67 protein-coding genes and 1 CRISPR repeat array (2 of these 68 only partly in view) are annotated in these 52,545 nt (G+C 67.1%); of the genes, 8 read left to right on the forward strand and 59 right to left on the reverse strand.

Features of this window, described 5'->3' with window-relative positions; genetic code table 11:
- Positions 1-210, reverse strand: partial view of a cell division protein ZapE gene (gene zapE / locus ACVCL9_RS16495; protein ID WP_395116289.1) — the 5' end (the start) only. The gene continues 909 nt to the left of window position 1, outside the view; the window shows 210 of its 1,119 coding nt (coding positions 1-210); its start codon is at positions 208-210; its stop codon lies off the left edge, out of view.
- Between the two features lie 8 nt (positions 211-218).
- Positions 219-908 (reverse strand): alpha/beta hydrolase, encoded by a 690-nt coding sequence (locus ACVCL9_RS16500; protein WP_395121331.1) that lies wholly within the window; start codon positions 906-908, stop codon positions 219-221.
- Between the two features lie 42 nt (positions 909-950).
- Between ACVCL9_RS16500 and ACVCL9_RS16505 the strand changes: the two genes are divergently transcribed.
- Positions 951-1,499, forward strand: a complete 549-nt coding sequence (locus ACVCL9_RS16505) for an acyl carrier protein phosphodiesterase (protein WP_447097330.1) — start codon at positions 951-953, stop codon at positions 1,497-1,499.
- 105 nt (positions 1,500-1,604) lie between these two features.
- Complete coding sequence (locus ACVCL9_RS16510) at positions 1,605-1,805, forward strand: DUF3606 domain-containing protein (protein ID WP_447097329.1); 201 nt, start codon at positions 1,605-1,607, stop codon at positions 1,803-1,805.
- Here ACVCL9_RS16510 and ACVCL9_RS16515 read toward each other — a convergent pair.
- The 9 genes from ACVCL9_RS16515 to ACVCL9_RS16555 all read right to left on the reverse strand — a co-directional run bounded on the left by ACVCL9_RS16515 (position 1,795) and on the right by ACVCL9_RS16555 (position 13,129).
- Positions 1,795-2,556: a DNA adenine methylase gene (locus ACVCL9_RS16515; protein ID WP_447097328.1), complete on the reverse strand. Its 762-nt coding sequence runs from the start codon at positions 2,554-2,556 to the stop codon at positions 1,795-1,797. The two genes, ACVCL9_RS16510 and ACVCL9_RS16515, sit on opposite strands and share 11 nt — an antisense overlap.
- Before the next feature lie 127 nt (positions 2,557-2,683).
- On the reverse strand, positions 2,684-5,512 hold the full coding sequence (locus ACVCL9_RS16520; protein ID WP_447097327.1) for a phage tail protein: 2,829 nt from the start codon (positions 5,510-5,512) through the stop codon (positions 2,684-2,686).
- Positions 5,505-5,732, reverse strand: a complete 228-nt coding sequence (locus tag ACVCL9_RS16525) for a hypothetical protein (protein ID WP_447097326.1) — start codon at positions 5,730-5,732, stop codon at positions 5,505-5,507. Before ACVCL9_RS16525 ends, ACVCL9_RS16520 begins: the two co-directional genes overlap by 8 nt.
- Positions 5,732-5,974 (reverse strand): hypothetical protein, encoded by a 243-nt coding sequence (locus ACVCL9_RS16530; RefSeq protein WP_447097325.1) that lies wholly within the window; start codon positions 5,972-5,974, stop codon positions 5,732-5,734. The genes ACVCL9_RS16525 and ACVCL9_RS16530 overlap by 1 nt, the downstream gene beginning before the upstream one ends.
- Before the next feature lie 8 nt (positions 5,975-5,982).
- Entirely contained in the window at positions 5,983-6,774 is a 792-nt protein-coding gene (locus tag ACVCL9_RS16535; protein ID WP_447097324.1) for a phage BR0599 family protein, read from the reverse strand.
- Positions 6,771-8,477: a hypothetical protein gene (locus ACVCL9_RS16540; RefSeq protein ID WP_447097323.1), complete on the reverse strand. Its 1,707-nt coding sequence runs from the start codon at positions 8,475-8,477 to the stop codon at positions 6,771-6,773. The genes ACVCL9_RS16535 and ACVCL9_RS16540 overlap by 4 nt, the downstream gene beginning before the upstream one ends.
- 1 nt (position 8,478) lies before the next feature.
- Positions 8,479-9,435, reverse strand: coding sequence for a hypothetical protein (locus ACVCL9_RS16545; protein WP_447097322.1), 957 nt, complete (start codon positions 9,433-9,435; stop codon positions 8,479-8,481).
- Entirely contained in the window at positions 9,435-10,301 is an 867-nt protein-coding gene (locus tag ACVCL9_RS16550; protein ID WP_447097321.1) for a hypothetical protein, read from the reverse strand. The genes ACVCL9_RS16545 and ACVCL9_RS16550 overlap by 1 nt, the downstream gene beginning before the upstream one ends.
- Positions 10,301-13,129 carry a phage tail length tape measure family protein gene (locus tag ACVCL9_RS16555; RefSeq protein ID WP_447097320.1) on the reverse strand — a complete coding sequence of 943 codons (2,829 nt, stop codon included), beginning with the start codon at positions 13,127-13,129 and terminating at the stop codon, positions 10,301-10,303. The genes ACVCL9_RS16550 and ACVCL9_RS16555 overlap by 1 nt, the downstream gene beginning before the upstream one ends.
- 39 nt (positions 13,130-13,168) lie before the next feature.
- Between ACVCL9_RS16555 and ACVCL9_RS16560 the strand changes: the two genes are divergently transcribed.
- The gene (locus ACVCL9_RS16560; RefSeq protein WP_447097319.1) at positions 13,169-13,438 is read left to right on the forward strand and encodes a hypothetical protein; all 270 of its coding nucleotides are present in this window, start codon (positions 13,169-13,171) and stop codon (positions 13,436-13,438) included.
- On the opposite strand, the gene ACVCL9_RS16565 is transcribed toward ACVCL9_RS16560, so the two are convergent.
- The 47 genes from ACVCL9_RS16565 to ACVCL9_RS16795 all read right to left on the reverse strand — a co-directional run bounded on the left by ACVCL9_RS16565 (position 13,439) and on the right by ACVCL9_RS16795 (position 39,321).
- The gene (locus ACVCL9_RS16565; RefSeq protein WP_447097318.1) at positions 13,439-13,564 is read right to left on the reverse strand and encodes a hypothetical protein; all 126 of its coding nucleotides are present in this window, start codon (positions 13,562-13,564) and stop codon (positions 13,439-13,441) included.
- On the reverse strand, positions 13,564-14,094 hold the full coding sequence (locus tag ACVCL9_RS16570) for a DUF6631 family protein (RefSeq protein WP_447097317.1): 531 nt from the start codon (positions 14,092-14,094) through the stop codon (positions 13,564-13,566). The genes ACVCL9_RS16565 and ACVCL9_RS16570 overlap by 1 nt, the downstream gene beginning before the upstream one ends.
- A gap of 54 nt (positions 14,095-14,148) precedes the next feature.
- Complete coding sequence (locus ACVCL9_RS16575) at positions 14,149-14,904, reverse strand: phage tail tube protein (RefSeq protein WP_447097316.1); 756 nt, start codon at positions 14,902-14,904, stop codon at positions 14,149-14,151.
- Positions 14,904-15,068: a DUF7210 family protein gene (locus ACVCL9_RS16580; RefSeq protein WP_447097315.1), complete on the reverse strand. Its 165-nt coding sequence runs from the start codon at positions 15,066-15,068 to the stop codon at positions 14,904-14,906. The genes ACVCL9_RS16575 and ACVCL9_RS16580 overlap by 1 nt, the downstream gene beginning before the upstream one ends.
- Positions 15,069-15,070: 2 nt before the next feature.
- Positions 15,071-15,538: a phage tail terminator protein gene (locus ACVCL9_RS16585; RefSeq protein WP_447097314.1), complete on the reverse strand. Its 468-nt coding sequence runs from the start codon at positions 15,536-15,538 to the stop codon at positions 15,071-15,073.
- Positions 15,535-16,044 carry a gp436 family protein gene (locus ACVCL9_RS16590; protein WP_447097313.1) on the reverse strand — a complete coding sequence of 170 codons (510 nt, stop codon included), beginning with the start codon at positions 16,042-16,044 and terminating at the stop codon, positions 15,535-15,537. Before ACVCL9_RS16590 ends, ACVCL9_RS16585 begins: the two co-directional genes overlap by 4 nt.
- A gap of 3 nt (positions 16,045-16,047) precedes the next feature.
- Complete coding sequence (locus tag ACVCL9_RS16595) at positions 16,048-16,278, reverse strand: hypothetical protein (protein ID WP_447097312.1); 231 nt, start codon at positions 16,276-16,278, stop codon at positions 16,048-16,050.
- A 90-nt stretch (positions 16,279-16,368) separates the two neighbouring features.
- On the reverse strand, positions 16,369-16,758 hold the full coding sequence (locus ACVCL9_RS16600; RefSeq protein ID WP_447097311.1) for a hypothetical protein: 390 nt from the start codon (positions 16,756-16,758) through the stop codon (positions 16,369-16,371).
- 83 nt (positions 16,759-16,841) lie between these two features.
- Entirely contained in the window at positions 16,842-17,738 is an 897-nt protein-coding gene (locus tag ACVCL9_RS16605; RefSeq protein ID WP_447097310.1) for a Mu-like prophage major head subunit gpT family protein, read from the reverse strand.
- A gap of 74 nt (positions 17,739-17,812) precedes the next feature.
- Entirely contained in the window at positions 17,813-18,217 is a 405-nt protein-coding gene (locus ACVCL9_RS16610) for a hypothetical protein (protein ID WP_447097309.1), read from the reverse strand.
- A gap of 63 nt (positions 18,218-18,280) precedes the next feature.
- The gene (locus ACVCL9_RS16615; RefSeq protein WP_447097308.1) at positions 18,281-19,384 is read right to left on the reverse strand and encodes a phage protease; all 1,104 of its coding nucleotides are present in this window, start codon (positions 19,382-19,384) and stop codon (positions 18,281-18,283) included.
- A 235-nt stretch (positions 19,385-19,619) separates the two neighbouring features.
- Positions 19,620-20,099, reverse strand: coding sequence for a phage virion morphogenesis protein (locus tag ACVCL9_RS16620; RefSeq protein WP_447097307.1), 480 nt, complete (start codon positions 20,097-20,099; stop codon positions 19,620-19,622).
- Entirely contained in the window at positions 20,099-21,355 is a 1,257-nt protein-coding gene (locus ACVCL9_RS16625; RefSeq protein ID WP_447097306.1) for a phage head morphogenesis protein, read from the reverse strand. The genes ACVCL9_RS16620 and ACVCL9_RS16625 overlap by 1 nt, the downstream gene beginning before the upstream one ends.
- Positions 21,348-21,587 carry a hypothetical protein gene (locus ACVCL9_RS16630; RefSeq protein ID WP_447097305.1) on the reverse strand — a complete coding sequence of 80 codons (240 nt, stop codon included), beginning with the start codon at positions 21,585-21,587 and terminating at the stop codon, positions 21,348-21,350. The genes ACVCL9_RS16625 and ACVCL9_RS16630 overlap by 8 nt, the downstream gene beginning before the upstream one ends.
- The gene (locus ACVCL9_RS16635; protein WP_447097304.1) at positions 21,584-23,185 is read right to left on the reverse strand and encodes a DUF935 domain-containing protein; all 1,602 of its coding nucleotides are present in this window, start codon (positions 23,183-23,185) and stop codon (positions 21,584-21,586) included. Before ACVCL9_RS16635 ends, ACVCL9_RS16630 begins: the two co-directional genes overlap by 4 nt.
- Positions 23,179-24,855, reverse strand: a complete 1,677-nt coding sequence (locus ACVCL9_RS16640) for a hypothetical protein (RefSeq protein ID WP_447097303.1) — start codon at positions 24,853-24,855, stop codon at positions 23,179-23,181. Before ACVCL9_RS16640 ends, ACVCL9_RS16635 begins: the two co-directional genes overlap by 7 nt.
- The gene (locus ACVCL9_RS16645) at positions 24,855-25,409 is read right to left on the reverse strand and encodes a phage protein Gp27 family protein (protein WP_447097302.1); all 555 of its coding nucleotides are present in this window, start codon (positions 25,407-25,409) and stop codon (positions 24,855-24,857) included. Before ACVCL9_RS16645 ends, ACVCL9_RS16640 begins: the two co-directional genes overlap by 1 nt.
- A 4-nt stretch (positions 25,410-25,413) precedes the next feature.
- The gene (locus ACVCL9_RS16650) at positions 25,414-25,722 is read right to left on the reverse strand and encodes a VpaChn25_0724 family phage protein (RefSeq protein ID WP_447097301.1); all 309 of its coding nucleotides are present in this window, start codon (positions 25,720-25,722) and stop codon (positions 25,414-25,416) included.
- A complete protein-coding gene (locus tag ACVCL9_RS16655; RefSeq protein ID WP_447097300.1) occupies positions 25,719-26,012 on the reverse strand; it encodes a DUF2730 family protein in 294 nt (97 codons plus the stop codon). The genes ACVCL9_RS16650 and ACVCL9_RS16655 overlap by 4 nt, the downstream gene beginning before the upstream one ends.
- Positions 26,009-26,251: a TraR/DksA C4-type zinc finger protein gene (locus tag ACVCL9_RS16660; RefSeq protein ID WP_447097299.1), complete on the reverse strand. Its 243-nt coding sequence runs from the start codon at positions 26,249-26,251 to the stop codon at positions 26,009-26,011. The genes ACVCL9_RS16655 and ACVCL9_RS16660 overlap by 4 nt, the downstream gene beginning before the upstream one ends.
- Entirely contained in the window at positions 26,248-26,463 is a 216-nt protein-coding gene (locus tag ACVCL9_RS16665) for a hypothetical protein (protein ID WP_447097298.1), read from the reverse strand. Before ACVCL9_RS16665 ends, ACVCL9_RS16660 begins: the two co-directional genes overlap by 4 nt.
- Positions 26,460-26,666: a hypothetical protein gene (locus ACVCL9_RS16670; RefSeq protein WP_447097297.1), complete on the reverse strand. Its 207-nt coding sequence runs from the start codon at positions 26,664-26,666 to the stop codon at positions 26,460-26,462. Before ACVCL9_RS16670 ends, ACVCL9_RS16665 begins: the two co-directional genes overlap by 4 nt.
- 7 nt (positions 26,667-26,673) lie before the next feature.
- Positions 26,674-27,117 carry a hypothetical protein gene (locus ACVCL9_RS16675; protein ID WP_447097296.1) on the reverse strand — a complete coding sequence of 148 codons (444 nt, stop codon included), beginning with the start codon at positions 27,115-27,117 and terminating at the stop codon, positions 26,674-26,676.
- Complete coding sequence (locus ACVCL9_RS16680; protein WP_447097295.1) at positions 27,114-27,866, reverse strand: transglycosylase SLT domain-containing protein; 753 nt, start codon at positions 27,864-27,866, stop codon at positions 27,114-27,116. Before ACVCL9_RS16680 ends, ACVCL9_RS16675 begins: the two co-directional genes overlap by 4 nt.
- On the reverse strand, positions 27,863-28,057 hold the full coding sequence (locus ACVCL9_RS16685; protein ID WP_447097294.1) for a hypothetical protein: 195 nt from the start codon (positions 28,055-28,057) through the stop codon (positions 27,863-27,865). The genes ACVCL9_RS16680 and ACVCL9_RS16685 overlap by 4 nt, the downstream gene beginning before the upstream one ends.
- On the reverse strand, positions 28,054-28,380 hold the full coding sequence (locus ACVCL9_RS16690; protein ID WP_447097293.1) for a hypothetical protein: 327 nt from the start codon (positions 28,378-28,380) through the stop codon (positions 28,054-28,056). The genes ACVCL9_RS16685 and ACVCL9_RS16690 overlap by 4 nt, the downstream gene beginning before the upstream one ends.
- 259 nt (positions 28,381-28,639) lie before the next feature.
- Complete coding sequence (locus ACVCL9_RS16695; RefSeq protein WP_447097292.1) at positions 28,640-29,041, reverse strand: Mor transcription activator family protein; 402 nt, start codon at positions 29,039-29,041, stop codon at positions 28,640-28,642.
- Positions 29,038-29,625, reverse strand: a complete 588-nt coding sequence (locus ACVCL9_RS16700; RefSeq protein WP_447097291.1) for a hypothetical protein — start codon at positions 29,623-29,625, stop codon at positions 29,038-29,040. Before ACVCL9_RS16700 ends, ACVCL9_RS16695 begins: the two co-directional genes overlap by 4 nt.
- A complete protein-coding gene (locus tag ACVCL9_RS16705; RefSeq protein ID WP_447097290.1) occupies positions 29,616-29,897 on the reverse strand; it encodes a hypothetical protein in 282 nt (93 codons plus the stop codon). The genes ACVCL9_RS16700 and ACVCL9_RS16705 overlap by 10 nt, the downstream gene beginning before the upstream one ends.
- Entirely contained in the window at positions 29,897-30,139 is a 243-nt protein-coding gene (locus tag ACVCL9_RS16710; protein WP_447097289.1) for a hypothetical protein, read from the reverse strand. Before ACVCL9_RS16710 ends, ACVCL9_RS16705 begins: the two co-directional genes overlap by 1 nt.
- A gap of 1 nt (position 30,140) precedes the next feature.
- Entirely contained in the window at positions 30,141-30,599 is a 459-nt protein-coding gene (locus ACVCL9_RS16715) for a gp16 family protein (protein ID WP_447097288.1), read from the reverse strand.
- A 198-nt stretch (positions 30,600-30,797) separates the two neighbouring features.
- Complete coding sequence (locus ACVCL9_RS16720; protein WP_447097287.1) at positions 30,798-31,190, reverse strand: hypothetical protein; 393 nt, start codon at positions 31,188-31,190, stop codon at positions 30,798-30,800.
- Positions 31,187-31,324, reverse strand: a complete 138-nt coding sequence (locus tag ACVCL9_RS16725; RefSeq protein WP_447097286.1) for a hypothetical protein — start codon at positions 31,322-31,324, stop codon at positions 31,187-31,189. Before ACVCL9_RS16725 ends, ACVCL9_RS16720 begins: the two co-directional genes overlap by 4 nt.
- Positions 31,321-31,623, reverse strand: coding sequence for a hypothetical protein (locus ACVCL9_RS16730; protein WP_447097285.1), 303 nt, complete (start codon positions 31,621-31,623; stop codon positions 31,321-31,323). Before ACVCL9_RS16730 ends, ACVCL9_RS16725 begins: the two co-directional genes overlap by 4 nt.
- On the reverse strand, positions 31,620-32,072 hold the full coding sequence (locus tag ACVCL9_RS16735) for a hypothetical protein (protein ID WP_447097284.1): 453 nt from the start codon (positions 32,070-32,072) through the stop codon (positions 31,620-31,622). Before ACVCL9_RS16735 ends, ACVCL9_RS16730 begins: the two co-directional genes overlap by 4 nt.
- Before the next feature lies 1 nt (position 32,073).
- On the reverse strand, positions 32,074-32,688 hold the full coding sequence (locus tag ACVCL9_RS16740) for a DUF3164 family protein (protein WP_447097283.1): 615 nt from the start codon (positions 32,686-32,688) through the stop codon (positions 32,074-32,076).
- The gene (locus ACVCL9_RS16745; protein ID WP_447097282.1) at positions 32,681-32,857 is read right to left on the reverse strand and encodes a hypothetical protein; all 177 of its coding nucleotides are present in this window, start codon (positions 32,855-32,857) and stop codon (positions 32,681-32,683) included. The genes ACVCL9_RS16740 and ACVCL9_RS16745 overlap by 8 nt, the downstream gene beginning before the upstream one ends.
- Entirely contained in the window at positions 32,854-33,549 is a 696-nt protein-coding gene (locus tag ACVCL9_RS16750; protein ID WP_447097281.1) for a hypothetical protein, read from the reverse strand. The genes ACVCL9_RS16745 and ACVCL9_RS16750 overlap by 4 nt, the downstream gene beginning before the upstream one ends.
- Complete coding sequence (locus ACVCL9_RS16755; protein WP_447097280.1) at positions 33,546-33,701, reverse strand: hypothetical protein; 156 nt, start codon at positions 33,699-33,701, stop codon at positions 33,546-33,548. Before ACVCL9_RS16755 ends, ACVCL9_RS16750 begins: the two co-directional genes overlap by 4 nt.
- A gap of 3 nt (positions 33,702-33,704) precedes the next feature.
- Positions 33,705-34,124, reverse strand: coding sequence for a hypothetical protein (locus tag ACVCL9_RS16760; protein ID WP_447097279.1), 420 nt, complete (start codon positions 34,122-34,124; stop codon positions 33,705-33,707).
- Between the two features lie 3 nt (positions 34,125-34,127).
- Positions 34,128-34,448: a hypothetical protein gene (locus tag ACVCL9_RS16765; protein WP_447097278.1), complete on the reverse strand. Its 321-nt coding sequence runs from the start codon at positions 34,446-34,448 to the stop codon at positions 34,128-34,130.
- On the reverse strand, positions 34,445-34,816 hold the full coding sequence (locus ACVCL9_RS16770) for a hypothetical protein (protein WP_447097277.1): 372 nt from the start codon (positions 34,814-34,816) through the stop codon (positions 34,445-34,447). The genes ACVCL9_RS16765 and ACVCL9_RS16770 overlap by 4 nt, the downstream gene beginning before the upstream one ends.
- Positions 34,817-34,825: 9 nt before the next feature.
- Positions 34,826-35,137 (reverse strand): hypothetical protein, encoded by a 312-nt coding sequence (locus ACVCL9_RS16775; RefSeq protein ID WP_447097276.1) that lies wholly within the window; start codon positions 35,135-35,137, stop codon positions 34,826-34,828.
- A complete protein-coding gene (locus ACVCL9_RS16780) occupies positions 35,134-36,102 on the reverse strand; it encodes an AAA family ATPase (RefSeq protein ID WP_447097275.1) in 969 nt (322 codons plus the stop codon). Before ACVCL9_RS16780 ends, ACVCL9_RS16775 begins: the two co-directional genes overlap by 4 nt.
- A 72-nt stretch (positions 36,103-36,174) precedes the next feature.
- Positions 36,175-38,133: a transposase domain-containing protein gene (locus ACVCL9_RS16785; protein WP_447097274.1), complete on the reverse strand. Its 1,959-nt coding sequence runs from the start codon at positions 38,131-38,133 to the stop codon at positions 36,175-36,177.
- The gene (locus ACVCL9_RS16790) at positions 38,133-38,582 is read right to left on the reverse strand and encodes a hypothetical protein (protein WP_447097273.1); all 450 of its coding nucleotides are present in this window, start codon (positions 38,580-38,582) and stop codon (positions 38,133-38,135) included. Before ACVCL9_RS16790 ends, ACVCL9_RS16785 begins: the two co-directional genes overlap by 1 nt.
- 382 nt (positions 38,583-38,964) lie before the next feature.
- Positions 38,965-39,321, reverse strand: coding sequence for a helix-turn-helix domain-containing protein (locus ACVCL9_RS16795; RefSeq protein WP_447097272.1), 357 nt, complete (start codon positions 39,319-39,321; stop codon positions 38,965-38,967).
- A gap of 223 nt (positions 39,322-39,544) precedes the next feature.
- Here ACVCL9_RS16795 and ACVCL9_RS16800 point away from each other — a divergent pair, with 223 nt between their 5' ends.
- On the forward strand, positions 39,545-39,946 hold the full coding sequence (locus tag ACVCL9_RS16800) for a helix-turn-helix domain-containing protein (RefSeq protein ID WP_447097271.1): 402 nt from the start codon (positions 39,545-39,547) through the stop codon (positions 39,944-39,946).
- 25 nt (positions 39,947-39,971) lie between these two features.
- Positions 39,972-40,289 carry a hypothetical protein gene (locus tag ACVCL9_RS16805; protein WP_447097270.1) on the forward strand — a complete coding sequence of 106 codons (318 nt, stop codon included), beginning with the start codon at positions 39,972-39,974 and terminating at the stop codon, positions 40,287-40,289.
- Between the two features lie 651 nt (positions 40,290-40,940).
- On the opposite strand, the gene ACVCL9_RS16810 is transcribed toward ACVCL9_RS16805, so the two are convergent.
- A complete protein-coding gene (locus tag ACVCL9_RS16810) occupies positions 40,941-41,405 on the reverse strand; it encodes a c-type cytochrome (RefSeq protein ID WP_395121332.1) in 465 nt (154 codons plus the stop codon).
- Between the two features lie 503 nt (positions 41,406-41,908).
- Here ACVCL9_RS16810 and ACVCL9_RS16815 point away from each other — a divergent pair.
- The 3 genes from ACVCL9_RS16815 (at position 41,909) to ACVCL9_RS16825 (ending at position 49,751) form a co-directional block, all read left to right on the forward strand.
- A complete protein-coding gene (locus ACVCL9_RS16815; RefSeq protein WP_395116293.1) occupies positions 41,909-43,126 on the forward strand; it encodes an efflux RND transporter periplasmic adaptor subunit in 1,218 nt (405 codons plus the stop codon).
- Between the two features lie 84 nt (positions 43,127-43,210).
- Positions 43,211-46,450, forward strand: coding sequence for an efflux RND transporter permease subunit (locus tag ACVCL9_RS16820; RefSeq protein ID WP_447097269.1), 3,240 nt, complete (start codon positions 43,211-43,213; stop codon positions 46,448-46,450).
- Positions 46,451-46,610: 160 nt separating this feature from the next.
- Positions 46,611-49,751, forward strand: a complete 3,141-nt coding sequence (locus ACVCL9_RS16825) for an efflux RND transporter permease subunit (protein WP_447097268.1) — start codon at positions 46,611-46,613, stop codon at positions 49,749-49,751.
- 88 nt (positions 49,752-49,839) lie between these two features.
- A CRISPR array of direct repeats spans positions 49,840-52,545; the repeat unit is 28 nt; unit sequence TTTCTGAGCTGCCTGCGCGGCAGCGAAC (it continues 6,025 nt past the right edge of the window).

The raw sequence follows: 52,545 nt of genomic DNA on the forward strand, positions 1-52,545 counted from the left end.
TCCGGGCACGGCCGGCGGCGGCTCGTTGCCCAGCAGCGATTTCAGCCGGCCGAACAGGCCGCCTTCGCCGGCAGGTTCCGCGCACAGTGCCGCATGCATGCGGTCGAACTCGGCCAGCAGCGCCAGCTGGGCGGGGTCGGACTCCCAGCGATGGGCGGCCACGCCTTCGGCATAACGCGCGCTGGGCGCGAGCAAAAACGTTTCGGTCATGGAGGGGGTCAGGCCTGGCGTGTCGGCGGCAGCCAGTCGCGCACGGCGTGCTTGATCGCGCCGCGCAGATCCATCAGCCGGCGATGGAAGAAGTGGCTGGTGTCGGGCATGCGCACCAGTTCGGGCGGGTGTTCCAGGCTGTCGAGCCAGTCGAACACCGCCTGCGGTTCGACCACCTCGTCGGCCTCGCCCTGCACGACCAGCCAGGGGCAGGTCGGCGGCGTGATCGCATCGAGCCCGTAACGGCCCGCCGGCGGCGCGATGCTGATCAGCGCATCGGCGTGCAGCGGCGCCGCCTGGGCGATGCTCACGCCGCTGCCGAACGAGAAACCGGCCAGCCACAGCGCATCGTCGGGTCGCACGCGACGCACCCAGGCGACCACGGCGGCGAGATCGTCGCGCTCGCCGCGGCCCTTGTCGAAACTTCCCTCGGAACTGCCCGCCCCGCGGAAGTTGAAGCGTACGGTATCCAGCCCCGACTCGCGCAGCGCGCGTTCGACCATGGTCACCACCTTGTTGTGCATGCTGCCGCCTTCGCTGGTCAGCGGGTGGCAGATCACCGCCACGCCTCGGCGCGCGCCGTCAGGCTCGGCGATGTCGGTGACGGTTTCCAGCTTGCCGACCGGGCCGGTCAGCACGAAACTGGCGGCGACATCCGGAAAGCCGGCAGGGTCGGCAGGGAACGAGGCGGGTTTCATGCCCACGATGATAACCGCGACGCCGCACTGCCGCCCGCGGCAATGAACCATCTGGCGCATGCGCTGCTGGCCGGCGATGACGAGGCGCTGCAACTGGGCGGCCTGCTCGGCGACTTCGTGCGCGGCCAGCCCGATCCGGCGCAGTTCCCGCCACGGGTGATCCGCGGCATCCGCCTGCACCGCGCCATCGACGGTTACACCGACGCCCACCCCGCCGTGCTGGCCGCCAAGGCGCAGCTGCCGCCGCCGTATCGCCGCTACGCCGGCATCCTGCTGGACATGTGGTTCGATCACTTGCTGGCCCGGGAATTTCCACGCTGGAGCGCACAGCCGCTGGAGGACTACTCGCTCGGCCTGCGTGGACTGCTGCGGCGGCGCGATGCCTTGCTGACGCCTGCGTTGCGGCGGTTCCGCAGTTACATGGAAGCCAACGACTTGCCTGGCGGCTACGCCGACCGAGCAGTGCTGGGGCGGGCGCTGGTCGGGATCGGGCAACGATTGACGCGAGCCAATTGTAAGCGGCCACTTGGTTTGCAAAGTCGGGACACTTGGTTTGCGGAGCGCCGCGGAGGGGGAATGACGGCATCGTAATGGGCCGTTGAAGGGGGTTCAAACCACGCTTGTGCGGCCGGCGCCTACAGGGCCCCGCTGCGGGGGATGATTCCGCTGCCTGATCCTGGCCGGCAGGATACAGGCATGGACGAGCGAATCGACTTGCGCAGCCCGCTCAGCCGGGCGCACTGGTGCGGCAATTTCAGCTGTAGCGACGCCGAGCTGCTGGCGGCCGTGAGAGCCACGCACAGCACGGACGTCGGGACGGTAGGGCTGTATCTGGCCACCAGGCATGCCCTGGAGGACTTCGACCAGCCCACCGCCCGTGGTTCCGCTACCGGGTGACCATGAGCAGTTCGCCGGCGGCCTTCCTGCCTCCACCGATGGTGTAGGTGGCGGTGAGTTTGCGCTGCTTGAAGCGGGCGAACGCGCGGCGGATGTCGGGGTGGTCATTGATGCTGAGGATGGCGCGGCCCAGCAGGTTGGCCATGACTTCGGCGAGCTGCTCGTATTCCGTCCAGGGGAACGCGTTCGCGTAGCCCTCGGTCTGCCAGTATGGCGGGTCGAGGTAGAACAGGGTGTCGGGGCGGTCGTAGCGGCGGATGCAGTCTTGCCACGGCAGGTGCTCGATGGTGACCCTGGCCAGGCGCAGGTGCGCGGCGGACAGGTCCTCCTCCAGACGTAGCAGGTTGAGGCGTGGCGGTTGCATGGCCGAGGTGCCGAAGGTGTGGTCGCTGACCTTGGCGCCGAAAGCCAGCTTTTGCAGGTAGAGGAACCGCGCGGCGCGCTGGATATCGGTCAGGGTCTCGGGTCGCTCCATCTTGGCCCACTCGAACATCTCGCGGCTGGCCAGCGCCCAGCGGAACTGACGCACCAGCTCGTCCAGGTGATGGCGGACGCAACGGTACAGGTGCACCAGTTCGGAGTGCATATCGTTGAGCACCTCCACCGGCGCCGGCGTGGCACGCATGAACAGCAGCGCGGCACCGCCGGCGAAGGGCTCGACGTAACACTGATGCGGGCTGTCAAAGAGCGGGAGGATGTGCTTTGCCAGCCTGCGCTTTCCGCCGGGCCAGGCGAGGATCGGTTTTGCCATGTTGCGTCTCCACTTCTGAGATCGTTGGTTCGTACGCTGGCCCCGCCGTGATCACGGAAGGGGCCGCGCTTGATCCACGCTCACTCGTGGGGAAAGGCCGGGCTGTTGACGCAGCCCGGCGCTCCGCTTAGGGCCGGGTGAAGATGCGGGTCATACCATTTGTCCATCCCGTTTGATTGCTCACCGCCCATTCATTGACCCATGTGCCGTCGAGGCCGGTGGTGCTATCGGCGCTCGATTGAATTCGGAAATCCTTCGGGCCTTGTCCATAAACGGTTGGGCCGTCGGGACGCACCTGAATCGAGACCTCGGCCACTTGCGACGTGGTGGGAAGCTGATAGGCGAGTATCCAGGGGCCGCCAAGCACGGCGCTGCTCGCCCAGAACGTGGATGCATTCGCGTCGAAGGCCTTCGACGCAATATAGGTACCCGAGTACGTGGCGTTGGCGGCGGCGACCCCACCCACGCACAAGGTGCTTCCGCCAGAAACCGCACGCAGTTGCAGTTCGGCGATGCTCGATCCATCAGGGCTGCCATCGCTCGCGGTGATGTAGATGCGCCAGTATCGGCGCGCGCCGCTCACCGTGATCGGGAGGTTGACCGTCGACGCGCTGCCGTTGGCGTCGGTGACCGTGAAGCTCACTGACGATGTGGCAATCTCGCCGCCGGTGCCGTCATAGCTGATCAGGCCGGCCGCATCCATCGTGACGCCAGCAGGCAGCGCCCCGGAGCTGTAGGTAAATGGCGCGGTGCCGAACTGTTCGGTGAGCTGGTAGCCGGATGCGGTGCCGGCGACGAAGGTCACGAAGGTGCTGGTGATCTGTGGGGCGCCGAAAGAGAACGTCGCCGTCAGCGGTTGCCAGCAGGTATAGCCATCGCGCACGGCCTCGACCTCGATGCGCACGATGCCACTGCCGGGGTTCGCCGGCGTATGCGTGGTGCCGGTGATGCCGGCGGTAGTGGACTTGAGCACGCCGTCGAGATAGGTGCGCACGGTGTACGTCGTCCCCATTTCCGGGCCGACATTGGCGGCGGTCGTGTCGATCAGCTGATCGGCCTGCAGGCCGCGGTCGCGGTGCGACCAGGTCAGCACCAACGCGCTGGGCACGCTGGCGGGGTACGCCACGCCATTGATCTTGAGGTTGCCGGGCGGGTACGGGCGGATCTGACGCTTGTTGAGCAGGATGCTGGCCGTGGTGGCCAGGGCCGGATCGAGCTTGCCGTTGCCGGCGTTGGTAAGCAGCTTGGCCTCGATGGTTTCGCCAGTGGTGTATTCGGTACGGTCAGCCGCGGTGAAGTGGTCGGTGCACCACACTCGCGCGCCCAGCGCATGTTCGGCTGGAACGGTGTCGACGCAGCCGCGGGCGAGCGTGGCGGTGCCGGCGGCGGCGTCGATCGCTTCGACGCGGAAGAGCTCGTCATCGATCAGCGCCTCGCTGCCGATGGCTACCAGGTCCAGATCCTTGGGGCTGGTGAGCGTGATGGCGACCGGCACGGCGCCGACAGGCACGGCTGCAGCCAGCAGGCCGGTAGGCGCGAAGTCACCGGCGGCGACTTCGGTGAAGGCGCCGGTGGTGCCGATGCGTGTGGTCAGCGCGTAGTTGATCGGCACGCCGGCGGGGCGCGCAGCCAATGAACCGACGTAGCCGGCCAGCGCCGTGACGGCAGCCAGATCGGCGGCGCGCAGGTTGGCGGCCAGGTCGCGATAATTGGCTTCGACCAGGCGCTGTATGGTGATCGGCTGGGGCGCAAGGTTAGGCGCCGTCCACAGCGGCGGCTGCGCGACCAGATAGGTGGTGGTGGGCAGCGCATAGACGTCTTGCGCGCAGCTGAGCGTGATGGTGTTGATGGTGGGTGTGCCGCGGTCGATATCGAGCACGCGGATCGGCATGCGCGAGAGGTTCAGGCGCGACCAGCTGAACGCCAACACGTCGCCCTTACGCACGTCGAGCGAGGAAAACACTTTGAGCTTCATGCGCGCCGGCAGGCTGCTGCTGGCATGCAGGTCGCGCATGCCAAGCCGCAGGGCCAGCTCTGCATTCCAGACGCCGTCGTAACGCACGGATTGGCTGACCACCCGGCCCTGCGCCTGGATATTGGCCAGATTGTTGATGGCGGGCGTGGCCGCATCCTTGTTGGTCTCGCTGTCGTGATAGGTCACGACGATCTGGTTCACCGAGCCGGCCAACGCGCTCTGCTCGTAGCTGACCAGATCCACGATGTTGGATTCGTCGACCAATGGCACCGTGTTGATGTCGTAGTCGCCGCGGTAGAGCTTCAGATATTGCTTGCCGGTGGTGGGGTCGTCGACGAAGTCGCCGCCCACGTGATCGCACACCGTGCGAATGAAGTTGCCGGTCACGTCGCTGCGTGACCACTTGAGGCATAGGCCGAGACCTTCGTCATGGAGCGTCTGCGCCGCGGCTTTCATGCGCACCAGGTCCAGCGCCTGGTCCGGGTTGCGGCCCAGACCGGTAGTCGGGTCCGTGATGGCACGGTAGATGAAATGCGCCCCGTTCATGCCCTGATCGATCTGGCACAGGCCCGGCTCCCAGACGGGCGTGCGCCAACCGGCGGTCCAGCGCTGCACCTGGAAGCCCCAGGGTTTGATGTATGGGTTCAGCGCACCGACGATGCCGCGGTACACCAACATCACCTTGCCGCGGAAGGCCGGCATGGGCGTGCCGAGCTGGCTGACCAGGTAGGCGTTGGGCATCTGGTCGGCCTCACCCATCATCAGGTCGGCGGTGCCCTGGATGCCGCCCTCCTTCTTTTCGCCGCCATAGAGCTCGGGCGCGTTGATCGTGATCGGGCCGCTGGTGGTGGCGTTGCCGGACCATGCCAGGCGGCCGCCGCCGGTGATTTTGCGCAGGGCATCGATCGGGCCGGTGCTGAGCCCGAACAGGATGCCCATCTGGTACCAATAGCCGATGGTGACCTTGCCGCCCTTACCCATTGTTGGCCTCCGCTTCCGCGCGTGCGATCGCCACCACGCGTTGGGCGTAGGCGTCGTCGATGGCCTCGGCCTGGCTGATCGGCAGGCCCTCCTCGGCCAGTTGGCGCAGATCCACATGGTGGCGATCGCACCAGGCACGGATGCTCGGGGCGCATAGCACGCCGGTGCCACCCAGCTTGGCCGCGCGCACATGCTGCATGGTGATACGGATCTCGCTCATTACTTGCCGCTCGATACCTGGATGGGCGGGTAGACCTTCAGATCGCCGTACCAGGTGATGTTGGGGTCATCAATCCAGACCGTGCCGCCGAAGTCCACGACTTCGCGGCCGTCCTCGACCGTAGGCACGTCGAAGTCGGTCAGTGCCGGCGGCTTGGCATTCTTCGGTTTGGGGGCCAGCGCGATCGCGAGGATCAGCGAGATGACCATGACGATCAGGTATACCCAGGTAATCGGGTCCATGTCGGCTCCTAATAGATGGGGTCGCTGCCCATCGGGTTCTTGTCGGGGATAAACGGATCGCCGCCGTAGTTGATCGCGTTGTTGAATTTCTGGTCGCATGTGGTGAGCGTGTGATCGTCGCCGGGGTAGGTGGCCACCACGGTGCCGACGCCGAGTTGTGCCGGACGCAGCAGAGTCAGCACAGTGCCAACATGCGAGACGATGGGCCGACGTTCGATGACGCCGTCGACGCTCCACTCGATCCAGCCGCCGTCGAACCAGCCATCCGGCTTGTCGGCCCATGCCGCGGCCGTGACCGTCAATCCGACAACGGAGATGATGGTGGCGTTCACCCGCATGGTCTCGCGATCCACGTTGCACTCGCCCAACCCAGCGCCATAAGTGGTCAACGGACAACCTTTCTGCCAGTTGCGCTTGAGCCCGAGGCCCTTGAGGCTGGCCATCGGCGGCAGGCCGTGGATGATCGCCTTTGTGGTCGACCACTCGACACTGCCGATCACGCCGACCCAGCGTGTTTCGATGACGCCATCGCTCTTGCGTTGGCGTCGCAGGATCATCTCCACGTCCTGCATCGGCGCGGTGCCGCGGTAGAGATCCAGCAGTGGCAGATCCACGGGTACGGACAGGTCGAGCACGTTACGGGTGAGGTCGCCGCTTTCGGCCAGGCCGCTGCGCTTGATGTTGGCGTAGGTGTAGGGCTGGCCGAGGTATACCAACGCCTTGTTCTCGGTGACGTAGCGCCAGTGCTGCACGCCGCGAGCGAACTCGTAGAACTCGATCCAGCGGCTGATGAAGCTCACGGCTCCTCCTTCGGCACGCCGACGAAAGTAGTGCCGGCCGTGGCCGTGCCCGTGCTGTCGTGTACGTGGCCGATCTCCACGCGGTCGCTGCTGAGGCCGGCCAGCATCATCCAGTTGATCTGCCGCACCTGCGCCGGCGCGATCGGCGCGCCGATCGCGGTGTCGATGGCGAGTTGCTCGGTTTGCGCGTCGACCTCGACGGCGTTGGTGAGTCGGCGGTAATACACCGTGCCGGTCTTGAGTTCGATGCGGATGTGCGTGCGGCCGGGTTTGCCGAAGGCGAAGCGCGTGATGCCCGATGCCACCACGACCATCGACGTGGCCGAGGCCGTCATCGGTGCGGCCAGCGTGATGTCCGCGTTCCAGCTGGGCACCCAGGCGACATTGCCGCGGCCGTTGAACCAGTAGAGCAGACTGCGCAACGCGGCCCGCGCCGCGCGGCCCTGCACCAGCCAATAAAACGGCTGGCTGATCCATGTCTGGCCGCTGATGTCGTCGAGGGTGGGCGCACCCAGATCGTTGTCGATCGTGACGATCTGCCGGCGATAGGCGGCGGCCAGGTCCTGCGGTTCATCGGTGCGGGTTTCCAGCACCGGGATGCCGAGATACATGGCGGCCGGCGCGACGGCTGGCCAGGCGCAATCCTCGGCGGCCATGAAGCGCACCTGCGCGTCGACGCGTTCGTCATGCTTGCGGTTGAGCGTGGGGAAATCGGTGAGCGTGGCCGTGCGCACCGGCACAATGCGGTCGCCCTTGCCCCAGCCGTTGGCCAGCGGCTGCTTGAGTGTGATGGATGCGGTGGTGAGGGTGAGGATTTCGGCGAGCTCGAAGCTCGATGCCGAGCGGTAGAACGCGACGAGGCCGCCCTCGACATAGTCCAGGCCGGTGGTGTCGAACGCGATCACGCTGGCGCCGGCGGCGATCGGCGCGGTCAGCCAAGTCATGTCGACCCACACAGGCAGAGCCCAGGTGCGCGAGCTCCAGTCGTACAGTGCGTTCTCCATGATCTGGCGCTCGACGCCTTCGGCGATCACGCCAAACTCCCATTCGCGGCGCGGCGCCTCGCGGCATGGCTGGCGCAGCTGGCTGCCGTCGGCCGCATCCTGTACGTCGGTGAGCCAGCTGAGTGTCTCGGTGAGATTGTTGGCCCAGTCCGGCGCGATCATCCAGGCGGTGAGGCGGTTGCCGGTGATGATGGCTTCGACCGGATCATGACCAGCGAAAAGCCAACGCAAGGTGGCGTCGATGATCGGTGGCCCGGACGTGTCGATGGCAACCGACCAAGTGCGTTGCTGCAACGACGCGAAATTCAGCGGCAGCGCGCCCTCGCCCGTGAGCGTGATGCCATCGAGGCGGAGCGTGAGCAGATCCGTCAGCGTCAGCGATCGATCCGGCCACGCATTCCAGACCTCCAGCTCGCGCGTCTGTGCGGTAATGAGGTTGCCCAGGTCCAAGCGGCTGGGGATCACGTGCACCCGGAAATAGAAGTCCGCCAGATAGCTCGGCGGCATGCCACCGCCAAGCACGCGTGCCGAAGCGGTCACCGGGAGCTGGTTGATCAGGGTATTGCCGAAACGCTGTGCGCCGTCGATCGCGTGCGGCGGCCAGTAATCGACGCCGTATCCATGCATCGCCTTGGTGAGCGCCGGCGTGACGAGCGCGCCGAGCGCCGACCTCATGAGGTTGCCGGCCAGCACGCTCATGTCATGGCCCGTCGTAACGCACGGCCCAGCCGAGCGTGCCGGAATGCGTGACGTTATTGCCACCATCGCGCGCGCCGGCGAACTTGCGGAACCACGGGTAGATCCGCCAGCGATCCGTGCCCAAGGTGATGATGTCGCCCGGGGCATAGTTGTCGATGCGGATATAGCGCGCGTGCGCCAGGCTGCCGGCGATCGAGCGCCAACCCGACCCGCGCGCCACGCTGGGCTGGATCGGCATCAGCACGGATTCGCCGTTCCATGTGTTTGGCTGGCGACCCATGCGCGGCTGCAATTGCCCGCTGGCATTGGCGCGGGACCCGGCCGACGAGTTCACGCTGTTGTCATTGGTGCCGGACCAGCCGGCATCCCACCCGTGATGGATGAACGAGTTGTACAAAGCCACTGCCGTCGCCGCCTGTCCCCAGAACAATGCGGCGCTGGTAGGGCGGTCCACCGCACCGCCAAGCTGGGTCACGCCGGTGGGCTCGATCCAGATGTTGCAATTGCCATTCAACCGCGGCTGGTTCGAGGAAGTGGCGCCGTACCACACGCCGGTGCCCGGCACCCCCGGCGCGGGGCTTTTGCCGAAAGCCAGCCAGGCGTAGTACTCCACCGAGTAGCTCGCCACCATGTAGACCTCGTCAGGCGAGGTATGGATGTGGATGTCGTAGTTGATCGGTGACGTCAGCAACGGCGTGCTGCCCACCGGCCCCACATAGCAGGCGGCGGGACCAGCGCCGGTGAGGTTGTTGCTGCCATCGATGCCGGTGCCACCCAGAATGGACAGGAAATTGGTGCCGCCGGCCAGCGGCGCGCCGTCGACGATCTTCGCATCGACATAGACGCCGCTCTTGGAGAGCACATTGCCGCTCAATGTCCAGCCGTTGGCAGTGCAGGCGCCGCGCAATGCGGCGAGCAGATCCGTGACCGTATTGGCAGTGCCGCTGACGTGCGCCATCAGTTGAGCCTCATTGCGTAGTAGGCGTCGAATCCGCTGCGCCAGACGTCCTGGATCACGATGTATGTCACGCCGTCGATCACCAGGGTATTTTCGGTGGCGTTGGGGCCGTAGCCGGTGATCTGATAGATGCCGTCGAGCTCGCCGAGGTCACCCAGTGCGCTGTTGAATACGACGGGCAACAACTGATAGGTGGTATCGGTCACCCAGATGCGCGTGTTCACGCCGTCGCTGCCGTTGCCGTTGAACATCGGGCTGTTCCACGGCGCGCATTCGGGTTGCTGCCAGCTGCCGTCTAGGAAGCGCAGCAGGCAATTGGCGCGCGCGCCACGGTACGGGATGGCGTGATTGACATCGGAGAAGCGGATGGGTGGCAAGCCCGCCAGCATGCCGGCCACCACCAGCGGGTAAGGGAATTGCGAGGGCGTGGCATAAGGCAGGCATTTGCCCACGTAGGCGCTTTCATAGACCGGGTTGCCGACCTTCAACGCCATCGCGACGCGCTGGCCGTTCACCGCCAGCCAGTAGTCGATGCGGGTGCTGGTGGCCGGAATGCCGGATTCGGCATAGCCCGGCTGCGCCGTGAAGGCGTTGCCGGCGACATAGCCGGTGAAACCCGCCACCGAGAGGTTGTAGTAATCGAGGATGACATCGTGATAGCTGCGGAACCCGATGAAAATTTCCTCGGTGCCGCTCAGCCCCACGCCCTTCATGATTAGCTCGCGATTGCTGCCATCGGTAGGATTGAGATAGCGCAGCGTGGTCCAACCGTTGGCCTCGGCGAAGGTCTTGATCTTGAGCAGCATCTGCCAGTGGGCGAGGCCCTCGCTGCCGGTGTTGTCGACGAATCCGATTTCGTAGGCCATCAGCGTGCGATCTGCCGGATCTTGGTTTCGTTGCGCGAGATGATGTTCATGACGCTGGTTTCTCCATCGCCGCTGTCCAGGTAGTCGCGGACCAGGGCGGGGTCGATGACGTTGACGTTGCGCAGCGCGACCTGGGTGCCGGGCCGCGAATCGTTGGCGGCGGTGGTGGGCAGGCGCGTGCGTGCGATGGGTGCCGGCAGGCGCGGCGCATCGTTGAGCGGGTTGACGTAGCCGCCGTCGGCGTAGCCGTAGGCGATGGCATGACGCAGGGCGTAGAAGCCGGATGGACCGCCGAGCGCGGCGATCTCGCGTTGGTTCAGCACGCCTTCGCCGCGGTGGACCACGCCGGCGACCTGATACTTGCCGCCGTGGCCGGTGTAACCGCCCTCCGCGAAGCCGCCGACGCTGCCAATACTGTTGGCGATGAGCAGCGTGGTGGCGGCTGCCTGCAGCTTGTCGGCATTGCTGCCGAGCAGCGCGGCCGCACCGCCGACGACGCCGCCGGCCACCGCCAATTTGGTGGCACCCTGGCCGATGTCCTTGTTCTTGTCGCCGCCGCCGCCGAACAGGTTGCCCAACGCGTCGATCGCCTTGGCGGCCAATGCGCGCGCGGCGACCTGCGCCAGGCTTTGAATCACCGTGCGGGCCAGCGTCTTGAACGCTTCGCCCACCGTCATGGTGCGGGTTGACAGGCCTTCCAGAGCCTGTTCCAGACCGCTGGTCAAACCGCTTTCAAACGCCGTTTTCAGGTCGTTCGTCTGCAGCTTGAGGCGGCCCAGCTCGGCCTCCAGGTTCTTCAGCTGCTCGACCGCGCGCGGGTCGCCGGTGGCGGCCACCAGTTCGCGCATCTTGGGGATGAGCTGATCGAGTTGGGCGGCGGTGGCCTGGTGCAGATCGAGGATCTGCTTGCGCGCGGAATACTCGCTGATCAGGCCGGCCTGTTGCTCGGCCTGGATGCTCTGCTCCTGCCGGCTGGCGCCGGCCAGCACCTGGTCCACCTGTTGCTGCAGCTGCTGCAGTTGCGCGCGCGCCTCGCCCACGTTGATCAGCGATTTGACCAGGCGCACGCCGGCCTCGTCGCCACGGCGCTGCAGATCCGCCAGCAGCTCGCCGTACTGCGCCTCGATCTGCAACCGCGCCGCCTCGCCCTGCTGGCCGGTGGCCTGGAGGTAGGCGATGTTGAGGCCGCGCGACTGATCCGCCAGGGCGCGATCGCGCGCCTGAGCCGCCAACGTCTGCACCTGGCTGACCTGCGCCTGCACCGCCGTAACATCGCCACCAGCGGCGATCGCCTTGCCGCCAGCAGCCGTCGCGGCCAGCATCGCCTTGGTGTACTGATCCCAGATGCCCGTGACCGGTCCCAGCGCCGTGTTGCCGAGGGACAGAATCTGGTTTTGCAGCTGTTGCTGGGCGGCTGCGAGCGCGTTGGTGGTGTCCTTGGCCGCCACGGCCTTGGGTTGGGTGCGCTCGAACTGCGCCTGCGCGCCGGCCAATGCCTTGGCCAGGTCTGCGTTGATCTTGTCCGCATCGTTCGGCGCGGCCCTGATGGCCGCTGCTGCGGCATCCTTCAGCTCTTTCACGCGGTCGGCGTATTTTTGCGCCGCACTGCGGTACTGCAGAACGGCCGCATGCAGCACATCCGCGCCGGCTTTGCCTGCTGCGTCGGTCTGTTTATCGGCGCCTTGCGCCTCGGCCGTTTTCTGTTCCTGGAACTGCAGTTCGCGGAGCGCGGAAACCTGAGCGTACAGGCTGTCGATGCGCTGCTGGGCGAGGCGCTTGACGCCGGGAATGTTTCCCGTGAGCGGATTGTCGGCCAGGTCCTGCGCCGCACCGATCTTCAGGTACAACTGGTCGATCTGCTGCCCGAGATCCGCGCTGCCCCATTGCTTGATCAGCGCGATGCCGTGCGAAATCTCGCTGTGCAGATCTTTATAGGCCTGCTGGATGATGCCCAGGTTGGCGGCGTCACGCTGCTGGCGTTGCTCCAGTGTATCGGCCAGCGTGCGCATGGTGAGCGCATCGGCATCGGCTTCGCGACCGTGATCCTGCAACGCCTGGATCTGCAGGTACGTGGTGGTGGTGAGGAAGTGGAACTGGTCATCCAGCGCCTTCACTGCCTGCGCCGGGCTGCCTTGCAGGCGCAGGATCGAGGCGACGGACTTGTCGATGCTCTGACCGGTGAGCGCCGACATGGCCACGGCCGCGCGTGTCGCGTCGGTCATGCTCTCCGCGGTCACACGGCCGGACTGAGCGAACAACAGGATCGCGGTGCGTGCGTTTCCGTAGCTGCCGGTTGTCGCGCCCACCTCGATCGCCAGGTTGCGCATCTGGGTGCCGGTGGTGCCGGCGTAATTGCCGGTGGCGATCAGCGCACGGTCCAGCGTCTGCGCTTCCAGGTAACCCTTGACGGCCACTGCGGCAAGGGCGGCCAACGTCACTACCGTCAACCCTATGCCCAGGCGCAAGGCCGAAATGTCGCCCAGGGTCGCCCGGCTGTTGGTACCGAGCGTCGCCACGTTGCCCGCGGCGCCGCTGATGTCACCACTCGCGAGGTTGCGGCCCAGACTGACCACTTCACGCCCCAGACCTCTGGCGCTGGTGCTGGTAGCGTCCATGACCGTCTGCGTTTGGCCGAGCTGTTTGTTGAGGCTCGCCGCCTCTGCCTGCATCTCGCCGATGCGCTTGCCTGCGGCACCCAGCAGATCCGCGCTGGTCTTCGAGGTGTCGCCCGTTGCCTTGACGGATTTGGTCAGGTCATCCAATTGCTTGCGGGCCGACTCCAGATCGGCTTTGATGCGGAGCGCGATTTCCAGGTTGCGGTCGGCCACTGTTATGCTCCCGCCGACCCATCATGAAGGGGACTCGACATGGCACTGGTTACCTGCCCCGACTGCGCCGCCAAGATCTCCGATGTGGCGCCGGCTTGCCCGCACTGCGGACGGCCGCGCGACGGCATGACCACCATGCTGGGCCGCGCCAACGGGCAGCACGGCGCGACGAAGGTGCTGTCGGTGCTGTTGCTGTTGGTGGGCGGGTTCATGTTCGTGTCCGGATCCTGGCCGTTGATTGGTGCGTTTCTCGCCATCTGCGGCATCGTGTGCCTGATCATCGCCCTGGCGACGGACAGGCGCGGCTGATCAGTCCTTTCGCAGGGCCTCCACCAGCGCCCCCATCTTTTGGAGTGCGTCCTTGCTCTGGCAGCCACCGTAGCCATTGGCCACGGCTTCGATCAGGTTGGCCTGTTGCTTGTCGCGCAGATGCATCAGGCGGCCGTGGAAGAGGCGGAGCTGGCGCTCGGTGTATCGGCCGAGCTGCTCGGGGGTGCCGAAACCGGCATCGGTGAGTTCGACGTAGACGTCTGCCCAGCGAACAGCTCCTGACGTCGCATGCGCTCCCTCGCCCGGCGCAGCAACTGCCGCAAAAAAAAAGGGCCGCAGACTTCCCACCAGGTGACCAGCAGTGCATCGCTGTCCGCGTCGCCCAGCGCCTCCACCCACGCCAGTTCGACCTGCGCGCTCAGCGCGATCACCGGATTCATGATCTCGCGGTATTCGCCGACCACCGCCAGCACGTCGTCGGTCAGACCTTCCGAGTCCTGAAAGAGCTTCTCCAGCGCAAGCAGGAACGGCCGGGTTTGCGCACGGACCTGAAGGCCCCTTGGGTGGTCGTATTCGTGCACTGTGATGGCGCGGCCGGCGATCGCGATGTCACGATCGGGATGCGAGATCGAAAGATCATCGCGGCCCGTATCGGGCCGCTTGACGGGTTTCTTGGTGGTGACTTTGCGGGCCATGAATAGTCCTTGCGTGGACTCGTCGCGCCGGCATGGCGCGGCGAGTCAATGACGTCAGCCCGGCAGTTCGATCTTGCCGAAGCCGCCCAGGGCGCTGTCCGCCGCGTTGATCGTGTCGAACAGCACCGAGCCGCCGAGCTGCAGCTGGCCGAAGTCGTCGCTGATCAGGTCCAGCTGCGAGATCGGGTCGAACGCGCAACGCCACAGCCGCACGATCGCGCGCGAGTTGTCGACGGTGTTGATGCCGTCGAGGAACAGGTAGCGCTCGGGGATGTCGCCCGTGAACATCGTCACGTCGGTGCCACCGGCATAGCTGTAGGCGGCCTTGAACGGCTGGGTATAGGCGCCGAGCGCCTTGAGCGTGATCAGGCCACCATGCGCGGATTCGATCGCATAGTCGGTGTCCGGGGTCAGGGTAGCCGGACCGACGGCGCTGTCCGTGATCACCACCGAACTGACATTGCCATGCGCCAGCGCGATGGTGTTGCCGACAACCAGGTCATCTGGGAACGCCTCGGCGGTCGCCGTGCCGCTGGTTACCTGGTTGACCGTGCCGTAAAGGCCCAATGCGAGCTGCTTGGCGCCGAAATAGTTCAGCGTCATGGAGAGTTCGACCTTCTTGCCCTTCTTCAGCTGGGCCGACTGCACGCGGTTGCCGCTGAAGCTCTCGGTGCGGTCGCTCTTGTCGGTCGAGAACTTGAGCTGCAGCGTGGGGGCGTCGCCCACCCATTCCAGCGCGAGCGGCTTGCCATCGGTGCCGCGGCTGCCGAGCCAGATCTTGCCCTGGAACGAGAAATCCTGCATGTCCATTACGCTTTCTCCTCGGCGGCGGCGCCGCGCTTGGTGGACGACAACGGCGCGATCACTTTCTGATCGGCCAACCAAGTGGCGTCGTGATCGGCCACGTCGATCTCGTCGCCGGCCTTGTGCGGCTTGCCCGCATGGGTATGGTCTTTCAGCAGCTTGACTTTCATGATCATTGCGCCTCTGCGCCGATGAAGGTTTGGGTTTTCCACACGTCGCACCAAAGCGCGGTGGCGTCGTCGTACCGCAGCAAGTCGCCGCGTTGCATCTCGAAGGGGCGGGCACCGGGTACGTCGGGCACCCAACCGGCCAGCACGCCGCGCACGGACCCGATGAGCGCGTTCATGGCGTCGCTGAGTTGGGCGCCGCCCTGCTCGCGGTAGTTGCGCCCCACGATCACGACACCCACCGCCACCGTGCCGCGCTGCGTGGTGCGCACCTGTTCACCGCGCTGGCCGTTGCCGGTCTTGGCGCCGTCGAAGTTCTCCTGCGCCAGCACCACGAACACGCTTGGCGGGGTGAAGTCGCGCAGGCTCTTCACCGCCGCGTAATCCGCCGCCAGGCCCACTAGGCGAAGCCCGGCCACACCGGCCTTGATGCGGTCGGCAACCGGCTGCACGTCGAACGGCGCGAAGCTCATGGGTAGCGCCCCGCGTCGCGGCGGAACACGCGGCCATCGCCGGTGAACTGCACGTCCGCATCCTCGGTGTCGGCGAGCACGGGATCGTCGGCGCCCAGGCTGAACTTGCCGTCCGCGGTGAGCTGCAACATTTTCATCGCGTCGCGGTAGTCGCGCAGGATCGGATCGTCCTTGTCGTTGCTGATGCGGTCCTTGTGCAGCAGGTAGCGGGTGATCGAGCGCGACCACTCGACCACGACCGGCGACACGGTGGCCAGCGGCAGCGGGTAGCGGCGCGCCAGGAAGCCGTCGATCACGCCGGCGGCGCCGGTGATCGCTTCGTTGATGCGCGCCAGGGCGTCGTCGGCAATCGCTACCTGGTCGGATGACCAGGTGCTGCGGTCGGCATTGCGCAGCGTGGCGTCCATCAGGTCATCAGCCACGATCGCATCACGCTCGCGCGTCGCCACCTGGGCCAGCTCGCGGGCACCAGGTCGTTCGGCAAGTTGGGCGGGCGTGATGTACATGCGTCAGTCGGCCGGGGTGATGTCGAAGTAGTACGACTTGCCAATCTCGAACTGCGCGTTCGCCGCCGGATTCGTGCACAGCATTTCGAACGTGCCACTCGGAGTGGCTTCCTGGAAGCGCTGATCCTCCGGAATGGCGGTGTCGTACTGCGCCGAGAACTTCAACGTGCGGGCGCTGGTGTTCCAGCTATGGGTGGAGACGGTATCGAGACGAAACTTTGCACGGACGCTCATGGCGGATTTCCTTGGTTGGTCGGTGGCCAGGCTCTCCTGGCCACCGATTTCTTCGGCGTGCGAATCGAACGCCAACGCGCGCTCCCGGAATTACTTGCCGGCCTTCTTGCCGGCGACGGTTTTCTTGTCGCTGCTGGCCTGCTTGTCGCCTGCCTTCGCGGCATCAGCCGCGGCCTGCTTCTCGGCAGCCTTCGCGGCATCAGCCGCGGCCTGCTTCTCGGCAGCCTTCGCGGCATCAGCCGGGGCCTGCTTCTCGGCAGCGTCTCGCGCGACGGCGGCGCGCAGATCCTCGATTTGCTCGGCGTTGGGCCTGGGGAGCTTTTTGCCGTCTTCCAAGAAGATCAGCAGAGGCTCGCTGAAGATCGCCAGCGCCTGCGCCGGCGTCAGGTCGTTGCTGTCCACTTCCACGCCGGCGCGACTGAACTCGATGCCGGCGCGACGGAAGCTCTCGGTTTTCGATTTGACGGTGATGACGGACATGGGGGCTCCTGGCTCGGTGTGACGAAGCGGGCGGCGGATGCCGCCGCCCGTTCGCTTTCACTTCACGGCTGCGGGTTGTTCGGTCAGATGATCCAAGCCGTGTCGAGGACGTCGACGACGCCCTTCATCACGTTCTCGGCGCCGTTGGCCAGGGTGGTGGCGCTGACGATCTTGGCCGCGGCGAACTTGGCGCCCGGGCGCACCACCAGCAGGTTCGGCTTGAGGCCCAGCGGCTTGCCGTTGTCGCCGGTGCGCTCCGTCATCGCGGTGTAAGCCGCGGTGATGTTCTCTTCCGTCAGCGGCTGGTTCGAGGCGTACGCCATCTGCCAGAAGCCGAAGCCGACGTTGCGACGGCAATCGACGCCGTAGACGTATTCGGCGCGGTCGAACACATTGTCATCGGTCTCGGCCGTCTTGCTCACAAAATTGAGCGCCTGGCGGTTCTGGAAGATCAGCGGCTTCAACGCGCGGCTGGTATCCAGCAGGTACCAGGTGCTGCCGCCGCCGGAGCTGTCGTAGTTGGACTGACTGGCAACGACGCCGTTCGCACCGGTCACCGGATGATCGGTGTCGAAGAAATACTGGCCGTCGTAGCACAGCGAGGAGATACCTGCCTTGAGCAGACCAAAGGTCAGCTCGTCGGGGTGCGCCTCGGCGGCGCGGCCCATCTCCTGCATCATGGGCGTGAACACGCCGTACTGATCGTCCTGGATCGCCGGTTTCGGCACAGACACGGTCAGCTCGAACGGCTTGTTTTTGATGGTGTAGCCGTGCGTCTTCACGCCATTGACGACGCGCTCTCCGAGCCACTCGCGCATGCCGGGGAAATTGCCCAGCCAGCCGTACTCTTCGCTGCCCGTGGTGGACGGCACGATGGTGGCGATGCGCTTGTATGCCGTTTCCGCCGTGCCCACGCCGGCCGCGAAGGCTGCCTTGAAGGCGATGAACAGGGTCTTCAAATTGCCTGCGTTGATGATCATGAATAAAGCCTCTTGGGTTTAGCCTGGGCCAGCCGGTTCCACGGCTCGGCTACGGAAGGTGTCGGGTCAGCAGGTCAGAACTCGACCCAGACCCCGTAGGAGTCGACGAAGCGCACCACGCCGGCTTTCGAGCGGGCGCTGGAGCCGTCGGTCTTGGCCACCGTCTGGTTGTCCACCAGGTAGCAGGTGGCGCCGATGTCGGTGTTGGCGATCGCGTCGGTGCTGGCCGAGTTGGCGAACGGGAACACGCCGCGGCGCACCTGCACCTGCACGCCGCCGGCGCTGCCGCCGGTGTTGTCGACGGTCTCGTCGAACACGCCGACGCAGGTCTTGCCGGTGGCCGTGGTGGCCATCTCGGCGTTGCCGGCGGTGTTGAGCACCGCGATGGTGCCGGCCAGGCACTTGCTGGCGGCCGCCGGGAAGCTGAACAGCACGCCGTCGCGGCGCTGGGTGTTGCGTTCGGTGGTGGTAGCGGTCATTGCGGGTTCCTCAAGGACTGGAGTTCGGGACTCAGGCGGCTGCGGCCGCGCGTCGGGGTGGGGTCAGGCGGCCTTGGCGGCGGCCGCGAAGTCCTTGGGGTCGATGCCGGTGGCGCTGCACACCGCCAGCTGCTCGGCGTTCAGGCCGTTGGCCTCGTCGACGATCGGCTGCTTGCCCTTGGTCTGGCTGTTGTTGAGCGCGGCGATGGGCGCAGCGCTGTCCAGGTAGGCGGTGAGCTGGGCGATGTCGGACGCACCCAGCTTGCGGGCCCAGTCTTCCTGGGCCTTCAACAGGCGGCCATCGGCCAGGCCAGCCTTGACCAGAACGTCCACGTCGGCGCCCTGGACCTTGGCGGTCAACGCGGCAAGGTCGCCCTTGACGGACTCCAGCACGCTGACCGGCACGAACTTGGCCGGGTCCGGATCCGCCGAGCTGGCGTCCGCCTTGGTCTTGAGCGCGGTGCACGCGGCCACCAGGGCCTCGGGCTTGTCGTCGGCGCCGGCACCGATCGCCTTGCGGATGTCCGCCAGCGGGTCCGCCTTGAAGTGGGCGGTGAGCGCGGCCGCGGCCGCGTCTTCGGTGGTGCTTTCAGCGGAAAGGGCGAGCGCGGCGCACACCGCCAGCAAGAGCTTGTTCATGGGTGGTTCCTCTGGGTTGATGCCGAACGTGGCGGCAGCGCGGAGCGCGAGCGGCTCCATGCCATCGATGCCCGCGTAATTGGTGAGCGCGGCCATCTGGACATCCAGCACGTCGCCGGTGCGGCTGTCGTAGCTGAAAACGGGACTGACGAACTTGTACTCGCCGTCGTTGATCGCCTGGCGGGCGCGGGCCGTGAGCTCGACGGTGGCGAACAGGCCCTGGCCCTCGCGCCACGACAGCGCGGTGATCCACGCCGCGGCCGGGGCGGGCTGCCCGTTCTGCTCCTTGTGGAGCGTCTGGTGCTCGTAGTCGACGACAGCCGGGTTCTTGCGGTTGTTGAACCGCGCGATCACGCGGCTGGCCACCGCCTGGTCGATGTGCCAGTGCGGCACCTTCAGCTCGCGCCCGTCGCTGGGCAGGAAGTCGCCTGCCGGCGTCAGCTGCACGTCAATGGTGGTGTCGGTGCCGTGGCCCAGCGCAAACGCGCAGGCGGCAAGGGCAATGGCGAGGGATGTACGACGGGGCATGCGCCCAGTTTCGTGATGCCACCCTGGGCGGGTGGACCGAAGCGCTTCGCTGAATCAGCCGAGGAGGAAAACACCCGGATTGCGCGTGTTCAGCAGCCTACGCCGCCCGGCACGGTGCCGGCAAGCCGCCCCGATGGCGTTTGAAGGCATTTAAAACCCGTTTAAAAACGCCGAGGCCCCTCCAAGGCGTACCAGTGCCGCCCCCGCGGGGCCGCGAGGCGCGCACAGGCGCGCGTTAGGGCTTGCCCTCCTGGAGATGGGCGAGCAGATGATCGCGCGTCAGCGCCACGATCTTCTCCTCGTCGGCGGCGCTCACGCCGAGCCAGGGGCGCGCCGGGATCCCGTGCTCGCCGTTGCGCGCGCCGAACTGGTGGATGGCGCCGTAGATGGCACTGGTGCCGACCAGCACGGCCGCCTCGCCGTCGAGCTGCCAGCTCAACTGGTCGCCGAGCATGTGGTGGTCGAACTTGAGGATGGGCACGCCCGGGCGCTTCTTGGCCTTCCAGCGCGCATAGGAGGGTTCTAGTGCACGCCAGCGGTGGCCGCCGGGGTCGACCTGGTCCACGCCGCGGTCGCGGGTGGAGCGCAGCATGTATTCGCCGATATCCGACAACAGCAGCTTCTGCCCGGCCGGGCTGAGCTGCGCCGCGACGGCATCCAGCCCTGCGGCCGCGCCGGACGTGTCGACCTGGACCTCGATGCGTGCGCCAGCCATTACAGCGCCCCCTGCAACAGCACGAACTCGCCGGCGTCCAGGTGCTGCTGCAGGGTCGACACCTCGACCGTGTCGTCGCCGTCGTAGACGTTGGCGGTTTGCGCGCCAGTGGCCGCTGTCACCCAGGCGACATGCACGTTGCCATCGGCAGCGGGCGTGTCCACGTACAGGAGCTGGCCACCACGCACGTCGAGCAGCACCGCATGCGGCGCGGCCAGCAGTTGTGGCACGTCGGCGGACTGCGAGGCGCCAATGGCTTCGGGCGTGCCGATGATCGGGGCGGCGGCTGGCGTGATGCCGGCGCCGGCCAGCGCACGGACCAGGTCGGGCGCCAGCGCGCCCACCGCGGCGTCGTCGGGTGGCGCCTCGGTCGTCGCCAGCAAGCCCGCGCCGAGCACCAGGAGCTGCAGCGCGCTGAAGGTGCTGCTAAGCGTGCGCACGATGCGGGGGTTGGCCAGCAGCTGCGCCAGTGCCTCGGCGCCGGCCAGCGCCGGCAGCTGGCCGGCCTTGCGCAGCGTGTCCTGGGCGAGCCTGGCCAGCGGGTTCACCGGCGGCGTGGCGCCACGCTCGAACGCGCTCTTGCCCGGCGCGTAGCCAAAGCCCGGATCCACGCCGGCCGGCGTTTCCACCTGGCGCGGATGCGGCCCGTTCTTGCCCACCAGCACCTGCTGCATGTCCACCGGCGGGGCGGTGTCCGGCCCGTTCTTGCCCAGCCGCTTCAGGTCGCGCTCGTTCAACGCCTCGACCGTGCACTGGCAGCCCCAGCCGTTCGGCGGGAAGTGCGTGTTCCACCACGGGTGGTCCGCATCGAGCACCAGGCCATTCCACGCCAGGTGCATCGGCCGCGGGTGTTGCACGGCATCGCTGTGGCGGTAGCGCCAGAACGGCCGCACCGTCTTCAGCGCCTGCAGCTGCGAATAGCGCCCCGCCGCGTAGCTGGTGCGCAGGTTGGTCTCGTAGATCACGCGCGTGCGCCAGTTGCGCCCGCCGTTGTAAGCCCAGCCGTACTTCGCCACGATCCGGTCGAAGTCGCTGCGGAACGCCTCCAGCCCGGTGCCGTCCGCGATCGCGCGATCGACCGCCGCGCGCAGGTCGACCAGCAGGTCGATGCGGTTGGCCCCGGCCACCATGAACGCGTGGTCGTGTTCGGCCAGCCACAGATCCGTCCATGCTTCGGTGAGCACGTTCCGCTTGGCGCGGAAAAACGCGATCTGCTCCTTGAACGGCAGGGAGCCGTAGGCGACCCGGTCAGCCACCAGGCGCTCCCTGGGGTTTCGCAGCGATCTGCACGGCTACCGCCTTGCCGACGGACTGCGCCATCCAGCCCTGCGCGATGACGCCAGCCGCCTGGCCGAGCAGGTAGACCGATACCAGCCAGGTAAACGCGTTCACGAACTCCTCGCCGGTGAGCTTACCGACCAGCACCAGGCCGACCAGGACGCCCAGGGCGATCGTCGACCACAGATCCTTGAAACCTGCTTGCGTCATAGCGCACCCGCCTCTTGGAGAATCTCATAGCGGCCGGCCAGCGCCGCCGCGGCCAAGCCCTGCGCCATTGCTTCGGCGTACTGGTCCAGGCTCATGTCCGGCACCAGTTGCAGGATGCCCTCGCGCAGCGCATCGAGCGAATCGACGCGGCCGGCCAACGCGCGGACCTGAGCCAGCCAGTCGCCCAGCGCGGGCGCCACCGCCTTGTCCAACTGGTCGACCATGCGCGCGGGCGGATCCTGTGGCTCGACGGGGATCTGCGCGCTGGCGGCCGCGGTACCCGGCGGCACCTCGGCCGCCGCGTCGGCCGGCGCGGGCGTTGCAGCAGGCGCCGGCGGCTTATCCGCCACCAGCAGATCCGCGTCGTCGGCTTCGGGCTCCGGGATGCCCAGGCGTTCCTGCGCCCACTGGCGCGGGATCTTGAAACCGATGTTGACCAGTTTGGGCAGGGACTCCGAATACGCCGTGATGTCTTCGGTTTCCTCCACCGGGAAGGTGAAGCGCGGCGCGCGGCGGATGGTGGTGGCCAGGCCATTGAGCACGGCGATCGGGTAGATCAGGTCGCGGGTAAGCGTGGCGGCGATCTGCTTGGCGTCGCCGTCGCGCAGATCCTTGCGCACGTCGTCATGGACCTTGCCCAGCGCGTTGGTGCTGGTCTTGCCGTCCGCCTGACTGGTGAGCGTGCCGCCCAGAACCACCTTGCTCTGGGTCTTCTCGCACCAGTCGATCATGGCCATGAACGAGTCGGGGTCGCCGGTGGCCGGGTCGTGGAACTCCAGCGTCATGCCGTCCGGGATGATGCCGGCGGCGTTGTGGCCGAGCTCGGCCAGCGCGCGCAGCAGCGTGGCCTTTTCCGCCTTGCCGCTGCCGGGCGGGTATTTGCCCACGCGCAGCGGGATGCCGTAGATCTCCAGGAACTCGGCCAGGTCCGCGACGGAGTAGTTCTTGAACAGGTACGGCCACACCAGTACGCGGAACATGCCGCTGCGCGCCAGGTAACCGCTCTTGGCCTTGTGGGTGTGCGTGATCCAGCCGAACGGGTTCAACGGCTGGCCGTCAGCGGTGCCGTCGCGCAGGCGCACCTCCTCGCGGTAGCCGCGATAGATGTGGAACCAGCTCTGAGGACGGTGCGTGATGCTCTTGGGCAGCCAGTAGCCGTCGAGCTGGTGCCACTCGATCTCCAGGCACACGTAGCCCTTGCCGATCGCGTCGGTCACATCGAACAGCATCTCGTCGAAGTCCGGGATCTCGGCGAGCAGTTCCTTCAGCGCCTTGGCGTTCTTCTTTTCCGCCGCGTAGGGGCTGGACGGCGGCACGATGTCCCAATCCAGCTGGCGGATGGCGCCGCGGCGCTTGAGCATCTCGCTGGCCAGATGGCCGTCCTTTTCCTCCATGTCCTCGTACAGCTCGCACTGCGCGACCAGGTCACCCTGCTCGGCGCCGTCGAGGATGGCGGCCACGCGCGATGGCGTGAGCCCGCGGCTCGGGTGGCCCTGCCATTCGTTGCGTAGCTGCATGCTGCGGCTGGTCTGCGGCTCGGCCAGGTCCGCCGTGCGGATGGGCTGGCCATCCGGGCCAAGGATCGTGGAGGTCACCATGCTTTCGATTCCGGTAGGGCAAAGTCGGCGCTGTCGTCGGCACGCATGCGCATGCCGTCCTCGTCGCGCACGTTGTCGAAGCCGCGCGGTTGCCGCGGCAGCGCGTCCCACGCGATCTCGGCGGACAGGTTGAGCGTGGCAAACCATGCCAGCACCAGGAACACGGCAAAATCGCCGTGTCGGTGCAGGTCAGGGTCTTTCAGATCCTTGCGGCGTGTGGCGACTATCAACGGGATGCCGTCGACATCCTCGATTGCGCGCACGTCGTTGGCCAGGTCCGCATCGGCCGGATAATCGATCGTGGCGTCTTCGTGCGCCTGGATCAGCTTGGGCATCCAGGTGCCGTACCAGTTCCGGCTGAGCTTGACCTGGTGCACGCTGGCGCCGTATTTGTCGCCGGTGTATTCCGCGAAGGTCTCGCCCGATCCAGTGGCATCCATCGCACCGCCACAGCGGCGCGGAAGACCGTCGATCATCGTCCAGACGATCTGCTCCTGCTGACGCGCCGGCACATTGTTCATCTCGATCACGAACGGCACCGAGCGGCGCATGTCCTGGTGAATGGCGACTGGGCCGGCAATTGAAAAGTCGCGGTGACGTGCCCAGTCCTGCGCGAACACATGACGCAGCGTCGGATCCAGCTTGGCCAGCTCGGGCTTCAGGTAACGCTGTATCCAATCCTCGACATAGGACTCGCGTTCGAGCATGGACTTTTCGGTGAAGTCGCTGTCCAGCGCCAGGCGCAGCACCTTGCGCCCAGGAACCATCGCCTGGTCGATCCACACACCTGGGATGCATACGCCATTGCCGTCACGCGGGATCGCATCGAGCTCCTCGCGCATTGCCGCCTTTCGGGTGCCGTAGCCGTTGCGGATCTTGGCGTACCATTTGGCTTTGCCTTCGGCGCTGGGCGTCCAGCCCTTCATCATGCACACGCGTTCGTAGATGCCATTGCCCACCGCATCGTCGAATGTCACGGTGAACACCTTGGCGTCCTCGCCGTAGCGGCCTTCCTCGATGTCCTTGATCAGCTGGTTAAATGGGTTATTGCGCCCGTTGTGGCTGGAAATGATGATGATCTCGCCGCCCCAAATCAGCAGCGCCGTAGCGGCATCGAGCACGCCCTGAACGTCGGGATGGAATGCCGCTTCGTCGATTACAACCACGCCCTGGAGGCCGCGTATGTTTGCGGGGCGTGACGATAGCGCCGTGATCTGGAACCCGCTGGCAAAGCGGATGCGATACGACGTGATGTTGCGTGTGTGGCCGTCCTCGTCCTGGTCCTCGAACAGGAACTCCTCGATGCTGGACACGCCCATGCCCTGCGCCTGCGCGATGACGCGCGCGAACTTGGCGCAGTAGCCGACGAACTCCAGGCCCTTTTCCTTGGTGTCGCCGATGTAATAAATGTTGTCGCCGCCGGCGCTCTTGCGCGATGCGGCCTTGATCGTGCAATCCAGCGCCACGGCAAAGGTGATGCCGGTGCGCCGGCCCTTCGACGCCACCTTGATCGACGCATGAATGGCCAGGAACGCCGACTGGTGCTTCATCAACACGCCGGCGGCCAGCGGGTTGAAACCGTCCGGCACCTCGCGCACGCTGGCGGGCAGCTCGTCCCATTCGACGCTGCGCAGGGTGCTGCTCAGTGGGCGGAGGGAGCCGTCAGCCATCAGCCGATGCCCAGCACTTTCTTCCGCCAGAACTCGACCTGCGCGACATCCATGCCCTGGGCGCGAGCGACCTCCTGCAGGTTGCTCTCCTGCTCGGCCTGAAGCTGCTCGCGCGCCAGCCGGGCGATCTCCTGCCGCTCGGCCAGGCTCATCTTGCGGGCCTGCAGCACGGCCTTGGCGCCGCGCGCCAGCTCGCCGATCTGCTTGATCGACACGCCATCGTCGCCGTCGCTCTGCGCCTTGAGCGCGGCGTCGGTGGCCAGCGTGGTCACCGCCTGCACCAGCAGCTGGCCAGCGCGGTCGTTCGGATCCTCGCCCAGCTCGGTGACCAGGGCGGTGCTGGCCGCCTGGATATCGCGCATGCGGCCAGCCAGTTCGCTGACTTGCTTGCTGTAGCGGCCGATGGCGCTGCGACTGGGTACGGTCGCTTCGGGGAAGCGCTCGCGCGCCATCGCGAGGATCTCGTCCAGCGTATGGCGGTCGGCCCGGATCAGCTTTTCCAGAAACCGTCGCTGCTCGTCCGGCAGGCGCTTGATGCTCGATGCGCGGGGCATGGCGTTACCGCGGCCCTGGGCGGCGCACGCCCGGCACGACTGCGACGCCGTTCACCACGTCGTCACCGCGCGAGGTGATGGTGGCGATCGCCAGGTCCGGCACTTCCGGCAGCGTTTCCAGGCGCACCAGCGACTGGTCGCGCAGCCAGTGCAGGTCGGTGGTCACGTCGTCGCGGCTGGCGGCGATCCCCAGGCTATACAAGCCGGCGTGCAGGTTGCTGCTGTTGGCGCGATAGCCGGGCTGCTCGCTGAGCAGGCGCAGCAACACCAGGCGGCGGTCTTCGCGCAGGCGGTCGGTGAAGGTCTTGCTCATCGGTCGTTCTCCAGCAAGTGCTCCTGAATTGTGCGCAGCATCTGGGTCATGGCCTGCGTTTGGCCGCTGATGGAGGCAATGGTCTCCACAACCTCGCTGATCCCGCTGCGCAACTCGGTGAGGTCGCGGTGCGTGGGTAGGTTGTCCACGCGTGATTCCAGCTTGATCAACCGGCCCCACATCTGCCGGCTGTCGGCGGTCTGGCCGCTGATGCGGATCCCGACCATGAACAGGCCGATCAGGTCGATCACCAGCAGGGCGATGATCACGGCGGCAACGGTCTCGTTCATCGGCGGAAGCCTTTCAAGCGGTGTTCGTGGTCCGTGGCGCAGCTGGCGCAACGGCTTGTCATGTGGTCCAGCGCGGCCAGCCGGGCCGGCTCGATGGGTTCGTCGCAATCGATGCACAGGCCGTCGATCGAGGCGTTGCGCGGTGCGTGCGAGTCGGCAATGCGTTGTAGTGTCTGCGCCGTAGCGCGGGCCCGGTCTTGCTCGTCGCTCTCCTGGGCGCGGTCGATGTCGTCGCTCAAGGCTTCACTCCTTTTGGTACGGGCGCGAAGCCGTGCGTCCACATCAACCGCTGCAAGGCGCTGGCGCAGGCGGCCTTGGTGTTGCCGTGCGCGATCGCCGCGCTGCGCTCAACGCCGGTGAGCCGCTTGGCGACACGCTCCTGCTCGGCGGCATCGCCCTGCCACTCGCGGATCAGCGCCTGCGCATCCTTGGTCCAGTCGAATAGGCTCATGGCTGCGGCCCCGCGCTGACCTTGGCCGCGGTGGCGCGGTCGGCGTTGGCCTGCTGCAGCACGCCGCGCCATTGTTCGATCGAGATCAGCGCATCGAGCATGCACACCGCTGGCGCGACGGCCCAGGTGCAATGCGCCGGCGGCGCCGGCGGTTCGGCCAGCGGCTTGGTCAGCGAGGCATCCAGCGGGCGGTATGCCGGCACGGGAACCTCAATGATTTGCGCCGGGCGGGGCGCCGGCCGCAGTGCCCCACAGCCGCTCAGCCACGGCAGGGCACACAGGCAGGCGAGCCAGATCGGCACATTCAGGCGTCGCATGGGCGGCTTTCCTCAGGTCGAGCTCACGCGCGGCGGTGGCCGCGCTCAGTTGTTTGCGCAAGGTGCCGGACTCGGCGATGGCCGCGTCGGCGTAGAAGTTGGCGACCTGTAGCGCGCGCTTCTGATCGGTCAGGGTCTGGCGCAGCTGCGCCAGTGTCTGGGCCAATGCGTCGCGCTCACCGATTGCCTGGTTGCGTTCGGTCGCTGCCGCGCGGATCTGCGTCTGCGCTGCCTTCTGGACTGCCGCGGCGCCGTCGTCATAGCCGCGGTGGTGTCCCGCCCACAGCAGGCCAAGCGCGATCGCGCCAACGGCGAGCAAGCCGGCCACGAGCTTCACGAGCACACCGCCTTGCCGGACCAGCCGGCGTCGAGGTACGCCGGCTCGAGCACCAGCAGGATGCGGCGCACATAGCCGCGGTTCTCGCGCCACGCGGCGACGCTGCGCGATCGCTGGGCACTGACGGCTCCGAACCAGGTGCCCGGATCCTCGCGCATGCGCTCGGCCAGTTGCATCTCCTGGCGCAGGCGCTTCTCCCCGCCGTTGTAGGCGCTCAGGCCAAAGGCCCAGCTATCGCAGGCGGTGGTGCCCGGGTTGCGCTCGACCAGCCAGGCGTCATAGATCGCCGCCGCCAGGGCGGCCTGCTGCGGATCCCAGGGATCGAACTGGCCCAGCCGGTCCGGGAACTTCTCGGCGATCCAGCGACCGGTCGCCGGCATGAATTGCGCCAGGCCCTCCGCGCCGACGCGGCTGCGCGCGCGGGGGTTCCAGCTCGACTCCTGGTGCAACTGCGCGGCCAGGCGCGCGGGCGATCCATCCACGCCCCATTCCTCGGCCACCGCCTGCTCCACATAGCGGCGATACATGGTGTTGACCTCCGGCAGCGCCACGCGCACCTGCGCCGGCGTTGCCGGCGCGCTGGCGGGCGTGGCGCGGGCCACGGTGGCCAGCACCGCCAAACCGATGCAGAGCATCAGGATGCCTTGGGGCATGCACCCGCGCGGCATCTCGAAACCGATCATGCGGCGCCCGGTGGCACCGGCCATCAGCGAGATGCCGATCAGAACCAGCAGCGCGCCGCCGATCATGGGCTGACCGCCACGACAACCCGCACGCCGATCGCGGCCAGGAAGAAACCCCAACCCAGCAGGATGAAAAGCAACGCACGGATGGCGCGGTACGGCGCCAGCGGGTTGGCCGCCTCGCTGGAGCGATGTGGAAACAAGCACCAACCGCGCACCCAGCAGATGATGGCCAGCAGAAGGCACACCGCGCTCATGGCATCAACCCCGCCGCGATGATCGCCGCGGCCATGAGCGTGGCGCGGCGCGTCTGCGCCATCGCCATCTCGATGCCTTCGAGCTCGCTGGGCCGGCCGTCCGGGCTGGCGGCCCGGTCGAAGCCGTAGCCCAGCACCGCGGCCAGGCTCAGCTTGCTGATGATCCACAGATAGCTGCCGACCTTGGCCGGGTTGAGCCAGGCGGCGATCGCGGCCAGCAGCAGCAGGGAAAGCAGCGCCCACAGGGCCATGCGCCCGAAGTCGTTCACCGCAGCCGCAAACGCCTGGTAAGCCGTGCTCAAACGGGATTTGCTGGTGCCCATGCGCCGCTCCTGAATAGGGTGCCGGCGGGGCTGCAGGGGATCAGCCCCACCGGCGTACAGCGCGCAAGGGGTTACGCGCTGTGGCGTCAGGATGTGAGAGGTGCGGCGGTGAGCGTGGACGAAGCGCTTCGCTCAAATAAAAGCCCCGCACAAGGGCGGGGCTGGGTGGTGGGGTTGTAGGTGGTCAGCTTACCGATGTCGTGCAGTGTTGCGCAATGCGTTCACCTGGAGGCGAAGCCTGCCAGATCGATCACGTTCTTCATGCGCTTTCCCCTTTCGTCACGCCGAACAGATCCGGCTGGATGCGCCGAATGTACACCGCGCGCTGCTCCGCCGCGATCTGCTCGATGCGGCGGTCGGTGAGGCCGTGGCGGCGCGCGAGCTCGTCCTTGTTGGTGCCCTTGTACTCCAGGTAGATCGCCCGATCGCGCAGCCATTCCTTGAGCCGGTCGCCGCGCGGCAGGTAGATCTGCCGCCCGCCCAGGTATTCGCCGATGGCCAGCGCCGCGTGCTGCGCCTCGGCGATCGCCTCGCTCTCGCTGCGGCCGCGGCGCTGGAACGAGGCGCGCAGCACGTCCACCAGCTCGGCCAGCATGCTCGGCCAGACGTCGCTGGGTGCGTCGATCGCCACGTCCTGCAGGGTTTCCAGCGGCGTGCTCATGCGGTGGCCCCGTACTTCGCGAATGCCTTCTCACGCTCGGCGTCCCACTCCGGCTCGGTCAGCCGGCCGTAGTCGCGCATCTGGTCCAGGTAGGCGAGCTGCTCGGCGAGCGGGTCGCGGGCGACGGTGGGCGGGCTGGGGCCCACCGCGCGCCGGCCGGAGCGGGCGGCGGTTTCGCGCGCCTGCTCGGCCGCGGCGCCGGCCTGGTCGGCGATGCCGTAGACGATGGCGCGCAGGTAGTGGTGGTTGGCCAGCGGCAGCGTGAGCCGTGCGCGTTGCTCGATCATCTGCTCGATGCCAGCGGCCCAATGGGCGGCGGTGGCCGGGCGGCGCACGCCGCCGCGCTCGTCGCGGCACACGGTGCCCTCGCGCACCAGGGCGTCCAGCGCGGCGACCAGCTTCACCGCCCTGGCCAGGCGCAGCTTCTGCTTCGGCGGCGTGAACAGGCCCAGGTACTCCACCGTCGCGCGGCCCAGCACCGGCTCCATGCCGGCCAGCAGCATGCCGAAGCGCTTGCCATCCGGCTCCAGGAACCCGGCCACCAGCGGGAACGATTCGTTGCAGCTGGGGCAGGTCACGTGCATGCGGGCGCCCTGCTCAGCTGCACGACGTTGCCGGCGACCGGCTGCGCTTCCGCGGGCGGCGACACGTCGCTGCTGCTGACGCACTCCACACCGGCGGCGGTCCTCACCAGGTAGTCGACGGTCAACGGCCGAAACGTGACGCCCACCACGGTGCCGCGGCGCCGCGAGGCCCCGTGGTAGATCCACACCGGCGCGCCAATGGCGAACCGCGACGGCAGATCGTTGGAGCGGTGGGCGAAGTCCTGGTGGCAATGCGGGCAAGTGACGTGCATCACAGCGGCAACACCTGCTGGCCAGCCGCTTCGAGCTCGGCGTGTGTGGGCACATCCGGTTCGGCGTCGGTGTGTTCCCAGCAGTGCTCCTCTGCCACGTCTTCGTCATCGAACGTCGCGTGGCATACCGAACATTGAAAAACCTCACTGATCGTCGGCGCGCAGCACTCCCTGGCCTCGATGTCATCTTCGTGGATGTCGCCACACTCGTCACAGCGGTATTTGGTGTGCATCGTTGCCATGTCATTCCCCCTTGGCTTTCCGTTCGCGCTTCTGCGCATAGCTCAGCGCCGCCACCAGCTTGTGCAGCTGGTCCGCGCGCAACCACTCCACCCGGTGCACCTTGAACATCCGCTTGGCGGTGCCGTGGGCGTAGTTCCAGCTCTTGTCCAGCTCGGCCAGGATCGCGCCGACCTTGCCCACCATGCCGGCGATCTCGTCGCGCACGTTCTGCGGTTCGGCGGGCAGGTGCACGGCGTTGCGCATCTGCTTCTGGCCCTCGCCGGCCAGGCGGCGCAGTTCGTCCAGCACCTTGCCGCGGCCGCGCTGGTCCAGGTCGGCCGAGCTGTTCACGCCGCCCACGCGCTGCAGCAGCGCCACGTACGTCTCGCGGTCCAGGCGCAGCTGCTTGCTGGCCATCACGTGGATCGCGGCCAGCTCGCGGTTGCGTTGCGCCTTGGGTTTACTGATTGACGTGGCCATGTTCCGGGTCCCGTGCTTGAAGTTGTTGTTGCCGATCGAGCGCCCAGCGGCGCCAGCGTTGTGCGGTCGGCCTACTCATGCCCCAGATGTCTTGGAGCTCTTGGGGAAGTGGCACCGGCCGGCCGCGCAGGATGCGCTCGGCAAGCCACCAGGCAATGTCCCGGCGGTCGATGTCGAAATACCTGGGGAGGCGAGGCATCAGGCGGCCGCTGGCTCGAACAGCTCGACCGCGCTGTTGTGCTTGTGCAGGTGGCGCAGCAGGGTACGCACCGACGACCAGTACGGCAGGTAGTAGGTGTGCGTGTGCTTTTCGCGCTGCGCGTCGCACCACCGCTTGCCCAGGAGCTTCACCTGCTTGGGCGTGTAGGGCTTCGGCCGGCGGATCACTGGCCGAAGGAAGCGTCGGCGTTCCTCGCAGTCCTCGGCCATCCACTTCCCTTTGAAGTGGCCGTCGACATACACCATGACGACCATGCGCATCTTGTCGCGCTGCACTTCCAGCGCGACAACGTACTGGTCGCACTGGAGCTTCGCCACCGCGCCCGGGAACACCAGCCGCCGTTCCAGCTCCATTTGCTCGCCGCGGGTCATGGCGCGTCTCCACCCGCCAGCGCAACCCACAGCGTCACGCACGGCACCAGGTTGATGCACCAGCGGCGGTGGACCGGCGAGTAGTGCGCGCCGATCCAGAGGCTGCCTGGGCGGAACAGGAGGCCGGCTTTCATGGTTTGCGCCCCTTGGCCGCGGTCTCCAGCAACTCATCAGATTGCCAGCCGCCGCGCCGCCAGTAGCCCAACTCGCGTGCGACATCGTCTTGAAAATGGACGGTCACTTCATGCGGATTTTCGGCGCACCAATAGACATTCAACACCTTCCGCAGGTCGCCGTCGCCGTTGTCGATCTCCATGTCGATGGTGGGGACAAAGGGCATTTCGCCGTGCTTGAACCAGTTGATCCCGTCGATGCCCTCCGGTGCGGGCACATCGGTCGGCCACGGTGTTTCCATCTCATAGCGGACCTTCACGCCGACACCTGCTGCGCTGCTGGCACGGGTGCGGGCGCCATGATCGGGCGGTACGCGTAGACGTGCATCCGCAGCTCAAGCTCGGCGCCGCTGATCATCCACACGTGGTAGCCGCACGGCGTCGTGCCGCGCCACGCCATGAATGTGTGCGGGATGCCGTCGTCGGGCGAGTACGCGGAAACCAGCACGTCGACCAGCGGCGCCGGTTCGGCATCGGTGATCGGCTTCCAGTCGCCGGCGGCGAAGTCCTCCGCGTGCAGCCACTCGCGCTTGCCGTCCGGGTGGTGCAGGCACCAGGTGGTGTCGTCGCCCAGCGTGGTGGCCAGCGTGGCGAGGCTGGCGACGATCTCGGCGCGCTGCGCCGGGTCGAACGTCAGCACGTTGCGCCAACTGCCGCTGGTGTTGACCTGCAGCATGCAGGTGGTGCGTTGTCCAAGGATCTCGGCCACGTCACACCCCCGCAAGGTCCAGGCTGAGCGCCTGGTAGCTGCCGTTGGCCTGGCGACGGTAGAAGCGCACGTAGCTGCTGGTGCCCACGACTTGCACGGCGTCGCCGATGGCGTCCATCGCCCGCTGCCAGCGCTCGTCGTCGATGGCCAGGCGCTTGAGCGCCAGCACGTTGCCGGTGCGGATGTTGCCGGCCTGGTCGACGCGGAACGCGTCCTGCACCAGCAGCGCGATCTCCGGCCGGGCGTCGGCGGTCCATTCGGTGAGGCACTCGTCGATCAGTTGCTTGGCGGCCTGCAGGCGCTCGTCGAACACGATGCGCTCGGCGATCGCGCGCTGGATGCGCAGCTCGCCGTCGAAGCTGAGCAGCGATACGTTGCCCTTGGTGCCGCCCAGGTTCACGCCGTACTCCTCGGCGCTCAGATCCACGAACGCCTCGACGTCGGCGAACGCGGCCCGCTTGAACTCGCGCATGGCCTGGTTCAGCGCCTCGGCCTTGGCGTACAGCTCATGCACCAGGTCATCGCGGGTGCGGTCGATCGGCTTGATCTGCGACTCGGGCACCAGGCGCCCCTTGGCGTCGCGGCGGTGACCGGCAGGGATGGTGGTGTCATTCATCGTGCGTGTCCTTGGAATCGAGCGCCGCGGCGTGCGCGGCTAGGTGGATGTGGTGCGTGGTGTCGCGGTGGCGTTCGCCCAGCCACGGCGGCAGCTCGTCCTCGTCGTCGAGCGGCCGGCGCTGCGCGTTCGCCAGGCAGGGCGGGAGCGTGCTGTCGCGGGCGGTCATGTCGCAGTGGCCTTGAAGGCATCGCGGGCGGCACGCGCGGCGTGCACGCTTGCCTGCAGCCAGGTGTAGACATCGGCGTCGACCTTGGACAGCACGTAGGTCTCGCGCGCTGCCTCGGCCATCTGCACGGCGTAGTCGAGCGCGTCGGCCTGCTCGCTCGTCGCGGGCGGGCGCGGCGACTTGGGCGTGGCGGGCGCCGCGGGCGGTGCGGGCGGTTGGGGCTGCGCCGGTGGCGGTGCGGCGGGTGCGGACGTGGTGACATTGCGCACGTTCACGGCGACCGATACGCCGCCGCGGTCGGCGAGGCTATAGGCGAATTTGCGTCCTGTCCGCGAGGCGGTGAACTCACCGGCGCGCGCGCGCTGCGATAGCATGGACTGCACGCTGCTCTCGTTCGCATCTGGCAGCGCCGCGCAAACCTGCGCGGTGGTCAGTGGCTCCGAAGCGCTGCGCAGCAACTCGCGGATGCGCCCGATCAGCTTGGCGCGCGGCGGGGCGGTACTGGCCCAGGAATACGCCAGCCGGCCATCCTCCACCGAAGTCACCACCTCGCCGCGATCCTTGAGCTGGCGGCACGCCGCGCCGACCACGTTGCGTTCGGCGGTATCGGGCAGCTGCTCCATCAGATCGTCCAGGGTCAGCGGCGCGCCGGAGTCCTTGAGCGCTGTGCGGATAGCGTCGACGAGGCTCATTGCTGTTCTCCGCTTTGGCGCGGTTGATTGCCGACCACCTTCACCTTGGTGATCCGCATGCCGTGCTTTTTCAGCACGATCTCCCGGGCGTCCTTCGCGGTCTTGGCCTCGATATGGAACACGGCCTTGTCGGTGTGTACGGCGAATTTCATGGCTCAGCCCTCCATGACCAGGTGATTGATATCGACGCCACCGGTGCGGCCCTCGATCTTCACGACCACGGCGCCGTGGCCCAGCGTCCAGGCTTCGGAGCGAGTCTTCGTCTTGAGGTGTTCGCTGTCCCCAGCGACCGGGTAGTAGCGGCATGGCGTGCCGACCGGATACTGGGCGGTGAATGCATCGGCAGTCAGGTCGGGTTCGATCGCTGCGACGCGATAGTGGACGGTGAAGACGGTCGTCGCATCGGCGTCCCTCGTGAACGCCACCTTGGACCCCACCTTTAGCCGCTTGGGGTGCAGCACTGTGGCGCCGCACCAGAAGGTCGCCTGGAACGGCAGGCAATCCACCACGACGCCGTTGTTGTCGAGCTGCCAGGTGAGGAAGTCCTGGCCGTGATCCTCGAAAGTGATGCGCATGGCTCAGCCCTCCCGCTGCAGCAGCACGTGCGCTTCGCGCTCGATCCACTGCACCTGGCAGCCCAGCACCGGCGCGACGCGGACAACCTCGCGGTACCGCCCGTTCACGCGGGTGATGTGCATGGAGCCTTTCAGCCATTCGCCCGGCTGGTCGATCTCGATCACGACATGGTCGGGGCGGATGGTGACCTGCTGCACGGTGCAGCCGTGCAGGTGCAGGTAGCGGATGGCCTTGGCGGCCTTGTCCACCGCGCGCATGGCCGCGACGGACTGGGTGCGCAAACGCAGTTGGATGGACTCTCGAATGTCGTTCAAAACGCTCATGAGGCTTGCTCCAGGGGCAGCCCCAGCTGCCCGCGCAGGTCCGGCAGGGCGACGCGCTTCATCGCGCACACCTGGCGGAGGGATGTCATGGCCCGGTCGTGCAGGAAACTGCACGTCCGGTCGAGCTCGGTGTCGCTGGCAGCGAGGTAGTAGCCGTGGGCCGGGTTGGCGCAGATGCGGTGGCCGGCCGTGCGCAGCGCCTCGATCACGGTGCGCAGGCGGCGTAGGTCGGCGGCACTGCGCCGGCCGGTGATCGCCAGCACCAGCTGCTCGGCGGTGGCGCCGGAGGCTTCGCCGACACAGTTCTGCAGAGCGGCCAGAACGGTGTCGGGCGTCAGATCGTTGCTGCGGAACAGTTCGGCTTGCATGGCGCTACCTCACAGGCGGCTGGGCGGGTCGGCGGCGGCCACCGGATGCAGGTACTCGATGCGCGCCTCGCCCTCGTCGAGGCTGATCGGGCGGAACCCGGTCTGCGGTACGTCGGTGACCTCGCTCAGGGCCAGCGCCACCAGCGCAGCCGCGTCGAAGATCACCAGGCGCCGGGTGGCGCTCTCGTACACGCCGACGCGGAGATCCGGCGTCTTGAGCTTGTAGACGTCGCAGCCGTTGTGGTTGGTCAGCAGCTCGGCCTGCGTAGCGACCAGGAACGCCGCATCACCGCTCAGCACGGTGGTGGCCAGGCCGGTCACTTGGCACCGTCCATCGAGCCAAGCTCGGTAGCGGCGGCGCGCACGTCTTCGCAGCACACGCCGCGGCCTTCGGCGGCGGCGTACATGCTGGCCAGGCGCAGGGTCTTGGTGAGCGTGCGCAGGGCGCCGGGGCCGCGGGCCACGGCGATCAGGGTGGCGTGGCACTTGGCGTCGACGATGCCCCACGCCTTGATCAGCGCGACGATGTCGGCCTCGGTGCTCTGCTGCAGGCGCAGGCGCTTGCCGATGCGGCTGTACAGGCGATCCAGCTGCTGGGCATTGCGCCCGCCGGCCATGCGCGCGAACACGCCGTCATTGCCGACGAAAGCCAGGCCGATGCCGGTGGCGTCGTGGATGCTGCGCAGCTCGTCGAGCGCCTGCACGGACAGGTGCTGCGACTCGTCGATGATCAGCAGGCCGTGGGTGTCGCGCACGCGGCGCTCGATGCGTTTGTTCATCGCCCGCGCGCCGCCGCTGGAATCCAGCCCCAGCGCCTCGCAGACCTCCTGCAGGGCGGTGACCACGCCGGACGTGCTGGGCGTCATGGTGGCGATCCACACGCTGGGGCTGCTGGTGCGGTAGTGCTGGCAACTGGCGGTCTTGCCGACGCCGGCGTTGCCGTAGGCGATGGCGATGTCGCCCGCCATCTGTGCGTACGCCAGGGCGCCGAGCACGCGGCCGCTGGTGGGCGTGCTGATGTAGCCGGGCGCGACCGGCATGGCGCTGCCGGCGGCGCGGCGGGCCATGTCGGCCTCCAGCCACAGCCGCATCTTGCCGTCGATGCCTTCGTTGTCGCCCTGGTACTTGCCGGCCAGCCACTGGTTGAGGGTGGCCGCGCTGATGCCGGCCTCCTTCGACACGATGACCTGGCTCATGCGCTTGTCGCGCGCCATGCACGCCTGCACCTGGTCGCGGAGGTCGGCGTCGCCCTGATAGATTGATCGTACGGTTGCGGTATCGCTCATGATCTAGCCCCTTGGGTTGTGGTGGTGCTGCTACCTAGTCGCGGCGGTGCTCGTAACACCGCCGCGGCGTCTTTAAATCTGTTCCGCCTTCATTTGCTGGGCCCGCTGGAACATCAACACGTCCAGCGAGCTGGGCCCTTCGGTGCCGGTGGACGCGGCGCGCGGCGCGGGCGCTTCCGGCTTCTTGCCATGCAGCCCGAACACCGGCGCGATCACGCCGGCCGGGACGGTGTCCGGTGGCGTCATGTCCGGCAGCTGGGCCGCGACGGCGGCGGCATCCATGAGCTGCTCGGCGGCGAGCATGTCCTTGGCGGCGCGCTTGTATTGCTTCTTGCCACGGGCGTGCTCGCGTGCCGCATTGACGTCGGCGAAGCCGACCGCCGCGACGCACTCGGCGCCGGCGATGTAGGTGCCGTCCAGCGCGTAGACGTGGGCCACGCCCTGCAGGTGCCACGGATCCACGCGCAGCACGACCTTGCGGCCGGCGTGCTCGCTCAGCGCCTCGGTCCAGTAGCGGTTACCGGCCAGGCGCACGCTGCCGTCGATCGGGCTGGCGGTAACGGCCTCGGCGGCGAGCAGCAGCTGGCGCAGCTGTTCCTCGCTGACCTTGCGCACGGTGATGCGCGCGTAGCTCTCGGCGAACGCCTGGTCAAAGCTGCGGCCGGCGCAGGATTTCAACTGCCGGCCGGTGCGCGCGTTGTGCGCGTGGATCTCGCTGTTCACCACGCGCTCGAACTCGGCCCACTCGATCGCGCGGCTACCGTAGTTCTCCGGCTTGTTGGCCACGTTGTTGCCGACGTAGGCACCGGCGAACGCCGGGTGGCGCGCGATGCGGTCGCAGAAGTCACGCCACATGCGCTCGATCGGCTTGGCCTGGCCGTGGTACGGCGTGACCCAGTGGACGTTGTCGGCGCCGACCAGGCCGGTGATCAGGCCGGTGGGGTCTTCCTCGCGGATCTTGAAGCGGTAGCGGTTGGGTGTGCCGCCGGTCATCCACTTGCTGGCGAACGCGCGGCCGTTGTCCAGGTACACGCTGCCGGGTACGCCGTAAGTGCGCACCATGTCGCCGAAGCTGAGCCGCACCATGTCGCTGTTTTCGTGGTCGCCCAGGCGCCACGCCAGCAGCTTGCCGCGGCCCAGGTCCTGCCAGCCGAGGATGCACGGCCGACCGATGCTGCCATCGGGGAACCGCACGTTGATGTCCCAGCGGTGGCCGTCGGCGTTGACGCCTTCGAGCGCCTCCAGCATGGAGCGGTCGCGCTCCTGCGCCGGGTAGGTTTTCGCCAGCGCTTCCTCTCCCTCGCGGGCCAGTACTCGCACGGCGCGCGGCAGTTCGCGCATGACACGCCGGGTGAAGGTCTTGAGGCTCGGCAACTCCCAGCCGCGCGTGTCGGCGATGCGCTGCAGGCGGTCATAGCAACTGCTGGCGGTGGGCTGCTCCTGGCGCAGGTAGTCCGCCTTGAACAGCTCCCAGGCGTCCGGCTCGATCTCGACGGTGGTGGTGCGGCCGCTGTAGTGCGGCAACAGCAGCGCGAGCCAATCCTTGCGGTCGGCGTGCGCCACATCCTGCTGCCAGCGGCCGATGCTGGCGGCACTGCCGCCGCGCACGCCGTCGCGCTGGAGCTGGGCGGCGATGATCTCGCGCGCCTGCATTAGCGACGTGCCGCCGCGCACCAGCGCGCTGACGGCGTCGAGCGCCTGCAGGCGCAGGGCCGCCACGTCTTTCATGGCTTGCTTGGACTGGTCGAAGCGCTGCCACACGGTGGCCAGGCGAGCCTCGCTCGGCGCCAGCGTGTTGCGGGCGCGGACCGGGCGCGGTGGACGCTCGCGCAAGAGCAGCGCGGCTTGAGTGATCGCCGGCAAGCTGGCAAACGAGTATTCGTTCCCGCCGCCGCGGCCGCTGCGCGCGCGCGCCTGCCAACCTTCGCGCTTGGCTCGACTCGTGATGTTCTGCGGCGTGCTCGGCAGGCCAGCCAGACCCACCAGGTCGGCTGCGGCGTACCAGCGCTCGTGGACAGTGCCGTCGGCCATCAGCGGACCCTCCGGCGCAGCTCTTTCAGGTCGCGCATGCGTGCGTCCGCCAGGTCACGCTCGCGCATGAGCCGTCCGATCTCGGCGTCTATCGTTTCGGCGCCGACGCTCATGCGCCCGCCGTGCACGCCCACGTGCCAGGCGGCCAGCGGCGTGCTGCTGCAGACGATCTCCAGCACCGGTGCCAGCCACAGCGGGCAGTTGAACTCCTCGCGGGCCGGCGCGGTGTAGCCGTCGAGCATGTTCTTGGTCACGTCTTTGCCGGTCAGCCGGCTGGCGCGCGCGGCCACTTCGTGGCGGTCCATGCCCGAGTTGTGGGCGACCGCCAGCATGGCGGAGATCAGCTCGCTGACCACCGGGCGGAAGTCCAGAGACCCAGGCGCGGTGCCGACAGGTTGCGGGATCTCGAACAGATCACCGGAGGCCGCCCCTACGGCCCGGCGAGTCACAGAAGTTCTCCCAGCGGCTGCCAGCGACTGCGATCGGAAAGCATGGCGACCCTGCGGACAATGATGGCGCCGGTGGCATCGCAGCACAGGTAACGCTCGTCTGCGAGGCACCAGAACACGCGCCATGTCGTGCCGCGAACCGCTGGACCGATGGCGTGCCGGTTGTACAACACGGCGTCCAAGGGGAATGGTTGTGCGCTCGCGCTGGGGAGATACGACATCGCCGATGCGCGGCAACGCGCCACTGCGACCGCCGCAACGCGGCAAGCCAGCTCACGCACTGCAGGAAATGGAAACGGGGTTTTCGCGAGACGCGACGCGGGGCACTCTCCGGCTGATCCCCGCCCGTTTGCCCGGGCCAGGCGGTAAAGGGCGGCCATGTCTAGCGGCCCGAAGGGTTTTGTGGATTGCCGCTGCGCGCCACGGTGGTAGCCTTGGACACGATGCGGATATGTTCCGGGCGCATGGGCTTCATGCCACGCGCCCGGTTGGAGGTTCCGTCGGCGTTGTAGCGGGTTGGCCAGATCACCTGGGGCTTGATGCCCAGGGCTTCCGCGATCAGCTGCTCGGCCTTCGGGTACGGTTGGGCAAGAGCCTTCGCGAGAGAGGTCCGGCTGGCGTAGCCGTGGAACAATGCGAGCTGCTGCAGCGACCAGCCTTTCTTGCGGAGGGCGGCGACGACGTCGGCAGCGTGCCAGTCGATTACGACTGGCTTTTTTTGAGCCGTGGCGATGGACATGTGGCGCGTTTCCCCTTGGTGATATTTGCGACGTAGATAGTACGCATATCCGCGGCACTGTCAAGCGGATGCGCGGCATTCAAGTTCGTTCGCGGCGGCATATGCGCGGCACTCTTACTAAACCAGTGATTTACATGGATATTTCGTTATGTTGAATGCTGGAAGCGAACTTGAACGCGCCAGCCAAGTTCCAGCGCCGGAACTTGAACGCCGCATATCCGCGTTGATCAAGCTGTTCGACAGCCGCGCGGAAGCGGCCAGGGTGGCCGGGATGTCCACGGACCAGCTCGCTCGCTATGAAAAGGGAGGCACACCGTCATTCCGGCCCTTGGTCAAGCTGGCCGCCGCGAAGGGCGTTCGCCTGGAATGGCTCGCCACTGGCGATGGGGAGATGTACGCCCAGGAGGTCAGGGAAGCGCCCGCGCAATGGTCAACAGACGAGGCTTCGCAGTCCGTGAGACTTGACGAGCTGACGATGGCGTTGCAGCTGGCCGCTGATGCACTCGGCGAGAAGGAACTGCCCCCGGCCAAGCACGCCGAGCTCGTTTCCCTGATCTACGAACTGCTCATCGAAGGGCTGCCGGAGGCCCGGGTGCTTCACTTCGCGCGCGCATTCGCGGCGTGATTCCACTACCTACAGGGGGTAGACCATGCTTGAAGGGAAAGTGACAAGGGTCCGTCAGCTGCTGCAGGAAGCGACGGTTCAGACCCCGCCCAGGTCCGCGGCGTGGCTGCGTAGCGGCCCGCTCGGCACGGTCCGGCGCAAGGGCCTCATTTCAGACGCCAGGCTGTTGGCCGCGCGCTACTCGCTCCAGGAGCACCTGGAGAATTTCGTCTATTCGGCCGGCTGCGAGGCGATCACGGGCCTGGACCTGCCACAACTGGAGCAACTGGTCGCCACACTCGCCCGCCAGGGCGCGGCCCTCGACGCCGCCTGCGATCCGCCTTGCGCGCCGCCCGCCCGCTAACTTGTTGCAGACAACGTTCAAAAGCGTTGCTGGCAACACTTTTAAACGCCCCTCAAAGACGCATGAAGCCGGCACACACGCCGGCTTCATTTCGCAAACCTAATGTCTCTGGCCCTTTTTTCAGCCCCATTTCGCAAACCTGCGATATGGCGCGACTGCTACGGCGAAACGCCCCTAAACCCGCGCCGTTGTTGGCTTTCGTCCCGTTCCATCCCGCTATAATCCGCCATGTCCCGATTCCTCAAACCCCGTGTCCCTGCACACCAATCCGCTGGATACCGCGCTGCCGGTACTGGTGGCGCGGCAGGAGGAGTTGCAGCGGCGGTTCGAAGTGTTTTTTCCGGAGTTGCGGGGGTTTGTGGCGGGGTGGATGGAGGGGCAGGGTGATGGGGGTGTGGGAGCGAAACCTGGTTTCCTTCTCCCCTCGGGAGAAGGTGCCCGGAGGGCGGATGAGGGTGCGTGAGGAGTGTGATGGTTCATGCTGCGTCGAACGCTCAAGGCCCTTCACCCGCGAGTACGCACAGGGCCGGGAACCCTCTCCCCAACCCTCTCACCCGCAAGGGGACTCCCTTTTGTCGCCGCAGGGAGAGGGGGCGAACGAAAACGCCGCCCGGAGGGCGGCGTTTATCTTGAACTTCATTGAAGCCGAAATTACTTCGCCTGATCGACGATCCAGTGCACGGCGGCGGTGACCTGCTCGTCGGTGAGCGCGGGATTGCCGCCCTTGGGCGGCATGAAATTGCCGTCGGGGCCGTGGTAGCCCTCGATCGCATGCTTGACCAGCACGTCGATGCCCTGCTTGATGCGTGGGCCCCACATGGCCTTGTCGCCGAGCTTCGGCGCGCCGGCGATGCCGGCCGTATGGCAACTGGTGCACAGGTGGTCGTAGATTTCCTTGCCGTCGGTGGTGCCGCCGTAGGCCACCTGGGAGGCGGCGGCCTTGGCGGCCTGGTCGGCGGCGGCCTGCATGGCGGCACGGCCGGTGTCGCCGGCATAGACGGCGCCGGCGGGGGCGAGCCGTGCGGCGACCGTGGCCGGGTGGTTCGGATTGGTTTCCTTGGGCTCGCTGTTGTTGATCGCCAGCGCGGACAACACAAGGATCACGGTAAGAACCATCAGCGCGCCGATGGTCAGCGAGAACTGACGCAGGAAGCCCTGGTCGGATTTGCTAAGGGGACCGCTCACGCACGTACTCCTGTCAGTGGGCGGGCTTGGACCGCCTTGTTGCCTTACCGTCACGCCGGAATCGCGAAACCGCCGCAGCCGCCAGGGTCGAAAACCTCGATGCACCCCAACCCCTGCTGCCGGTGTCCGGATCGCGCCCTCGGGGGCGCGCTGGCGACCAGTCCGGTATTATAAACGAAGCGCCCGACAAGTTTCAGGGTGACCGATCGGGTGTATGCCGATGCGGTGCCCGGAACGTTGTGCACACGGCCCGGTCCCATGTGCGGCGGGGCGCAAAACCCTGCCATCGGTCATGCCCCACCCCTGTCGACCGGCATTGTTCAAAGCGGTTGCCGTCCACCTATGCTTTGTCCATGGGGGCGCGTCTGCCCACGTGGTGCCTGCGGCAGCGGCCTTCCCCGGTTGCTCGCCCCGGTTCAATCCAGGAGTTCCACATGTCGCGTTTTTGGAAGATCGCGTTGATCGTGCTGGCGGTGGTCGTGATCGCCGTGGTCGGCATCCGCATGTTGCACAAGCCGGGCGATGGCGCGGCGAAGGGCGCCAACGGCAAGGGCGGCGACGCGCCGCCGGTGCCGGTGACCGTGGTGCCGGTGGTCAAGCAGAACGTGCCGGTGTACCTGACGGCGCTGGGCACGGTGCAGGCGCTCAACACGGTGACGGTGATCCCGCAGGTGTCCGGGCGGCTGCTCAGCATCGAGTTCACCGAAGGACAGCCGGTGAAGCAGGGCCAGGTGCTGGCGCGCATCGACCCGCGCACCTTCCAGGCCAACTATGACCAGGCGGTCAGCCGGCGCAAGCAGGATCAATCCCTGCTGGCCACGGCGCGCAGCAACTACCAGCGCTCGCAGGACCCCAAGTACAGCCAGTACGTGGCCAAGATCGACCAGGTCACGCAGAAGAACACCGTGGCCCAGTACGAGGCGGCCGTGGCGGCCGACGAGGCCGCGATCCGCGACGCCAAGGTGCAGCTCGACTACACCGAGATCCGCTCGCCGATCGACGGCCTGGCCGGTATCCGCGCGGTGGACCCGGGCAACGTGGTGACCACCTCCAGTGCGATCGTCACGCTGACCCAGCTGCACCCGATCAACGTGATGTTTACCTTGCCGGAGCAGAACCTGGACATGGTGCGCAGCGCGGCGCAGGGCGGCAAGCCACTGGAGGTCACCGCGCTCGATCGCGTCGACGCCCATCCGATCGCCAGCGGCGGCGTGCTCAAGGTGATCGACAACCAGATCGACACCAGCACCGGCACGTTCCGCCTGAAGTCGGAGTTTTCCAACGAGCACGACGAGTTGTGGCCGGGCCAGTTCGTCAACGTGCGGCTGCTGGTGAACACCGTCGACGGCGGCCTGGTGATCCCCTCGCAGGGCGTGCAGCGCGGGCCGGACGGCGATTATGTCTACCTCGTGCAGGGCGACAACACGGTCAAGATGCAGTCGATCGTGGTGGCCGGCGAAGTCGGCGACAGCCACGTGATGGTCGGCAGCGGGCTCAAGGTCGGCGACAAGGTGGTGACCGAAGGCCAGTTCCGGCTCAAGCCCGGCAGCAAGGTCAACCCGCTCAAGCCGGGCGAAGTGCCGGCCGCGCCCACCGCGGCGGAATTGCAGAAGTCCAGGCAGGACAACAAGGGTGGCCGCGGTCGTCACTGATGTCCGCGTGAGCCCGCGGCGTTGCCGCGGGCTGGCGCGCGTCTCGAACGCGGCAACTGCCGCCCCACTTCGTCACGGATAGTCATGGGCTTCTCCACCCTCTTCATTCGCCGCCCGATCGCCACTTCGCTGCTGATGGTGGCGGTGCTGCTGCTCGGTATCCTGGGCTTTCGCCAGTTGCCGGTGTCGGCGCTGCCGGAGATCGAGGCGCCCAGCCTGGTGGTGACCACGCAGTATCCGGGTGCCAGCGCCACCACCATGGCGACGCTGATCACCACGCCGCTGGAGCGCAACCTGGGGCAGATCTCCGGGCTCAGCATGATGAGTTCGGACTCCTCCGCGGGCCTGTCGACGATCGTGCTGCAGTTCAACATGGGCCGCGACATCGACATCGCCGCGCAGGACGTGCAGGCGGCGATCAACCAGGCCAAGGGCACGCTGCCGGGCAACCTGCCGTATCCGCCGGTGTACAACCGGGTCAATCCGGCCGATGCGCCGATCCTCACCCTGGCGCTGCAGTCGGACAGCCGCCCGCTGCGCGACGTCAACGACCTGGCCGACTCGATCCTGGCGCAGAAGCTGTCGCAGGTGCAGGGCGTGGGCCTGGTCTCGATCGCCGGCAACGTGCGCCCGGCCGTGCGCATCCAGGTCAACCCGGCGCAACTGGCCAATCTCGGCCTGACCATGGAGGACGTGCGCAGCGCACTGACCCAGGCCAACGTCAACGCGCCCAAGGGCACGCTGAACGGCAAGACGCAGAGCTACTCGATCGGCACCAACGACCAGTTGGCCGATGCCGAGCAGTACAAGAGCACCATCATCAGCTACCGCGGCAACGCGCCGGTGCGGCTGTCCGACGTGGCCAGGGTGGTCGACGGCGTGGAGAACGACCAGCTCGCCGCGTGGGCCAACGGCAAGCCGGCGGTACTGCTGGACGTGCGCCGCCAGCCCGGCGCCAACATCGTGCAGACGGTGGAGCAGATCCGCCGCATCCTGCCCGAGCTGCGCAACGCGCTGCCGGCCGACGTGCACCTGGACGTGTTCGCCGACCGCACGGTGACCATCCGCGCCTCGGTGCACGACGTGGAGTTCACCCTGATCCTCACCGTGTTCCTGGTGGTGGGCGTGATCTTCGTGTTCCTGCGCCGGCTGTGGGCCACCATCATTCCGGCCACCGCGGTGCCGCTGTCGCTGCTGGGCACGTTCGGCGTGATGAGTTTCACCGGCATGTCGCTGGACAATCTCTCGCTGATGGCGCTGACGGTGGCCACCGGCTTCGTGGTCGACGATGCGATCGTGATGATCGAAAACATCGTGCGCTACATCGAACAGGGCAAGAGCGGCAAGGAGGCGGCCGAGATCGGCGCGAAGGAGATCGGCTTCACCGTGCTGTCGCTGACCGTGTCGCTGGTGGCGGTGTTCCTGCCGCTGCTGCTGATGCCCGGTGTCACCGGCCGGTTGTTCCACGAGTTCGCCTGGGTGCTGACCATCGCGGTGAGCATCTCGATGCTGGTCTCGCTGACGCTGACGCCGATGATGTGCGCCTACCTGCTCAAGCCCGACCAGCTGCCGGAAGGCGACGACGCGCACGAGCGCCACGCCGCCGCCGGCAGGCGCACCGTGTGGGCGCGCACCGTGCACGTGTACGAGAATTCGCTGGACTGGGTGCTCGACCACCAGCGCCTGACCATGCTGGTGGCCGGCGCCGCGGTGGTGCTGACCGTGTTCCTGTACATCGCCATCCCCAAGGGCCTGCTGCCCGAGCAGGACACCGGCCTGATCACCGGCGTGGTGCAGGCCGACGACAACATTGCGTTTCCGGCGATGGAGCAGCGCACCAAGGCAGTGGCCGAGGCGTTGCGCAAGGACCCGGCGGTGGCCGGCGTGGCGGCGTTCATCGGCGCCGGCACGATCAACCCCACCTTGAACCAGGGCCAGCTCAGCATCGTGCTGAAGGATCGCGGCGACCGCGACGGCTTGGACCAGCTGCTGCCGCGGCTGCAGCAGAGCGTGGCCGACATCCCCGGCGTGGCGCTGTACCTGAAACCGGTGCAGGACGTGACCCTGGACAGCACCGTGTCGGCCACCGAATACCAGTACGCGCTGTCCCAGGTGGACTCCGCCGAGCTGGCCAAGTACGCCGACCAGATGACCCGCGCCATGCGCCAGCGGCCGGAGCTGGCGGACGTCAGCAACAACCTGGCCGACCGCGGCAACGCGCTCAAGCTGACCATCGATCGCGAGAAGGCCAGCCGCATGGGCGTGCCGGTGCAGACCATCGACGACACCTTGTACGACGCCTTTGGCCAGCGCCAGATCTCCACCATCTTCACCCAGCTCAACCAGTACCGCGTGGTGCTGGAGGTGGCGCCGGAGTTCCGCAACAGCAGCGACCTGCTCAACAAGCTCACCGTGCGCGGCAACGGCTCCGGCGCGCTGACCGGCAGCAACGCCACCAGCTTCGGCCAGGTGAAGTCGAGCAACTCGGCCACCCCCAGCGGCATCGGCAACACCGGCAACATCGGCATCGCGCTGGGCGGCGGCGGCACCATCCCGCTGTCCTCGCTGGCCAATGCCGAGGTCACCAGCGCACCGCTGGTGGTCAGCCACCAGCAGCAGCTGCCGGCGGTGACGCTGTCGTTCAACGTGGCGCCGGGCTATTCGCTGTCCGACGCGGTGTCGGCGATCCACCAGATCAACGCGGAGCTGAACTTCCCGCCACAGGTGCGCGGCCAGTTCATCGGCAAGGCCGCCGAGTTCAACTCCTCGCTGGGCGACGAGGTGCTGTTGCTGCTGGCCGCGATCGTGGTGATCTACATCGTGCTGGGCGTGCTGTACGAGAGCTACATCCACCCGCTGACGATCATCTCCACCCTGCCGCCGGCTGGCGTGGGCGCGCTGCTGGCACTGATGATGTTCGGCATGAGCCTGTCGGTGGACGGCATCGTGGGCATCGTGCTCTTGATCGGCATCGTCAAGAAGAACGCGATCATGATGATCGACTTCGCGATCGAGGCGCGCCGCACCGGCCTCAACGCGCATGACGCGATCCGCCGCGCCTGCCTGCTGCGCTTCCGCCCGATCATGATGACCACCGCGGCGGCGATGCTCGGCGCCTTGCCGCTGGCGCTGGGCACCGGCATCGGCTCGGAGCTGCGCCGGCCGCTGGGCGTGTCGATCGTCGGCGGCCTGCTGCTGTCGCAGCTGGTGACGCTGTACACCACGCCCGTGATCTACCTGTACATGGAGCGTTTCTCCGACTGGCTCGCCGCACGCCGGGAACGGCGTGCGCTGGAACATGCACGGGCCGACGGCACGGCGTGACCTCGATCGCTTCCCTTTGCCCCTGCCCGCGCAATGCCGGCAGGGGTTTTTCCTTTTCGCGTCCCGATCAACCGTTTTGCCGCTGGTGCGTTGAGGGTGGGATGATTCGCCTGGATCCCGCCCGGCATCGTGCCGCCTGCACCACGGTCGTGTTTCCCGCATGAATGTCTCCGGCTCCTTCATCCGCCGTCCGATCGGCACCAGCTTGCTCGCGATCGGCCTGTTCGTCGGCGGCATGATCTGCTACTTCCTGCTCGGCGTGTCGGCGCTGCCGAACATGCAGTTCCCGGCGATCTTCGTGCAGGCCAGCCAGGCCGGCGCCGACGCCAGCACCATGGCCTCCACCGTGGCCGCGCCGCTGGAACGGCACCTGGGCCAGGTCCCCGGCATCGAGACGATGCGCTCGTCCAGTTCGGAAGGGCGCACCTTCGTCTTCATGATGTTCCGCAACGGCACCGACCTGGGTTCGGCCGCGCGCGACGTGCAGGCGGCGATCAACGCGGCCGCGCCGGACCTGCCCAGCGGCCTCAACGGCGCGCCCAGCTACCAGAAGGCCAATCCCAACGACGACCCGGTGATCGCCTTCGCGCTGACCTCCGACACGCAGGCCGCGGGCGATCTCTACAACGTCGCCGACACCTTGCTGGCGCAGCGCCTGCGCCAGTTGCCGGGTGTCTCGTCGGTGGAGATCGCCGGCGCTTCGACCCCGGCGATCCGCGTCGACGTGAACCTGCGCGCGCTCAACGCGATGGGCCTGTCGCCGGACCAGCTGCGCAACGCCTTGCGCGCGGCCAACGTGACCTCGCCGGAAGGCTTCCTCAGCGACGGCAAGACGCGCATGGCGGTGGCCGCCACCACCTCGCTGCACAGCGCCGCGGACTTCGCGAAACTGGTGGTGGCCAGCCACGATGGCACGCCGGTGCGCCTCGCCGACGTGGCGAACGTCTACGCCGGTACCGAGGACGCCTACCAGGCGGCGTGGTTCGGCGGCCAGCCGGCGGTGCTGATGTACGTGTACAAGAAGGCCGACGCCAACGTCATCTCCACCGTGGACCTGGTCAAGGCGCAACTGCCGGCGCTGCGCACGTTCCTGCAGCCAGGCACCCGGCTCACCCCGTTCTTCGACGGCACGCCAACCATCCGCGCCTCGCTGCATGAGGTACAGGCGACCTTGCTGATCTCGCTGGCGATGGTGGTGCTGACCATGGCGCTGTTCCTGCGTCGTCTCGCACCCACGCTGATCGCCGCGGTGGCGGTGCCGCTGTCGCTGGCCGGTGCGTTCGTGGCGATGTACATCCTCGACTACACGCTCAACAACCTCACCCTGCTGGCGCTGGTGATCGCGATCGGGTTCGTGGTGGACGACGCGATCGTGGTGATCGAGAACATCATTCGCCACATCGACGACGGCATGACGCGCATGCAGGCCACCCTGGCCGGCGCGCGCGAGATCGGCTTCACCATCGTCTCGATCACCGCCTCGCTGGTGGCGGTGTTCATCCCGCTGCTGTTCGCCGGCGGCATCACCGGCATGTTCATGCACGAGTTCGCGGTGACCCTGGTGGCGGCGATCGTGGTGTCGGCCGCGGTGTCGCTGACGCTCACGCCGGCGCTGTGCGGGCGTTTCCTCGGCGGCCATCGCGCACGCGAGGCCAGCGCCGGGCCCGAGCGCAGCCACGTGCTGGACCGCTTCCACGCCCGCATGCTCGGCGTGTACCGGCGGGCGCTGGATTTCTCGCTGCGCCACGTGCTGGCCTTCTCGCTGACGCCCCTGGTGCTGATCGTCGCCACGTTCTACCTGTTCACCGTGGTCAAGACCGGTCTGTTCCCGCAGCAGGACACCGGCCTGATCTGGGGCCGCGCCACCTCCAGCGCCACGGTATCGTTCGACGAGAGCCGGCAGCGGCTGGAGCGGCTCACCGCGATGCTGCTGGCCGACCCGGACGTGGCCACGGTGGGCACGCGCCTGGGCAGCAGCCGCCAGGGTGCCAGCGGCTCGTTCAACATCGACCTCAAGACGCGCAGCGAAGGGCGCACCGACGACACCTTCACCGTGCTGGCCCGGTTGAGCGCCAAGGCCGCGAAGTATCCCGACCTGCACCTGCGCCTGCGCGCCGTGCAGGACCTGCCCAGCGGCGGTGGCGGCGGCACCAGCCAGGGCGCGCAATACCAGGTCTCGCTGCAGGGCAACGACCTCGCCACGCTGCAACTGTGGCTGCCGCGACTGGTGGCCGAGCTGAAGAAGAACCCGCTGCTGCGCGACGTCGGCAGCGACGTGGAGGAGGGCGGCCTGCGCCAGAACATCGTGATCGATCGCGACACCGCGGCGCGGCTCGGGGTGTCCATCGGCGCCATCGACGGCGCGCTTTACGACGCCTTCGGCCAGCGCCAGGTGTCGACCATCTACTCGGACATCAACCAGTACAGCGTGGTGGTCAACGCGCTGCCCGCGCAGACCGCCACGCCGGACGCGCTCAATCGCGTATACGTGAAATCGAACCAGGGCCAGATGGTGCCGATCACCGCGTTCGCCCGCCAGGAATCCGGCCTGGCGCCGTCGCAGATCACCCACCAGAACCAGTTCACCACGATGGACCTGAGCTTCAACCTCGCGCCCGGGGTGAGCATGGGCCAGGCGATGCAGGTGATCCAGGCCACCGTGGGCAACATGCGCATGCCCGGCGACATCAAGCTCAACATGGGCGGGGATTTCCGCCGCTTCCAGGAGTCGCAGAGTGGCATGCTGTGGCTGGTGCTGGCCGCGATCGTCACCGTCTACATCGTGCTTGGCATGCTGTACGAGAGCCTGATCCACCCCGTCACCATCCTTTCCACGCTGCCGGCGGCAGGTGTCGGCGCGTTGCTGGCACTGTGGCTGACCGACACCGAGTTGTCGGTGGTGGCGCAGATCGCGCTGGTGCTGTTGATCGGCATCGTCAAGAAGAACGCGATCATGATGATCGACTTCGCCCTGGTCGCCCAGCGCGAACACCACAAGCCGCCGCTGGAGGCCGTGCGCGAAGCCTGCCTGGTGCGCTTCCGCCCGATCATGATGACCACCATGGTTGCCATCCTCGCCGCGCTGCCGATCGCCATCGGCCTGGGCGAAGGCAGCGAACTGCGCCGCCCGCTCGGCATCGCCCTGATCGGCGGCCTGCTGATCTCGCAAAGCCTCACCCTGCTCAGCACCCCGGCGCTGTACGTGGTGTTCTCCTGCCTGGCCGAACGGCGCAAGGCGTGGAGCGCGCGCCGGCGCGAGCGCAAGCTGGCACGGCGTCGTCAGGTTGTTGCCGGGACCTGATGGTTTCGCCCCTGCATTGTGCAATGCGGACGGTGGGCTGCCTGCGCGCCACGAACTGGGCACGAAGGTCGGGGGCGCGGCGGGTTTCTTTCTGAGCTGCCTGCGCGGCAGCGAACAACGCGGCCTGCTGCGGATCGACGCCGGTGCTTTTCTGAGCTGCCTGCGCGGCAGCGAACCATGGATGGTGCGAAGCGTCAGATCTGCGCGCTTTCTGAGCTGCCTGCGCGGCAGCGAACCTCGGTGAACTTCCCGGCGACGACCTTGCCCATTTCTGAGCTGCCTGCGCGGCAGCGAACGCCATCCCGTCGCCGCATCAGGTGGCCTTCGATTTCTGAGCTGCCTGCGCGGCAGCGAACAGAAACGCGCACCACCGCGCCGGTGTTCTCGATTTTCTGAGCTGCCTGCGCGGCAGCGAACGCACGATGGTATCGCCCGCGACGCCATACGGTTTTCTGAGCTGCCTGCGCGGCAGCGAACATTCGCATCAGCCACCTGTCGCACATCGACAATTTCTGAGCTGCCTGCGCGGCAGCGAACGCTGGCCTTGTCCAGCGCCTGCAGCAGCACTTTTTCTGAGCTGCCTGCGCGGCAGCGAACGCGGATGCTGCGCGCGGCCACGTCGGCGTCCATTTCTGAGCCGCCTGCGCGGCAGCGAACATCAGCGCGACCTATTGACACGGATTGCCGAATTTCTGAGCTGCCTGCGCGGCAGCGAACGCCATGTCGAGCGGCGTGGCGGCGGGCTTGGCTTTCTGAGCTGCCTGCGCGGCAGCGAACGAAACCACGCTCACGGCCGTCAACGGCCTGCATTTCTGAGCTGCCTGCGCGGCAGCGAACGGAGGACGCATTCCCGGTATTGCGTCGGGGCTTTTCTGAGCTGCCTGCGCGGCAGCGAACCCGGGGTCGGGCGGGAGGATGAACGCCTGGGCTTTCTGAGCTGCCTGCGCGGCAGCGAACGATTCGCCGTCTAATCAGGTGTTATGCCTCGCTTTCTGAGCTGCCTGCGCGGCAGCGAACTTCATTCTCCGTAGGGCAGCGCCCTAACTATCTTTCTGAGCTGCCTGCGCGGCAGCGAACGGACCGATCTGGTACTCGCCGCGGATGGTGCGTTTCTGAGCTGCCTGCGCGGCAGCGAACGGGAAATGGGTTTGCAGATCAGCGGCATCTCTTTTCTGAGCTGCCTGCGCGGCAGCGAACAACCAGGTCCGGGCGGCCAAGATCCACGATCTTTTCTGAGCTGCCTGCGCGGCAGCGAACACGTCTTCCACGCGCGGCTGTCCGCCCATTTCTTTCTGAGCTGCCTGCGCGGCAGCGAACGCCCCGGATGCGGCGCTGCATGGCTTCGCGTTTTTCTGAGCTGCCTGCGCGGCAGCGAACAAGGCGGGCCGCGGCGGCGCACTTACGCTGCATTTCTGAGCTGCCTGCGCGGCAGCGAACGATGGCCACAGCGCATGGGCCAGCCATCCTTTTCTGAGCTGCCTGCGCGGCAGCGAACTCGTTGCTGAGCCCGGTCTCAATGCGCGTCTTTTTCTGAGCTGCCTGCGCGGCAGCGAACGTCTCGCGCGTGCGCAACCGCGTCACCTATGCTTTCTGAGCTGCCTGCGCGGCAGCGAACTCCGTGCGGATGGCCTGCACGTAGAACGACGCTTTCTGAGCTGCCTGCGCGGCAGCGAACAAGTGGTATGCCGTGGCCCCCAACGGCTACAATTTCTGAGCTGCCTGCGCGGCAGCGAACATCGACCGTCAGGGCAGCGTGTTCCGCGACATTTTCTGAGCTGCCTGCGCGGCAGCGAGCCCGCTGATGGCGATGCGCAGCGCGGCCTTGGTTTTCTGAGCTGCCTGCGCGGCAGTGAACGTTCGGCGTGTCGGTCTCGGTGTTCGGGTCGTTTTCTGAGCTGCCTGCGCGGCAGCGAACACCATGAAGGAGATGACCATGATTGACCTGAATTTTTGAGCTGCCTGCGCGGCAGCGAACGAGCGGGAGGCGCACCGGGTCGATGCCGAGCATTTCTGAGCTGCCTGCGCGGCAGCGAACCATCGACCTGCACAACGATCGCAAGCCCGACTTTTCTGAGCTGCCTGCGCGGCAGCGAACCACCAGGGTATGCAGGGCGCGGCCGAACAGCATTTCTGAGCTGCCTGCGCGGCAGCGAACGCTGCGAGTACTTCGCGAGTGGCTCAGCCAAATTTCTGAGCTGCCTGCGCGGCAGCGAACTCGACGAAGCCTTTCGGGAAGCCTTCGCCCAATTTCTGAGCTGCCTGCGCGGCAGCGAACTTGCCGGCAGCGCAGGGGCAGCCGCATCCTCCTTTCTGAGCTGCCTGCGCGGCAGCGAACAAGATTGCCCAGCAGATCGCAACACAGAACAGCTTTCTGAGCTGCCTGCGCGGCAGCGAACGCCAGCCTTCCACAGCTCCGCAAGTTCGCGCATTTCTGAGCTGCCTGCGCGGCAGCGAACAAGGCGGAGTTCTTCGAGGACCGGCGCGACTTTTTCTGAGCTGCCTGCGCGGCAGCGAACGTGCAACAGTCATGGCATGGCTCCGTGGGAAATTTCTGAGCTGCCTGCGCGGCAGCGAACCTGCGCGTCGAAGCGATCCAGCAGAAGATTCATTTCTGAGCTGCCTGCGCGGCAGCGAACGTCGTTCGCGGAATACCTGTTGCCGATGCTGTTTTCTGAGCTGCCTGCGCGGCAGCGAACGTGGATGGTGACTGCTGGTACTGGCCGGCGAATTTCTGAGCTGCCTGCGCGGCAGCGAACCTGCCCCCAGCCCGAAACCCCGATCCGCGATATTTCTG

Source organism: Rhodanobacter sp. UC4438_H5 (assembly GCF_052978405.1).

Bases quoted from the DNA above. Each gene is read 5' to 3' on its own strand.
- ACVCL9_RS16500 (WP_395121331.1), bottom strand. From the start codon at position 908: ATGAAACCCGCCTCGTTCCCTGCCGACCCTGCCGGCTTTCCGGATGTC.
- ACVCL9_RS16505 (WP_447097330.1), top strand. From the start codon at position 951: ATGAACCATCTGGCGCATGCGCTGCTGGCCGGCGATGACGAGGCGCTG.
- ACVCL9_RS16510 (WP_447097329.1), top strand. From the start codon at position 1,605: ATGGACGAGCGAATCGACTTGCGCAGCCCGCTCAGCCGGGCGCACTGG.
- ACVCL9_RS16515 (WP_447097328.1), bottom strand. From the start codon at position 2,556: ATGGCAAAACCGATCCTCGCCTGGCCCGGCGGAAAGCGCAGGCTGGCA.
- ACVCL9_RS16520 (WP_447097327.1), bottom strand. From the start codon at position 5,512: ATGGGTAAGGGCGGCAAGGTCACCATCGGCTATTGGTACCAGATGGGC.
- ACVCL9_RS16525 (WP_447097326.1), bottom strand. From the start codon at position 5,732: ATGAGCGAGATCCGTATCACCATGCAGCATGTGCGCGCGGCCAAGCTG.
- ACVCL9_RS16530 (WP_447097325.1), bottom strand. From the start codon at position 5,974: ATGGACCCGATTACCTGGGTATACCTGATCGTCATGGTCATCTCGCTG.
- ACVCL9_RS16540 (WP_447097323.1), bottom strand. From the start codon at position 8,477: ATGAGCGTGCTGGCCGGCAACCTCATGAGGTCGGCGCTCGGCGCGCTC.
- ACVCL9_RS16545 (WP_447097322.1), bottom strand. From the start codon at position 9,435: ATGGCGCACGTCAGCGGCACTGCCAATACGGTCACGGATCTGCTCGCC.
- ACVCL9_RS16550 (WP_447097321.1), bottom strand. From the start codon at position 10,301: ATGGCCTACGAAATCGGATTCGTCGACAACACCGGCAGCGAGGGCCTC.
- ACVCL9_RS16560 (WP_447097319.1), top strand. From the start codon at position 13,169: ATGGCACTGGTTACCTGCCCCGACTGCGCCGCCAAGATCTCCGATGTG.
- ACVCL9_RS16565 (WP_447097318.1), bottom strand. From the start codon at position 13,564: ATGCATCTGCGCGACAAGCAACAGGCCAACCTGATCGAAGCCGTGGCC.
- ACVCL9_RS16570 (WP_447097317.1), bottom strand. From the start codon at position 14,094: ATGGCCCGCAAAGTCACCACCAAGAAACCCGTCAAGCGGCCCGATACG.
- ACVCL9_RS16575 (WP_447097316.1), bottom strand. From the start codon at position 14,904: ATGGACATGCAGGATTTCTCGTTCCAGGGCAAGATCTGGCTCGGCAGC.
- ACVCL9_RS16580 (WP_447097315.1), bottom strand. From the start codon at position 15,068: ATGAAAGTCAAGCTGCTGAAAGACCATACCCATGCGGGCAAGCCGCAC.
- ACVCL9_RS16585 (WP_447097314.1), bottom strand. From the start codon at position 15,538: ATGAGCTTCGCGCCGTTCGACGTGCAGCCGGTTGCCGACCGCATCAAG.
- ACVCL9_RS16590 (WP_447097313.1), bottom strand. From the start codon at position 16,044: ATGTACATCACGCCCGCCCAACTTGCCGAACGACCTGGTGCCCGCGAG.
- ACVCL9_RS16595 (WP_447097312.1), bottom strand. From the start codon at position 16,278: ATGAGCGTCCGTGCAAAGTTTCGTCTCGATACCGTCTCCACCCATAGC.
- ACVCL9_RS16600 (WP_447097311.1), bottom strand. From the start codon at position 16,758: ATGTCCGTCATCACCGTCAAATCGAAAACCGAGAGCTTCCGTCGCGCC.
- ACVCL9_RS16605 (WP_447097310.1), bottom strand. From the start codon at position 17,738: ATGATCATCAACGCAGGCAATTTGAAGACCCTGTTCATCGCCTTCAAG.
- ACVCL9_RS16610 (WP_447097309.1), bottom strand. From the start codon at position 18,217: ATGACCGCTACCACCACCGAACGCAACACCCAGCGCCGCGACGGCGTG.
- ACVCL9_RS16615 (WP_447097308.1), bottom strand. From the start codon at position 19,384: ATGCCCCGTCGTACATCCCTCGCCATTGCCCTTGCCGCCTGCGCGTTT.
- ACVCL9_RS16620 (WP_447097307.1), bottom strand. From the start codon at position 20,099: ATGGCTGGCGCACGCATCGAGGTCCAGGTCGACACGTCCGGCGCGGCC.
- ACVCL9_RS16630 (WP_447097305.1), bottom strand. From the start codon at position 21,587: ATGACGCAAGCAGGTTTCAAGGATCTGTGGTCGACGATCGCCCTGGGC.
- ACVCL9_RS16635 (WP_447097304.1), bottom strand. From the start codon at position 23,185: ATGGTGACCTCCACGATCCTTGGCCCGGATGGCCAGCCCATCCGCACG.
- ACVCL9_RS16640 (WP_447097303.1), bottom strand. From the start codon at position 24,855: ATGGCTGACGGCTCCCTCCGCCCACTGAGCAGCACCCTGCGCAGCGTC.
- ACVCL9_RS16645 (WP_447097302.1), bottom strand. From the start codon at position 25,409: ATGCCCCGCGCATCGAGCATCAAGCGCCTGCCGGACGAGCAGCGACGG.
- ACVCL9_RS16650 (WP_447097301.1), bottom strand. From the start codon at position 25,722: ATGAGCAAGACCTTCACCGACCGCCTGCGCGAAGACCGCCGCCTGGTG.
- ACVCL9_RS16655 (WP_447097300.1), bottom strand. From the start codon at position 26,012: ATGAACGAGACCGTTGCCGCCGTGATCATCGCCCTGCTGGTGATCGAC.
- ACVCL9_RS16665 (WP_447097298.1), bottom strand. From the start codon at position 26,463: ATGAGCCTATTCGACTGGACCAAGGATGCGCAGGCGCTGATCCGCGAG.
- ACVCL9_RS16680 (WP_447097295.1), bottom strand. From the start codon at position 27,866: ATGATCGGCGGCGCGCTGCTGGTTCTGATCGGCATCTCGCTGATGGCC.
- ACVCL9_RS16685 (WP_447097294.1), bottom strand. From the start codon at position 28,057: ATGAGCGCGGTGTGCCTTCTGCTGGCCATCATCTGCTGGGTGCGCGGT.
- ACVCL9_RS16690 (WP_447097293.1), bottom strand. From the start codon at position 28,380: ATGGGCACCAGCAAATCCCGTTTGAGCACGGCTTACCAGGCGTTTGCG.
- ACVCL9_RS16695 (WP_447097292.1), bottom strand. From the start codon at position 29,041: ATGAGCACGCCGCTGGAAACCCTGCAGGACGTGGCGATCGACGCACCC.
- ACVCL9_RS16700 (WP_447097291.1), bottom strand. From the start codon at position 29,625: ATGCACGTGACCTGCCCCAGCTGCAACGAATCGTTCCCGCTGGTGGCC.
- ACVCL9_RS16705 (WP_447097290.1), bottom strand. From the start codon at position 29,897: ATGCACGTCACTTGCCCGCATTGCCACCAGGACTTCGCCCACCGCTCC.
- ACVCL9_RS16710 (WP_447097289.1), bottom strand. From the start codon at position 30,139: ATGGCAACGATGCACACCAAATACCGCTGTGACGAGTGTGGCGACATC.
- ACVCL9_RS16715 (WP_447097288.1), bottom strand. From the start codon at position 30,599: ATGGCCACGTCAATCAGTAAACCCAAGGCGCAACGCAACCGCGAGCTG.
- ACVCL9_RS16720 (WP_447097287.1), bottom strand. From the start codon at position 31,190: ATGACCCGCGGCGAGCAAATGGAGCTGGAACGGCGGCTGGTGTTCCCG.
- ACVCL9_RS16725 (WP_447097286.1), bottom strand. From the start codon at position 31,324: ATGAAAGCCGGCCTCCTGTTCCGCCCAGGCAGCCTCTGGATCGGCGCG.
- ACVCL9_RS16740 (WP_447097283.1), bottom strand. From the start codon at position 32,688: ATGAATGACACCACCATCCCTGCCGGTCACCGCCGCGACGCCAAGGGG.
- ACVCL9_RS16745 (WP_447097282.1), bottom strand. From the start codon at position 32,857: ATGACCGCCCGCGACAGCACGCTCCCGCCCTGCCTGGCGAACGCGCAG.
- ACVCL9_RS16750 (WP_447097281.1), bottom strand. From the start codon at position 33,549: ATGAGCCTCGTCGACGCTATCCGCACAGCGCTCAAGGACTCCGGCGCG.
- ACVCL9_RS16755 (WP_447097280.1), bottom strand. From the start codon at position 33,701: ATGAAATTCGCCGTACACACCGACAAGGCCGTGTTCCATATCGAGGCC.
- ACVCL9_RS16760 (WP_447097279.1), bottom strand. From the start codon at position 34,124: ATGCGCATCACTTTCGAGGATCACGGCCAGGACTTCCTCACCTGGCAG.
- ACVCL9_RS16765 (WP_447097278.1), bottom strand. From the start codon at position 34,448: ATGAGCGTTTTGAACGACATTCGAGAGTCCATCCAACTGCGTTTGCGC.
- ACVCL9_RS16770 (WP_447097277.1), bottom strand. From the start codon at position 34,816: ATGCAAGCCGAACTGTTCCGCAGCAACGATCTGACGCCCGACACCGTT.
- ACVCL9_RS16780 (WP_447097275.1), bottom strand. From the start codon at position 36,102: ATGAGCGATACCGCAACCGTACGATCAATCTATCAGGGCGACGCCGAC.
- ACVCL9_RS16785 (WP_447097274.1), bottom strand. From the start codon at position 38,133: ATGGCCGACGGCACTGTCCACGAGCGCTGGTACGCCGCAGCCGACCTG.
- ACVCL9_RS16795 (WP_447097272.1), bottom strand. From the start codon at position 39,321: ATGTCCATCGCCACGGCTCAAAAAAAGCCAGTCGTAATCGACTGGCAC.
- ACVCL9_RS16805 (WP_447097270.1), top strand. From the start codon at position 39,972: ATGCTTGAAGGGAAAGTGACAAGGGTCCGTCAGCTGCTGCAGGAAGCG.
- ACVCL9_RS16810 (WP_395121332.1), bottom strand. From the start codon at position 41,405: ATGGTTCTTACCGTGATCCTTGTGTTGTCCGCGCTGGCGATCAACAAC.
- ACVCL9_RS16815 (WP_395116293.1), top strand. From the start codon at position 41,909: ATGTCGCGTTTTTGGAAGATCGCGTTGATCGTGCTGGCGGTGGTCGTG.
- ACVCL9_RS16820 (WP_447097269.1), top strand. From the start codon at position 43,211: ATGGGCTTCTCCACCCTCTTCATTCGCCGCCCGATCGCCACTTCGCTG.
- ACVCL9_RS16825 (WP_447097268.1), top strand. From the start codon at position 46,611: ATGAATGTCTCCGGCTCCTTCATCCGCCGTCCGATCGGCACCAGCTTG.